General features: G+C 71.6%; 51 protein-coding genes, 1 tRNA gene and 2 pseudogenes (1 of these 54 only partly in view). 26 read left to right on the forward strand and 28 right to left on the reverse strand.

The window, feature by feature from the left end; translation table 11 throughout:
• Positions 1–46: 46 nt before the first annotated feature.
• Positions 47–223: a hypothetical protein gene (locus EPO13_02440; GenBank protein ID TAK70742.1), complete on the forward strand. Its 177-nt coding sequence runs from the start codon at positions 47–49 to the stop codon at positions 221–223.
• A gap of 68 nt (positions 224–291) precedes the next feature.
• Positions 292–1,308 carry an FRG domain-containing protein gene (locus EPO13_02445; protein ID TAK70743.1) on the forward strand — a complete coding sequence of 339 codons (1,017 nt, stop codon included), beginning with the start codon at positions 292–294 and terminating at the stop codon, positions 1,306–1,308.
• A gap of 417 nt (positions 1,309–1,725) precedes the next feature.
• On the opposite strand, the gene EPO13_02450 is transcribed toward EPO13_02445, so the two are convergent.
• The 7 genes and pseudogenes from EPO13_02450 to EPO13_02480 all read right to left on the reverse strand — a co-directional run bounded on the left by EPO13_02450 (position 1,726) and on the right by EPO13_02480 (position 5,236).
• Positions 1,726–2,289 (reverse strand): hypothetical protein, encoded by a 564-nt coding sequence (locus EPO13_02450; GenBank protein ID TAK70744.1) that lies wholly within the window; start codon positions 2,287–2,289, stop codon positions 1,726–1,728.
• A gap of 334 nt (positions 2,290–2,623) precedes the next feature.
• Positions 2,624–2,736 (reverse strand): annotated as a pseudogene (locus tag EPO13_02455) (DUF4065 domain-containing protein).
• Positions 2,737–2,874: 138 nt separating this feature from the next.
• Positions 2,875–3,216, reverse strand: coding sequence for a hypothetical protein (locus tag EPO13_02460; protein ID TAK70745.1), 342 nt, complete (start codon positions 3,214–3,216; stop codon positions 2,875–2,877).
• Entirely contained in the window at positions 3,012–3,563 is a 552-nt protein-coding gene (locus EPO13_02465; protein ID TAK70746.1) for a hypothetical protein, read from the reverse strand. Before EPO13_02465 ends, EPO13_02460 begins: the two co-directional genes overlap by 205 nt.
• Positions 3,564–3,726: 163 nt before the next feature.
• Positions 3,727–4,023, reverse strand: coding sequence for a hypothetical protein (locus tag EPO13_02470; protein TAK70747.1), 297 nt, complete (start codon positions 4,021–4,023; stop codon positions 3,727–3,729).
• A gap of 121 nt (positions 4,024–4,144) precedes the next feature.
• Positions 4,145–4,219: transfer RNA gene (locus EPO13_02475), tRNA-Arg, on the reverse strand.
• A 129-nt stretch (positions 4,220–4,348) separates the two neighbouring features.
• On the reverse strand, positions 4,349–5,236 hold the full coding sequence (locus tag EPO13_02480) for an LLM class flavin-dependent oxidoreductase (GenBank protein ID TAK70748.1): 888 nt from the start codon (positions 5,234–5,236) through the stop codon (positions 4,349–4,351).
• 39 nt (positions 5,237–5,275) lie between these two features.
• On the opposite strand from EPO13_02480, the gene EPO13_02485 reads away from it, so the two are divergent.
• Entirely contained in the window at positions 5,276–5,776 is a 501-nt protein-coding gene (locus tag EPO13_02485) for a MarR family transcriptional regulator (protein ID TAK70811.1), read from the forward strand.
• A gap of 66 nt (positions 5,777–5,842) precedes the next feature.
• On the opposite strand, the pseudogene EPO13_02490 reads toward EPO13_02485, so the two are convergent.
• Positions 5,843–6,064: pseudogene (locus tag EPO13_02490) on the reverse strand (anti-sigma factor antagonist).
• Between the two features lie 317 nt (positions 6,065–6,381).
• Here EPO13_02490 and EPO13_02495 point away from each other — a divergent pair.
• From EPO13_02495 to EPO13_02505, 3 genes are all read left to right on the forward strand, one after another.
• Complete coding sequence (locus tag EPO13_02495; GenBank protein TAK70749.1) at positions 6,382–6,615, forward strand: hypothetical protein; 234 nt, start codon at positions 6,382–6,384, stop codon at positions 6,613–6,615.
• 205 nt (positions 6,616–6,820) lie between these two features.
• Positions 6,821–7,474 (forward strand): hypothetical protein, encoded by a 654-nt coding sequence (locus EPO13_02500; protein TAK70750.1) that lies wholly within the window; start codon positions 6,821–6,823, stop codon positions 7,472–7,474.
• Between the two features lie 58 nt (positions 7,475–7,532).
• Positions 7,533–8,786 (forward strand): GAF domain-containing protein, encoded by a 1,254-nt coding sequence (locus EPO13_02505; GenBank protein TAK70751.1) that lies wholly within the window; start codon positions 7,533–7,535, stop codon positions 8,784–8,786.
• 344 nt (positions 8,787–9,130) lie between these two features.
• Here the strand turns inward: EPO13_02505 and EPO13_02510 are convergent, their stop codons facing one another.
• The gene (locus EPO13_02510) at positions 9,131–10,630 is read right to left on the reverse strand and encodes an MFS transporter (GenBank protein TAK70752.1); all 1,500 of its coding nucleotides are present in this window, start codon (positions 10,628–10,630) and stop codon (positions 9,131–9,133) included.
• A gap of 129 nt (positions 10,631–10,759) precedes the next feature.
• Between EPO13_02510 and EPO13_02515 the strand changes: the two genes are divergently transcribed.
• Entirely contained in the window at positions 10,760–11,524 is a 765-nt protein-coding gene (locus EPO13_02515) for a putative protein N(5)-glutamine methyltransferase (GenBank protein TAK70753.1), read from the forward strand.
• A gap of 69 nt (positions 11,525–11,593) precedes the next feature.
• Here the strand turns inward: EPO13_02515 and EPO13_02520 are convergent, their stop codons facing one another.
• Entirely contained in the window at positions 11,594–13,126 is a 1,533-nt protein-coding gene (locus EPO13_02520; GenBank protein TAK70754.1) for an MFS transporter, read from the reverse strand.
• A gap of 206 nt (positions 13,127–13,332) precedes the next feature.
• Here EPO13_02520 and EPO13_02525 point away from each other — a divergent pair, with 206 nt between their 5' ends.
• Positions 13,333–13,761, forward strand: a complete 429-nt coding sequence (locus tag EPO13_02525; protein TAK70812.1) for a VOC family protein — start codon at positions 13,333–13,335, stop codon at positions 13,759–13,761.
• A 63-nt stretch (positions 13,762–13,824) separates the two neighbouring features.
• On the opposite strand, the gene EPO13_02530 is transcribed toward EPO13_02525, so the two are convergent.
• The 3 genes from EPO13_02530 to EPO13_02540 all read right to left on the reverse strand — a co-directional run bounded on the left by EPO13_02530 (position 13,825) and on the right by EPO13_02540 (position 19,373).
• Positions 13,825–16,860: an SMC family ATPase gene (locus tag EPO13_02530; GenBank protein ID TAK70755.1), complete on the reverse strand. Its 3,036-nt coding sequence runs from the start codon at positions 16,858–16,860 to the stop codon at positions 13,825–13,827.
• The gene (locus tag EPO13_02535; GenBank protein TAK70756.1) at positions 16,860–18,068 is read right to left on the reverse strand and encodes an exonuclease SbcCD subunit D; all 1,209 of its coding nucleotides are present in this window, start codon (positions 18,066–18,068) and stop codon (positions 16,860–16,862) included. Before EPO13_02535 ends, EPO13_02530 begins: the two co-directional genes overlap by 1 nt.
• Positions 18,069–18,170: 102 nt before the next feature.
• Positions 18,171–19,373 carry a L,D-transpeptidase gene (locus EPO13_02540; GenBank protein TAK70757.1) on the reverse strand — a complete coding sequence of 401 codons (1,203 nt, stop codon included), beginning with the start codon at positions 19,371–19,373 and terminating at the stop codon, positions 18,171–18,173.
• Positions 19,374–19,641: 268 nt separating this feature from the next.
• On the opposite strand from EPO13_02540, the gene EPO13_02545 reads away from it, so the two are divergent.
• The 9 genes from EPO13_02545 to EPO13_02585 all read left to right on the forward strand — a co-directional run bounded on the left by EPO13_02545 (position 19,642) and on the right by EPO13_02585 (position 28,863).
• Positions 19,642–21,060 carry an MFS transporter gene (locus tag EPO13_02545; GenBank protein TAK70758.1) on the forward strand — a complete coding sequence of 473 codons (1,419 nt, stop codon included), beginning with the start codon at positions 19,642–19,644 and terminating at the stop codon, positions 21,058–21,060.
• Between the two features lie 76 nt (positions 21,061–21,136).
• Positions 21,137–21,448 (forward strand): rhodanese-like domain-containing protein, encoded by a 312-nt coding sequence (locus tag EPO13_02550; GenBank protein TAK70813.1) that lies wholly within the window; start codon positions 21,137–21,139, stop codon positions 21,446–21,448.
• Between the two features lie 340 nt (positions 21,449–21,788).
• Positions 21,789–23,507 carry a nitrite/sulfite reductase gene (locus tag EPO13_02555; protein ID TAK70759.1) on the forward strand — a complete coding sequence of 573 codons (1,719 nt, stop codon included), beginning with the start codon at positions 21,789–21,791 and terminating at the stop codon, positions 23,505–23,507.
• The gene (locus EPO13_02560; GenBank protein TAK70760.1) at positions 23,504–23,689 is read left to right on the forward strand and encodes a hypothetical protein; all 186 of its coding nucleotides are present in this window, start codon (positions 23,504–23,506) and stop codon (positions 23,687–23,689) included. The genes EPO13_02555 and EPO13_02560 overlap by 4 nt, the downstream gene beginning before the upstream one ends.
• Positions 23,690–23,745: 56 nt before the next feature.
• Positions 23,746–24,465 carry a phosphoadenylyl-sulfate reductase gene (locus EPO13_02565; GenBank protein ID TAK70814.1) on the forward strand — a complete coding sequence of 240 codons (720 nt, stop codon included), beginning with the start codon at positions 23,746–23,748 and terminating at the stop codon, positions 24,463–24,465.
• On the forward strand, positions 24,356–25,786 hold the full coding sequence (cobA, locus tag EPO13_02570; protein ID TAK70761.1) for a uroporphyrinogen-III C-methyltransferase: 1,431 nt from the start codon (positions 24,356–24,358) through the stop codon (positions 25,784–25,786). Before EPO13_02565 ends, cobA begins: the two co-directional genes overlap by 110 nt.
• The gene (locus EPO13_02575; protein ID TAK70762.1) at positions 25,708–26,523 is read left to right on the forward strand and encodes a sirohydrochlorin chelatase; all 816 of its coding nucleotides are present in this window, start codon (positions 25,708–25,710) and stop codon (positions 26,521–26,523) included. The genes cobA and EPO13_02575 overlap by 79 nt, the downstream gene beginning before the upstream one ends.
• Positions 26,524–26,533: 10 nt before the next feature.
• The gene (locus tag EPO13_02580; protein TAK70763.1) at positions 26,534–26,959 is read left to right on the forward strand and encodes a DUF3052 family protein; all 426 of its coding nucleotides are present in this window, start codon (positions 26,534–26,536) and stop codon (positions 26,957–26,959) included.
• Entirely contained in the window at positions 26,956–28,863 is a 1,908-nt protein-coding gene (locus tag EPO13_02585) for an ABC transporter substrate-binding protein (protein ID TAK70764.1), read from the forward strand. Before EPO13_02580 ends, EPO13_02585 begins: the two co-directional genes overlap by 4 nt.
• A gap of 68 nt (positions 28,864–28,931) precedes the next feature.
• On the opposite strand, the gene EPO13_02590 is transcribed toward EPO13_02585, so the two are convergent.
• The 6 genes from EPO13_02590 to EPO13_02615 are packed head-to-tail and all read right to left on the reverse strand — an operon-like array spanning position 28,932 to position 37,893.
• Positions 28,932–30,107, reverse strand: coding sequence for a uroporphyrinogen-III synthase (locus EPO13_02590; protein TAK70815.1), 1,176 nt, complete (start codon positions 30,105–30,107; stop codon positions 28,932–28,934).
• 5 nt (positions 30,108–30,112) lie between these two features.
• The gene (gene nirD / locus EPO13_02595; GenBank protein TAK70765.1) at positions 30,113–30,472 is read right to left on the reverse strand and encodes a nitrite reductase small subunit NirD; all 360 of its coding nucleotides are present in this window, start codon (positions 30,470–30,472) and stop codon (positions 30,113–30,115) included.
• Complete coding sequence (locus EPO13_02600) at positions 30,469–32,985, reverse strand: nitrite reductase large subunit (GenBank protein TAK70766.1); 2,517 nt, start codon at positions 32,983–32,985, stop codon at positions 30,469–30,471. Before EPO13_02600 ends, nirD begins: the two co-directional genes overlap by 4 nt.
• The gene (locus EPO13_02605) at positions 32,982–34,439 is read right to left on the reverse strand and encodes an NAD(P)/FAD-dependent oxidoreductase (protein ID TAK70816.1); all 1,458 of its coding nucleotides are present in this window, start codon (positions 34,437–34,439) and stop codon (positions 32,982–32,984) included. The genes EPO13_02600 and EPO13_02605 overlap by 4 nt, the downstream gene beginning before the upstream one ends.
• Positions 34,440–34,450: 11 nt before the next feature.
• Positions 34,451–36,475: a nitrite reductase gene (locus tag EPO13_02610; protein TAK70767.1), complete on the reverse strand. Its 2,025-nt coding sequence runs from the start codon at positions 36,473–36,475 to the stop codon at positions 34,451–34,453.
• Positions 36,476–36,531: 56 nt separating this feature from the next.
• Positions 36,532–37,893, reverse strand: a complete 1,362-nt coding sequence (locus EPO13_02615; protein ID TAK70817.1) for an MFS transporter — start codon at positions 37,891–37,893, stop codon at positions 36,532–36,534.
• A gap of 349 nt (positions 37,894–38,242) precedes the next feature.
• Between EPO13_02615 and EPO13_02620 the strand changes: the two genes are divergently transcribed.
• From EPO13_02620 to EPO13_02640, 5 genes are all read left to right on the forward strand, one after another.
• The gene (locus tag EPO13_02620; protein TAK70768.1) at positions 38,243–39,253 is read left to right on the forward strand and encodes an ATP-binding cassette domain-containing protein; all 1,011 of its coding nucleotides are present in this window, start codon (positions 38,243–38,245) and stop codon (positions 39,251–39,253) included.
• Positions 39,250–40,002 carry an ABC transporter permease gene (locus EPO13_02625; protein TAK70769.1) on the forward strand — a complete coding sequence of 251 codons (753 nt, stop codon included), beginning with the start codon at positions 39,250–39,252 and terminating at the stop codon, positions 40,000–40,002. Before EPO13_02620 ends, EPO13_02625 begins: the two co-directional genes overlap by 4 nt.
• Positions 39,915–43,967, forward strand: coding sequence for a multifunctional oxoglutarate decarboxylase/oxoglutarate dehydrogenase thiamine pyrophosphate-binding subunit/dihydrolipoyllysine-residue succinyltransferase subunit (locus tag EPO13_02630; GenBank protein ID TAK70770.1), 4,053 nt, complete (start codon positions 39,915–39,917; stop codon positions 43,965–43,967). The genes EPO13_02625 and EPO13_02630 overlap by 88 nt, the downstream gene beginning before the upstream one ends.
• 5 nt (positions 43,968–43,972) lie before the next feature.
• The gene (locus EPO13_02635; GenBank protein ID TAK70771.1) at positions 43,973–44,152 is read left to right on the forward strand and encodes a hypothetical protein; all 180 of its coding nucleotides are present in this window, start codon (positions 43,973–43,975) and stop codon (positions 44,150–44,152) included.
• A gap of 102 nt (positions 44,153–44,254) precedes the next feature.
• Entirely contained in the window at positions 44,255–45,178 is a 924-nt protein-coding gene (locus EPO13_02640) for a M15 family peptidase (GenBank protein TAK70772.1), read from the forward strand.
• 105 nt (positions 45,179–45,283) lie between these two features.
• Here EPO13_02640 and EPO13_02645 read toward each other — a convergent pair whose 3' ends face one another.
• The gene (locus EPO13_02645) at positions 45,284–46,414 is read right to left on the reverse strand and encodes an NADP-dependent malic enzyme (protein TAK70818.1); all 1,131 of its coding nucleotides are present in this window, start codon (positions 46,412–46,414) and stop codon (positions 45,284–45,286) included.
• 192 nt (positions 46,415–46,606) lie between these two features.
• Entirely contained in the window at positions 46,607–46,906 is a 300-nt protein-coding gene (gene sodX / locus EPO13_02650) for a nickel-type superoxide dismutase maturation protease (GenBank protein ID TAK70819.1), read from the reverse strand.
• A 121-nt stretch (positions 46,907–47,027) separates the two neighbouring features.
• Here sodX and sodN point away from each other — a divergent pair, with 121 nt between their 5' ends.
• Positions 47,028–47,429: a superoxide dismutase, Ni gene (sodN, locus tag EPO13_02655; GenBank protein TAK70773.1), complete on the forward strand. Its 402-nt coding sequence runs from the start codon at positions 47,028–47,030 to the stop codon at positions 47,427–47,429.
• Between the two features lie 251 nt (positions 47,430–47,680).
• Entirely contained in the window at positions 47,681–48,682 is a 1,002-nt protein-coding gene (locus EPO13_02660; protein ID TAK70774.1) for an RNA polymerase sigma factor SigF, read from the forward strand.
• Between the two features lie 124 nt (positions 48,683–48,806).
• Here the strand turns inward: EPO13_02660 and EPO13_02665 are convergent, their stop codons facing one another.
• Positions 48,807–49,241, reverse strand: coding sequence for a hypothetical protein (locus EPO13_02665; GenBank protein TAK70775.1), 435 nt, complete (start codon positions 49,239–49,241; stop codon positions 48,807–48,809).
• 31 nt (positions 49,242–49,272) lie between these two features.
• On the opposite strand from EPO13_02665, the gene EPO13_02670 reads away from it, so the two are divergent.
• Positions 49,273–50,196 carry a diacylglycerol kinase family lipid kinase gene (locus tag EPO13_02670; GenBank protein TAK70776.1) on the forward strand — a complete coding sequence of 308 codons (924 nt, stop codon included), beginning with the start codon at positions 49,273–49,275 and terminating at the stop codon, positions 50,194–50,196.
• A 298-nt stretch (positions 50,197–50,494) separates the two neighbouring features.
• Positions 50,495–50,746, forward strand: coding sequence for a WhiB family transcriptional regulator (locus tag EPO13_02675; GenBank protein TAK70777.1), 252 nt, complete (start codon positions 50,495–50,497; stop codon positions 50,744–50,746).
• Positions 50,747–50,979: 233 nt separating this feature from the next.
• On the opposite strand, the gene EPO13_02680 is transcribed toward EPO13_02675, so the two are convergent.
• From EPO13_02680 to EPO13_02705, 6 genes are all read right to left on the reverse strand, one after another.
• Complete coding sequence (locus EPO13_02680; GenBank protein ID TAK70820.1) at positions 50,980–52,431, reverse strand: ATPase; 1,452 nt, start codon at positions 52,429–52,431, stop codon at positions 50,980–50,982.
• 210 nt (positions 52,432–52,641) lie between these two features.
• A complete protein-coding gene (locus EPO13_02685) occupies positions 52,642–53,454 on the reverse strand; it encodes a hypothetical protein (protein TAK70778.1) in 813 nt (270 codons plus the stop codon).
• Positions 53,455–53,787: 333 nt separating this feature from the next.
• Complete coding sequence (locus EPO13_02690; GenBank protein TAK70821.1) at positions 53,788–54,891, reverse strand: PilT/PilU family type 4a pilus ATPase; 1,104 nt, start codon at positions 54,889–54,891, stop codon at positions 53,788–53,790.
• 162 nt (positions 54,892–55,053) lie between these two features.
• Positions 55,054–55,269: a biotin/lipoyl-binding carrier protein gene (locus EPO13_02695; GenBank protein TAK70779.1), complete on the reverse strand. Its 216-nt coding sequence runs from the start codon at positions 55,267–55,269 to the stop codon at positions 55,054–55,056.
• 57 nt (positions 55,270–55,326) lie between these two features.
• On the reverse strand, positions 55,327–56,616 hold the full coding sequence (locus EPO13_02700; GenBank protein TAK70780.1) for an HD domain-containing protein: 1,290 nt from the start codon (positions 56,614–56,616) through the stop codon (positions 55,327–55,329).
• Positions 56,613–57,671 carry the 3' portion of an HD-GYP domain-containing protein gene (locus EPO13_02705; GenBank protein ID TAK70781.1) on the reverse strand. Its footprint extends 366 nt past the window's final position, so only the last 1,059 of its 1,425 coding nucleotides appear in the window; its start codon lies beyond the right edge, outside the window; the stop codon is at positions 56,613–56,615. Before EPO13_02705 ends, EPO13_02700 begins: the two co-directional genes overlap by 4 nt.

Below are 57,671 nucleotides of genomic sequence, written 5' to 3' on the forward strand. Positions count from 1 at the left end.
CGTTGCCCCGGCCGACGCATCGATCACGGTACCGAACGGCGTCGGGATGAACTACCAGGCCGCCCAGGACATCTGGCGCGCCGCGGGTCTCCATGTCCTCCCAGCGAACGATGCCACGGGCGCCAACAGGCTTCCTCTCATCGACTCGAACTGGGTCGTACTCGCGCAGGAGCCGGCTGCGGGCACCAAGGTTGAAACCGACTCAACGATCACACGACAGTGAAGAAGTACACGGACAAGTAGGTCGGTTGGGCGTAACCATCGCACACGTCGGTAGCGCTAGCGTTCGCAATGCACGGCGCAGTGCCGTGCCGGGAATCACGGGGGCCAATCGCGATGATGGCTCAGGCCAACCCGCACTGGGTTCGCAATGGCTGGGGTCATCGTGTGACGACGGTCGACAGCTTGATGCGTGCTGTCTCACGAATCGGAACGTTGCAACGCGGGCGCCGCTACGTCTGGCGGGGCATGCCGAACTACAAGTGGCCGGTCCAGTCAGCGCTCTATCGCTGGCTGTTGGAGGTCGGCGTGTCGGAGTTCCCTAGCGAGAAGGAGGTCCGATCCTGGGAGGCCGCTATCCTCGATCGGGCGAGGTCCTGGGGCATCGACGTCGAGCTGGGCCCCTCCGCGACGGATCTTCACATGCTGGCGCTGCTCCAGCACCACGGGCTACCGACACGTCTCGTCGACGTTACGGACAACCCCATGACTGCCCTCTGGTTCGCCTGCCAGCCGTCGGGCAACGGTGGGGATACAACCGCCGCACTGGTTGCGATCGACGTCACCGGGATTTGCGAGTACGGCACATACCAGCCGTGGGCTTCGCCCACGTACGCAATGAGAACGAGTCCTCTGAGTTGGTCGTTGCACGAGGCCTTGGCAGACTCCGCCGCGAGAAACGTTCCGTTTCTCGTGCGACCAACGCTCCCGGATGCTCGAATGCGGGCACAGGAAGGCCTCTTCATCTCGGGTGCGGTCCCAGACGGGCCACCTGCTTCGGGCGTCCAAGGCTTCCCGCTACTGGGGCGCAAGGCCCCCGGTGCTAGCGCACTAAGGACGCTGTTCAGTCCGGAGGAGCGGAAGCGAGGCAGACCGAGAGGGCTCCCATTCTGCGTCCTCACGATCACAACTCCCCTGAAGGGCCGCGTTCTTGAGCACCTCGCTGACTTCCACCACAAGACTGAGCGGCGGCTATTTCCCGACGTCGACGGACTGAGGCAGGCGTTCGAGCGTGGGAACCTGAATCTGCAGCCGATTGATGAGGACCTACTCATGTACCCGGACGTGGCGGGCCCTCTGTTGCATTAGTGGTTGTGCGAGTTCAGGTGTGAGTCGATGCGGACGTTGGTGCCGCGCACGTCGTTGAGGTCGGCCATGCGGCCGGACTGGGCGCGCTGCTCGCGCTTGACGTCCTCTAGGAGCCGGACGACGTCGGGGAGTGCCAGCCCGCCGTTGGCGTCGGGTTGGATCTGAGCGGTGCGTTCGCGCGAGGTGATGGCCGTTGTCGGTTTCGCGATCGGGGACCCCGTGCCCCCGGCTGTGGAGGGGAGCCGACGCCGCGGCTACTCGCCTTGGTCTAGTTCGCGGGGGGGCTCGAAGCCATCCCGGTACCAAGGCACCCTGAACATGTTGAACATCGAGGTTGGGACTATCGGCGCGACGGTTCCCAGGGCGTTGCCGGCATGCGAGAGGCGGTAGTACTTGCGCACCAGGGTCCCGAGCCCGTCAAGCGCTGAGTTGACTTCGTTGAAGGTGGGGCTGCGGTCGTCGCTGAGTGGGGTATTCGCCCCGGTGCGCGATCACCTGGTTCGTGTAGTCGACGACCGGCTTGGCGATCGAGAAGAGCCGGTCGAGGTCCTGTCTGAGCAGAGTCGGGTCGAGGCACTGCCCACCGGGACCGGCGAAGATGTCGAAGGAGCTGCGAGCGGCGGCCTCGACCAGACGGTCTGGGTCTCCCCGTCCCTCGAAGTCGGACTGGACCCTCAGTCGGTACACCGGGTAGGTGATCGACTCGGCGTGGCGGCTGAGGTACCGAAGACTTCGCGCGAGGCTGCGGACGTCCTTCCGGTCGTCGGCTTCGACCCGGACGCTCATGCAGATGGTGACGATGTAGGTACGCAGGAGATAGTCCTGCATGACGGGGTGCTGCGGGACTTCGGAGTGTCGCAGCATCCCGATGATCGCGCGCCAGGTCCACCGGTACTGGAAGGCTCGCATCACCGCGCCCAAGCTGTCCTCGAACTGCTCGGACCAGGCGGCGAGACGATCGGCGCCGGGGTGCTCAGACACGCGAAGATCGTAGGGCGTCCGCGTCAGGCCAACGAGGGACCTGCAACGCGCAGGTCAGCGGCCGAGGACCTTCGGGTTCCGGAAGGGCTTGAGGGCGATCCGGTCGCCCTTGGAGGCGTTACAGCCTCGGTGGGCCAGCCTGGCGTTGGCCCGGTCGAACGGGTGACCGCCGTTCGCCAGCGCGACTAAGTGTCCACGGTCCGACTCATGCGGTGAGTGCGAGGCAACGAGCGTCGATCGTCTCGCGTTCAGATGATCTGAGGTTGGCCGACGTGCCCCACGGCCACGAGTCGACGGTGAAGGTGCCTCGGTGGTGGTCGAAGAGTTCGTAGACGACAGGGCCGTTGGCCACGCCTGGATCCGCTCCGGGAAGAGTGGCTCGTCGTCCCAGACGAGGTGCCACGCCTGGGAGTAGTAGACGAGCTTCTGCAGCTTCATCGAGGACATGCGGCCGTGCCGCTCGATGATGTACGCCGCGACGTCCTGGACTGACCTAGCCACGTTCAGCTCCCCGCGCTGTTCGGCTGTCCATCCGGTCGAATGCTAGCGGAAGGCTCCAGGTTCGCTGGCTACGACATCGCCTGGTCAGCCCACCCGACCCAGCGCCGCGCGCACGACGTCGTCCATGTCCGACATGAGGTGCTCGTACCGGTCGATCGTGGTGGTGATCGAGGTGTGCCCGAGCAGCCGTTGAATGGCCGGGAGCGGCACTCCGGCGGCGATCAGCCAGGACACGTGGGTGTGGCGGAGGTCGTGGATCCGCACGCGCCTCGTGACGGTGCCGGGGCACCGGCAGGGCGCCGCGGCTTTGGCGTCCTCCGCCCGGTGCTTGTCACTCCGCACGATACCCGTGACGGCCCGCTGCCAGTGGGTTCGGTCGAAGGTGGCGTGGTCGACGCGCGCGCCGATTGCGTTGGTGAAGACCAGCTCCCCGGCGCTCGGTCCTCGACAAGCGGCGCGAGGATCTCCGCCAGGTCGTCCGTGATGGCGAGGGTGCGCCGTGACCGGCGCGTCTTGGGCTCCCCCAGGGCGAACGTGCCGCCGTGCTCACGCTTCCACGCCCGCACCACGTTGACCTGCTTGGCCTCGAGGTCCACCTCGGCGACGTGCAGGCCGGTCGCCTCACTCCACCGCATCCCGGTCCCGGCCAGGGTCAGCACGAGGGGTCGGTACAGGGGTGTCATCGCGTCGACGAGGCGGTCCAGCTCGGGGCGGCGGGTGAGGACTGCCATCTCTTCGGACTTGGTGGTCGGCACGCCGAGGGTGAGCCCCATGAAGGGGTTGGACGGCAAGAGGCTGTTGGCGACGGCGTCCCGGAAGCAGGAGGACACAAACGCGGTGAGGTTCCGCAGAGTCTTCGGGGCCAGCCCGGATGTGGCGGTGAGCCCGCGGAGGAACCGCCCGGCGATCTCGGGGGTGACGGCGTCGATCGGCAGGTCACCCAGGGCGGTAGTTCTTGAGCATGGCCCGGTAGTCACGTGCGGCGTGCAGGCCCAGGCCGACCCGGGAGTCGATGGACCGGGTGCACCACTCCGTCACGGTGGGGAGGTCTGGGGCGAGCTTCCCGGGCTCCTCGGGCGGCGGCCACTTCTGGCCCGCGGCGTCGACTCGACCCCGGAACTTGATTGCCTCGGCGTGGGTGTCGAAGCTCAGAGACTGGCGGCGGCCGGCCTCATGCCACCCGACGCGGTAGGACGTCTTGGCGCCCTGGATCCGCTTCTCGATGCTCGCCACAGAGCAGATTTGACCACGCAGGTTTGACCCCTGCTGGGGTCTACTGTCCCCTGCCAGGGGACCAATGATCTTCCTCGCACGTCACGTGAAGGTGTTTCTGCAGGTCAGAGGCCTACACGCGGGGTGCCCCCGGCAGGATTCGAACCTGCGCGCATGGCTCCGGAGGCCACTGCTCTATCCCCTGAGCTACGGGGGCCAGGGCAGTGCAGGAACCTATCACCCGCGCCGGCCGGTGCCCCTGGCCGCTGACGGTCGACAGCTGGCGACATCCCGTGCGCCGCCGGGATGAGGCCGCGGACCCGGCTACCTGCCGGACGACCAGCCGTCAGGCGGCCGCAAGTCGGGCGCGTACGGCGGGGATGACCTCGGCAGCGAAGCGTTCGATCTCGTCAGCAACGGGAAATGCCACGTTGATGACCGTGAAGCCGGCCGCCGCGATCTGGGCCACCTGGCCGGCGACCGCGTCGCTGTCTCCGGTGAGCTGACGCCATCCCCGCCCGGCATCCTGGCTGCTCGTCGAGGCCGGGCCGAGAACGAGGTTTGTCGCCCAAGTGAACTCCTCTACGGGGCGGCCGGCCCGCTCGAGTGACGCGACCACCGCGGCGCGCAGTTCGACGAGCCGATCGAGTCCGAGGCGCCCGATCGAGGGCACCCAACCATCGGCCAGTCCCCCGGTGACCGCCAGCGCACGCGGACCGTAGGCGCCAACCCAGATCGGGATTCGGCGGGCCGGCTTGGGTTCGATCCGAGCGGCATGCGTCTGGTAGTGACGTCCTGCGAAGGTGAACTCCGGTTCGTCCCACAACCCGCGAATGATGTGGAGGGCCTCGTCCAGCGCGTTCACTTTCTCGCCGGGAGTGCGCTCGGGAAGGCCGAAGGCCGAGAACTCGGCGTCGTAGCCGCCCGAGCCGATCCCGAGGACCAGCCGGCCGCCGGATAGCCGGTCCAGAGTCTCGGCCATCTTCGCGGTGACCGCCGGAGACCGGTAGGGCAGGCCGAGCACATTGGAGACCACGGACAGCCGCCGGGTCGCGGCGGCGACAAACGCCAGAGCGATCCATGGTTCGAGAGTCGGCCGGTCGCCGTTGAGATGGTCGGCCACGTTGAACAGGTCGAAGCCGAGCGCTTCGGCACGTTGTGCCCCAGCGACCAAGCCTTCGGGATCGAAGGGGCCAAACCCGTGAATCACCCCGAAGCGGACCGGTTCTGTCATCACACCGTCACGTCTCTCACCAGGTAGTATCTAGCGTAGATAGTACATGCCACGAACTATAAGGCGGATACCATCGCGACCACCGATCAACCCGATACCGACCTGGCCACCGGGCTGGTGCACCTGGCCCGCCTCGTCCACGACGTGTTCGCTCGCACCGCGGCGACCCGCGACCTCACTGCCACTCAGGCACGGCTGCTGTGTGTGCTGGCCGAGGGACCGAAGACGATGACCGAGCTGGCCGGGATCCTCGGAGTCGAGAAGGCGGCAGTGACCGGTCTGGTCGACCGCATCGATCGGCGCGGCTTCGTCGAACGGCGCACGGTGCCCGGTGACCGGCGCGCCTGCCGAATCCAGCTCACCCGGACCGGCCGGACGCAGGCACGCGCCGTCCACGAGGACATCCTGTGGGCGATCGATCTCCTCGTCAGCAGAATCTCTACCCGCCAACGGGATCAGCTTCGACGGACCGTCACCAGCCTGCTGGTCCAGGATCAGCCCAGTCGGGACAACCTGAACTGCCGGCTCGTGCCGCAGTGAGCCGCTGGCGCCACGTCGCTGGACAGCGAGGGTGGCAGCACCCGGCCATCGCCTGCGCGTCGGATGCCACCCCGCCGACGTCACGGCCTGATCGGCGGCGACCAGCACGCGCAGCGCGCTGGAGTCCAGGAACGTGACCGGCCCCAAATCGACGACGATCTGGTCGACAAACACGTCGGACGCGGCCGGTTCCAGGTAGTGCCAGAGGACTGCTCGCATCTCGTCGGTTCGGTCGAGGTCGAGTTCGCCGGAGAATTGCACATGAGGAACAAGCGATGACGGGGCCATAGCGGCCTCGATTCTGCAGGGTGCGAACGGGCCTAGTCTCAGGGCCTACCGCCCACGCCGTCGACTGAGGACGCATCGGGCTCGCGTCTGTGACGCTACCTGCCGCCGACGGCCCTGTCACGTCGTATGGAGATCCGCCGGGTTGTGACGCGCGACCACCCTCGGTAGGCGCCCGTGCTCGTTCGGTCCTATCGGGCACTCGTGTGGTCGAGCGACTCAGCGTGCGCGGCCCGGCCGAGGCCCGGTGAGGTTTCGGCAGGTGATCAACGGGTAGTGCTCGGCGTGTCACGTCGCGGGGCGACCTGAGGAGGCCAGTCATGGGTGTCGGTGTGGGCGTTTTTCTCCTGGCAGTGGGCTTGATCCTTGCCCTGGCGGTGCAGGACCGGATCAACGGAGTCGATCTCGTGCTCGTGGGCTGGATCGTGGCGGGGGCGGGCGTCGTCGCGATCATCCTGTCGCTGGTCATGATGGCAATCTCCCGACGTGAACGGATTTCGGTCGACCGTTCAGACGTCGTGGTCGAAGACCGACTGTCTCCGCCGTACTCGTAAGCGGCGAACGTCCTCGTAAGCGGCGAACAAGCCTCGAAGGGTTATCCCTGTACAGCTTGGGGCGTCACCGGGAAGCAAGGCTGGCGGACGCTGCGCGGACCGGCAGCGGAGGTAGCGATGCGCACGATGTTTGTGGTGTATCTGGCAGTGATCGTCGTCGGTTTGGCGTATTTCGCCACGCTTGCCGCGACCGGCCGCTGACGCCATGACTCGACGCCGATTTTTCCGTGACAACGGGCTGAGCATTGCCTTCGGTGTGCTTTTCGTGCTAGCCCTCGCTGCACAATCGTGGGCCGGGATGGCGGACGAGAATCACCAGCTCGCACTCGATCAGCAGGACCCCGTGTCGTGGCTGGAATACGTCACCTCGTCGAACTTCGCCGTCGATATCGCGGAGAACTGGCAGTCCGAGTATCTGCAGTTCTTCCTCTTCATCACGCTCACGATCTGGCTGGTCCAACGGGGCTCCCCGGAGTCCAAGAAGCCGGAGGATGCGGGATCGGCGGACGAGCCCGACGACGCGACACGGCGAAGCAGCCGACCGGTGGTGGCGACCGGCTGGGGTCGACAGCTGTATTCGCGCAGCCTCTCGCTGACGATGCTGGCGATCTTCATCGCCGCCTGGCTGGTGCAGTCGTTCGCCGGTCTTGTCGTCTACAACGATGAACAGGAACGCAACGAACTGGAGCCGATTTCCTGGCCGGCCTATCTGGCGTCCGGGGACTTCTGGAATCGGACCTTGCAGAACTGGCAGTCGGAGTTGCTCGCGGTCGGATCGATGGTGATCTTCGCGGTCTACCTTCGGCAGCGCGGCTCGCCCGAATCGAAGGCCGTCGACGCGCCGCACGACTCTCAGTGACACGGCTCGGTGAGCGGTGCCAAGCAGGCACCGGCCCGCCCGCCGGTAGGGTCGCGGCATGGCCGGTGCGGAGTCTGGCGACCTTCTCAGCGTCGCCGACAAGGCCGATGCCGAGTTCGACGTCGAGGACCTCCTCGTCGCGCTGCTCGACCGGGTACGCGCGCTGCTCGACGCGGACACCGCGGCGGTGCTGCTGCGCGACGACGACACCGACGAGCTGGTAGCCCGGGCCGCCCGAGGACTTGAGCGGGAGATCCGCACCGGTGTGCGCGTCCCGATCGGCACCGGATTCGCCGGCAAGATCGCCGAGTTGCGCCAGCCGGTCACCATCGACCGGGTGGACGAGACCACCGTGTCCAACCCGATCCTGTGGGAAGCCGGCATCAAGGTGATGCTCGGGGTTCCGCTGGTCAGCAACGACGAATTGATCGGCGTGCTGCACGTCGGACGGCTGGCCGATCGGCCGTTCACCGACGACGACGTCGGCGTGCTGCAGTCCGCCGCCGACCGCATCGCCGGCGCCACCCAGCGCCGGCGCCTGGCGGTGGAGTCGGCTGCCGCGCGGGTGCTCGAGCGTGGGCTGATGCCGACCCGGCTTCCCCGGCTGGAACAAGCACGCATCTCCGCCAGCTACGCGCCGTCGGACAGCCGCAGCGTCGGCGGCGACTGGTACGACGCCTTCACCGCACCGACCGGCGAGCTGTGGCTGGTCGTCGGGGACGTCGCCGGCCACGGCCTGCCTGCTGCCGTGGTCATGGGACGGGTGAAGAGTGCGTTGCGCTCGTACGCCCTGATCGCCCAGGGGCCGGCCGAAGCCCTGGAACTCACCGACCGGAAAGTCCAGCATTTCGAGGTCGGAACCACCGTCTCGGTCATGTGTGCGTCGGCACCGCCGCCGTACCGGCAGTTTCAGATCTGCTCGGCCGGCCATCTGCCGCCGATTCTCGCTGTCCCCGGCCGGCCGGCGCGGATCCTGGACATCCCGCCCGGGCCGCCGCTCGGGGTGGTGGCGACCTCTCGGTCGGCGGTCGACGTCGAACTGCCCGACGACGCAGTCCTGCTGCTGTACACCGACGGACTCGTCGAGCGCCGCGGCGAGACCCTCGACACCGGCCTGGAACGTCTCCGCGCAGCCACTCCCGCCGCCGATCCCGGCATCGTCTGCCGCACCGTGATGAACAGCCTCATCCGCGACGAGCCCACCGCCGACGACATCGCCGTACTGGCGGTACGGCATGTCCCACAGCGACAAGGGACCTCGAGCCCGCAGGACGGTGTGCCGCTGCGGCGTCGCCCGTCAGTGCCTGGCTGATCCGGTGCCCGGGCGATCGGCGTCCGGCGACGCGCGCGAATTCGCCGCCCGGTCGATACTGGTCTGGTGAAACGCGACCTCTGGCTCTACCTCGCGTGCTATGTGTTTGCGCTCATCGCCATCGTGGCGGTCATCGAGAACTGGATACCGGTGCTCTACGTCCTGGCCGCCGCGACCGTCGTCGTGGCCACGGCACGGCGCACTAGCGGAGACCACTAACGACCACTAGCGCGTGGGCGGCAGTCCGATCACGCCGAGATAGATCTCGACCAGTCGGGACGTTTCGGTAGCGGGGTCAGTCGACTCGGCAGGCATGGCTTCCGTCTACCCGCTGCCGACCGTCCTCAACCCACTGTTGCCGTCGGCGCAGCGGGGACGGGAACCGGCGGCTTGGCACGGACGGCTGGGACAAGCGCCACAGCCGCCGCGACGAGAGCCAGGCCGGCGCCGATCTGCAGCGCTGTGGTGTAGCCGGCCAGCGCCGGTACCGCCGAACCCAGTGGTGTCGCGACGGTCACCGCAGCGGCGACGGTGGCGGTGCCCAGGGCCTGTCCCGCGGTGCGGCAGATGAAGTTCATGCCGGCCGCCACACCACGTTCGGTCTGCCCGACCATGCTGACGACGTACGCCGGTGATGCCGACGCCAGCAAGCCGAATCCGATCGAACACACGACCGTCAAGACGACGAGCACCGCGATCGAGTTGTGCAGGCTGGCGACTGCCAGCAATCCCGCGGCCGTGATCACGGCGCCGAGCACCAGCGCACCGCGAAGCCCCAGCCGCCGCGCGACCGGCGAGAGCGACATCGCCATCGCCACCTGGGCGACGCACGACGGAATGAGCAGCGCCGGCGCGGCGATCGAGCCGAGGCCGAGACCGTAACCGGCGACGGCCGGGTCGGCTTGAGCGATGACGACGACGCAGAGCATGAGCGTGTACGCACCGCTGCCAAGCGCGAGCATGGACACGCTGCCGACGACCATGCGGCGACTGAAGAACATCCGGGTGTCCACCAACGGATCCCGGGCGCGCCGACCGTGCACCGTCCACGCCGCGATACCCACGATGCCGACCGACGCGAACAGCATGGTGGCCGGCGCATTCCAGCCCCAGGCACCGCCTTCGGACAGCGCGACCAGGCAGCCGGTGAGCCCGACCGCCAGCAACGTCGCACCGACCAGGTCCATCCGGCCGGACGCCCTGATCTTGCTGGGCGCGACCAACCTGGCCGTCGCCACCAGCGCAGCGGCGGCCACCAGCGCCAGGACGGCGAACATCGACTGGACGCTTCCGGTCCAGGCGACCATCGAACCCCCGAACACGAAACCGAGACCACCACCGGCAGTCGAGGTGGCGCTGAGCAGTCCCAGCGAGAAGTTGCGGCGCGACGCCGGCACGGTGTCGGCGATCACCGCGTAGCCCAAGGGAATCGCCGCACATCCGGTGCCCTGCAAGACCCGAGCGACGAGCAACAACCCGAAACTGTCCGTGACCGCGGCCAGCGCACACCCGGCCAGCAGCAGTGACAGGGTCACCAACAACATGCGCCGTTTGCCGTGCAGATCCGCCAGCCGGCCGAGCAAGGGAGTCGCGACCGCCCCGGCGATGAGCGCGACGATGACGATGAGGCTTGCCGTCGCCTGGGACACCCCGTAGTGGCCGCTGAGTTCACCGACCAACGGGATCACCGACGTGGTGAGGGTCGCGAAGGTCAGCGGTCCCAGCGCCAAGCCGCCCAGGAACAGCAGCAGACGCAGCCGTGAACGTTCGAGGTCCTCACCGCTAACGACCACGTCCCGGTCCTTCCCCGCCGACTCCGCAGCACGATAGTCCACAGTCGTCAATCCGCCTTACACAGTCAGCCCTACGCAGTCCGAGCGAGCCACCGGCCGGCCGACACCGCCGCGTGCTCTGGTCTGCCGGGCAGCGCCACCGGGCGGGCCGGCACACTGCGACACCGGCACACTGCGACAGTGGAACACCGGGATGTGGCCAGGCAGTTGCGGGCTGCCGGATGCGTCTTCGCCGAGGCCGAGGCCAGCGTGCTGCTGACCGCCACCGACGAGGGTGCGGGCGACCTGGCATCGCTGCTGGCGCGTCGTTGCGCGGGCGAACCACTGGAACAGGTCGTCGGGTGGGCCGAAGTGGCCGGGGTACGCGTCGGCGTGGACCCCGGCGTCTTCGTCCCGCGTCGTCGCACCGAACTGCTGATCGACCAGGCCGCGCACCTCGTGGTCGCCGGCGGCATCGTGGTCGACCTGTGTTGCGGCAGCGGCATCATCGGTGCCGCCCTGCTGCGGCGCGAACCCCGGATCACGCTGTACGCCATCGATATCGATCCCACGGCGGTCCAGACGGCTCGGCGCAACCTGCCGACGGCGACGGTCAGCGAGGGAGATCTCTTCGGTGCGCTGCCGCCACGACTACAGGGCGGCATCGACCTCGCCGTGGCCAGCCCGCCGTACGTCCCGACCGCGGCGCTGCGCACCCTGCCGGCCGAAGCCCGCGACCACGAGCCGCAGGTCGCGCTGGACGGTGGCCCCGACGGCCTGACCGTGATCAGGCGGTTGGCGGCAACCGCGCCCGGGTGGCTGCGGCCGGGTGGCCAGCTGCTGGTCGAAACCAGTGCGCCGCAACTGCCGGCGGCTGCGGCGGCCCTGGAGGGGCACGGCTTCGGCGTCCGTTCGGTGACCGCCGACGGACTCGGCGCCGCGGTGGCGATCGCGACGGCGTGCTGAGACTGCTGCCAGCGGCCCGGACCGTCGCCCTGCGCCGTGATCGGACCTCAGCCCTCGGACCTCGGTCGCTCAGTCCTCGTCCACGTCGGGGGCATGCGGCGGGAACCAGTGGTGGGTGACCACCTCACCGACGACGTACGCCCGTGCGGCCGCTTCGATCTGCCGGTCGGTGCCCGTCATCCGCTCGTCGTGTTGGCGCATGTGCTCGGCCCACGTCGCCACGAGGTAGATCTCGAGGAACAACTCAGGATCGGCACCGTCCTGCACCAGGCTGTGCGACAGCGCTCCGGTGCGCCGCCGGGAGCGGCCCTGCAGGACCATCGCCTCGATGAAGGCGCCCTGGTACGCCGCCGGGACCCGGTAACGCGTGGTCACCGTCACCGGACCGTCACGGGGGCTGGGCTCGACCACCAGCGCCGGTTCGGCCCAGTGCTGGGAGACCACCTGGTCGATCCGGGAGATATCCGGCATCGGCAGCCAGCGCAGCCCGGGTGCCGCGACACACAGCGCCGCCCCGGCCACCGCGATGGCGATACCGGCCTCCAAGGCGCCGCCGAGCAGGCCGAACACCGCGGCCCCCAGCGCCGTCGCGGCCTGGTTGACCGTCAGCAGTAGCGCCAGGCCGCGGGCGCGGACCCACCCCGGCAGCGACAACTGCAGGACCGCCGTACACGACGAGATTACGACGATGAAGGCCGCGCCGGCCGGGACCAGCACGCAGCCGGCCAGCCAGACCGGACCGATCAGCGCCATCGCGACGAGGCAGACACCCTCGATCAGGAAGGACACCGACACCAGTCGGTTCTGGTTCACCGACTGCCGGAGCCGTGGCAGCAGCATCGCGCCGATGACGGCGCCGACGCCGACGGCGCCCAGCAGCGCGCCGTAACCGCCGGAGCCCAAACCGAACCGCTGGTTGGCGACCAACGGGAGCAGCGCCCACATGCCGGTGCTCAGGAACGTGAAGACGAAGATCCAGCCCATGACCCGCCGGGACACCCGGGAGAAGCGGATGTACCGTCCGCCGGCCCGCAATGCCTCCAGCAGGCGCTCGCGATCACGGTCGGACACCGGTTGGCCCCGCCACCGCGCGGCCACGAAGATCGCGACCGAGAACGACGCGGCGTTGAGGAAGAACACCCCGGCCGGACCGACCAGCGCGACGACGAGACCACCGATCGCCGGTCCGACGGCGCGCCCGACGTTGACCGACAGGGCATTCAACGTCGCCGCACCGGACAACTGCTCCCGCGGGACGGACTCCGCCGAGACCGCTTGCCAGGCAGGCGCATTCGCCGCTGTGCCGACCGCCAGCAACGCCGTCAGCGCCAGCAGGAACGCCGGGGTGAGCAGCTCGGTGGCCGCCAGCACGGCCATGGCCAGAGCGACGACGACCTGGAACGACTGTGCGAGAAGCAACAGCCGGCGCCGATCGACGATGTCGGCCAGCGCGCCGGCCGGCAGGGCGAGCGCGACCATCGGAACTGCCATGGCCGTCTGGACGAACGCGGCAAGGTCAGGTGAACGTTCGACGATGTACCACTGCGCGCCCACCAGCTGCATCCAGGTACCGATGATGGACACCGCTTGGGCGGTCCACATCGCGCGATAGAGGCGAGACGACCGCAGCGGCTCCCACGGCGATGGGGACCGCACCTGAGCACGCGTCGACGTCACGTCGTCTTGCGTCTCCCCTACCTGGATCGGCTTCGGACCGCCCGAAGCGTACTCGGCTCCGCCCGTCCCGGCCCGACCGGACCTTTCGACGAACAACGCGTCGCGGCCATGCGCATACTGGGGCCGTGCCGGTGCCGCCACGCGTCTCACTGATCACGCTCGGCGTCGCCGACGTCGAGCGGTCCACCGCGTTCTACCAGGCGTGGGGCTGGCCGCTGTCGCCGGCATCCGTACCCGGCGAGGTGAGCTTCTTCGGCACCGACGGCGGTTTCCTGGCGGTATGGCGGCGCGAGGACCTGGCGGCTGACGCCCGGCAGACCTTGCCGGGCAACGGCTTCCGGGACGTGAGCCTGGCGGTGAACTGCCGCGACCGGGAAGAAGCCGACGAAGCAGTCGCCGCCGCGGTGGCGGCCGGAGCGGTACTGGTCCGGCCAGCCGAACCCACCGACTGGGGCGGCTACGTCGGCTACCTGACCGACCCCGACGGCCACCTGTGGGAGATCGCCGTGAACCCGGCCTGGCCCATCGGGCCGGACGGCCGGCCGGCGCTGCCCCGCTGAGTTTCAGGCCGGTTCAGTCAAGCCAGGTTGAATCACGGCGGTTGCGTCCCGTTTCACCGCGCCTCAGGCGACGACTCGCAACCAGGACGCCCCCCTGGCGTCACGGCGTACTTCCAGCCGATCGGGGATGCGATCCTTCAGTTCGGCGACGTGCGACACGATGCCTACCGCTCGGCCGCCCTCCCGCAGCTCGTCAATGACGTCGAGGACGTGATCGAGGGTCTGCGGGTCCAGACTGCCGAATCCCTCGTCGATGAACAGCGTCTCCAGTTCGGCGCCACCGGCCTCCGCGCTCACTACGTCCGCGAGTCCCAGGGCGAGACTCAGCGAGGCGTAGAACGTCTCGCCGCCGGACAACGATCGGGTGTCGCGCTGCTGCCCGGTGAGCTGGTCGACGACGGCGAGCCCGAGCCCGGCGTGCTGGCGTCCGTGCGCGGCTTCCTCGGCGTACACGAACGAATACCGGCCGCCGGACATCCGCTCGAGCCGGCTGGAGGCCGCGGCGACCACGGACAGGAAGCGGCTGCGCAGCACGAACGCGGCCAGCGTGATCCGCCGCAGGTTGGCCCCGTTGCCGGCCGCCAGGTCGGCCACCCGTAACGGGGCACGGGTCGCTGCGATCACCCGGTCGAGCTCGGCGACCGCGGCTTCGGCCTCGGCCCGCCGCTGCTCGAACCGTCGCAGCGCCGTCGCTGCGGCCCCGGCCCGCTCCGCGAGCTCCGTGGCCGCCCGGGACGCCTCCCACGCGCGCGCCTCGAGCTCGACCAGATCGACCTCGACGTCGTCGTCGGGAGGGGCGGTGCCCTCCAGGGTCGCCAGCGCCGCCGCCACTGCCGCCACGGCGACGAGGTGATCGGCCACCGCCCCCTCGAGCTCGGCGAGCTGGGTGGGGTTCCGGGCGAGCTGCGCCAGTCCAGCCGGGTCCTGGCCGATCGCTGCCGCCTCGGCCGCCACCGAGGCGGCAGCCGCGGTCGCCGTGTCCCCAGCGGCCGCGAGCCGGTCGATCGCCGCGAGCGCGGCATCGACGGCGTCGGCGGTAGCTATCCACTCTGCGCGGGCAGCGCGCACACTCGGCTGTTGCCCCCGGGCCGTCGCAAGCTCCTGCCTGGCGCTGCTGAGCGCCCGGTCGGCGGCGCGGTGAGCGAGCTCGGCTTCCCGCCGGGTCGCTTCGGCTGCGGCCAGCGCGCCTCGCAGCCGCTCCGCTTCCTGCTCGACTTCTTGCAGCGCGAGATCGGCGGCCGCGAGCCCGCCGGCGAGCTGTCGCGTCTCGGCCAGCACCGCTGCGGCCTCGTCGTACTGGGCACGGGCAACGGCCTCGGTCAGCCCGCCGGTACGAGAGGCCACGGACTCGACGCGCGCATCGGCAGCGGCCCGTCGCCCGGCGTACACCGCGCGATCGCGCTCCCGTATCGCGCGGTCGGCCGCCGCCGCCTCGACGTCGTCCGCACCGACGCCTGCCTCGTCGCGGGGATCGTCCGCCGGCGCCGGGTGCTCCGCGGCGCCGCACACCGGGCACGGCTGCCCGGGCCGCAGCTGCGCGGCGAGTTCGGAGGCCATCCCGTCGATCCGCCGCTGGACCAACGCCTGGTGTCGGTCGACCGCCTGCTGCGCCTGATCCACCGCCGCTGCCTCCGCCACGACGGCCGCCGCGGCCTCAGCGACGGCGTCCGCCAGCTCGGCGGCAGCCTCCCAGCGCGCCTGCGCCGCGACGGCGGTCGCACTGAGCGCTTCGAGGGACTCCGTAGCGACGACGGCCGCCTCGCGGGCAGCGGTCCGCGCCCGACGCAGCGCCGGCAGCTCGTCCAGTCGCACCCGGACCCGCTGTTCGGCGTCCCGCAGGTCGCCGATCGTGGCGGCGGCACCCTCGTGCTCCGCGGTACGAACTGCCAGCTCGTCTTCGACCAGCTCGAGGGCTGCGGCAGCGGCGGCACGATCCCGCAGCCGGCGTGCGGCAGTGCGCAATCCGGCCGGCTGCTCGCCACGCAGCTCCGGCGGCAAGTCGGCGCGACGGCGAGACACCTCGGCCTCCGCAGCCGCCAGCTCACGCTCGGCCCGCTGCCAGCCCGGCAGCAGCGCCGCGACCGGCGCCACCGCGCGTGCGGCGGCGAGTTCGGCCACGCGTGCCTCGTGGCGATCGGCCTGGGCAGCGAGCTCGGCGCGGCGGGCGACCAGCTCCGCGCGGCGCAGCCGCCGCTCCTCGGCGGCCTGAGCCACGGCAAGCACCTGCTCGGCTTGCGCGCGCTCCGTCTCGGCGGCGATCTTGGCGTTGCGCAACTGGGTATGCCGGGTCGTCAGCTGGTGGGCTTGGGCGAGCAGCGCCGTCCGAAGCTGCGACCCGGCGGGATCTGCGCCCGACTCGTCCACGCCCCCCGCGCCGGCGAGCGCGACCAGGTCCTCCCGCTCGGCCGCGCTGAGGCCAGCGGCTTCGGCGGCGGCGCTGGACGCGGCGCGGACCGCGTCCAGCGCGGCCTGGCGCGCCCCGCTGGCCTCCCGACGACCCTCGACCAGGACGCGCTGCATCGACTCGTAGTGCTCAGTGGCGAAGATCTGCTGCAGGACCGAGCGGCGCTGCTCGGCGTCGGCTCGCAGGAACCGCGCGAACTCGCCCTGCGGCAGGGCCACGACCTGCGTGAACTGGTCGCGCGTGAGCCGGACGAGGTCACCGATCTCCTGGTCGGCCTCCCGGACCCGGGTGGAGACCGGCCCGGCGGGTCTGCCGGGCGCGTCGTCGAGCCTCGTGAGTACGACACCCCCCGGGTCGCGGGTGGTCTGCGGCCCACTCCCGGCGCGTCGCTTGGGCCGCACGTGCGCCGGCGTCCGCCGTACCCGATGCCGGACGCCGTCCACCGAGAAGTCGAGCTCGACGAAGGGGGCGGTCCCCGGCGCGGCGAAGTGGCTCTGCAACCTGCTGGCGGACGACTCCGTCCCGGCCAATCCGCCGTACAGCGCGAAGGTGATGGCGTCCAGCACGGTGGACTTCCCGGCTCCGGTCGGTCCCTCCAGGAGGAAGAGCCCCGAGGCCGCGAGCGCGTCGAAGTCGACGACCTGCTCGTCGGCGAAGGGCCCCATCGCGGCGATCGTCAGCCGGTGCAGGCGCATCAGGCACTCCGCTCGACGGCAAGGGCCGCCTCGTGGGCCGCGCGCAGCACACCGACCTCGTCCTCGGTGGCCGGGCCGCCGGTCACGTGGTCCACGAAGCTGCGGGCCACCTCCACCGGATCCGCCCGGGGAACCACGACCGGACCCGGTCCACGCTCGGCGGGCCCGGCGGGGGCGAACTCGACGACCAACGTGTGCGGAAACCGGGCCCGCAGTCGGGGCAGCGGCGCATCCGGCCGGCGGCGGTCGGTGAGGACGACCTGCAGCCAGGCATCCTCGACCTCGGCCAGTGCCGCGTCGGTGAGCAGGGATTCCAGGTCGCCGCTGATGCGGGCCAGCCGACGCGGCACGGGAGTCGGGAGGACCTCGGTCCGCACCCCGGCGGGTCCCAGCTCCAGCAGGGTGACCGACTTCACCTGGTTGCGCTCGGAGAACGAGAAGGCCAGCGGCGAACCGGAGTAGCCGACGCTAGGGGTGACCTGCCGGCGGCCGTGCAGATGCCCGAGAGCGGCGTAGTCCAGGCCCGCGAAGGTCGTCGTCTCCACCGCGTCGAGGCCGCCCACCCGGATGTCGCGTTCGGAATCGCTTCGTCCCACCGCGTCCGACTCGGGCGGACCCGGGACCTCGTCGCCCGGGATCCCTTGCTCCGCAGTCCGTTGCAGCGGCGGTACGACGATCCCGTGCGCCAGCACCACGGCATGCTCGGCGTCACGGGTCCGGCGGTCGGCCCGGACGCGGTCCAGCGCAACGCCGAGCACGGCGGCGTGCGAGCGTTCGCAGCCCAGCGACAGCCGCGTCGCGTCCGGGTCGAGATAGGGCACGCCGTACACCACCGCCCGCCCGCCGCCGGCATCGGTGACGGTCACCGGAGTCGCCAGGCCGGCCACCGTCGTCCGCAGGTGGACGCCGCCCGCCGCCGCGACCCGTCCCCCGAAACCGAGCCGGGTGGCCGAGTCGTGGTTGCCCGGGATCAGCACGACCGGGATCCGGCGGTCGGCCAGCCGAGCCAGCAGGTCGTCGGCGAGCCGGACCGCGTCGACCGGTGGAATCGCCCGGTCGAAGATGTCGCCGGCCACCAGCACGGCATCGACGCCCTCCGCGATGGCCACCTCGACGAGCCAGTCGGCCCACGCCGCCTGCGCGTCCAGCAGCGACTCACGATGCAACGACCGGCCCAGATGCCAGTCGGAGGTGTGGAGCAGGCGCACGGCAGGGACGCTAGCTGCGACCTCCGACGGAACCGGTCAGGCGCGCGCCGACGCCGACGGCGAGCCGCGCGGCGCGAGAGGCCGCTACGACAGTGCGGACTGCTACGACAATGCGGACTTCTGCAGCCAGACCCGCCACGGGATGTTCCATGGCGCCCCTGGACCGTTCGTCGGTTCCATCCGGCGGCCGGTGCCGACGGTGACCACGACGTCGCCGGGAAGCACGATGTCGTAGAACCACTTCGCGTCGGTCACGCGCAGGTTGGTGCAGCCGTGCGACCCGTTGTACCGGCCGATCCGCCCGGTGGCCCAGGGCGCACCGTGGATGTACTCCCCGGAGGGCGTCAGCCGCACCGACCAGGGCGCCTGGACGTCGTAGTCCAGTTCGGTGTTGCGCATGCGCTTCACGACGTACTTCTCGCCCGACAGGATCTTGATGCCCGAGCGGGTGAGGAAGCCGGACTTGCCCAGCGAGACACCGACGGTACGCACCAGCCGGCCGTCGACGACGACCTTCATGCGGTGCGTCTTGTTCTGGATCGTGGCCACCAGCGAGCGGCCCGTCTGGAAGGTCACGTCACGGTCCGGCCGGTTCACCACCATGACGTCCTTGGCGCGCGCTCCGCGACCGACGGTGCCCAGCACCACACCGGACAACCGCAGGCTGACGGTGAGCTGAGCGTGCCCCGGCCACCAGGTGGACGGCCGGTACACCACCCGGTCCGGGGCCAACCACGCCCAGGAGCCCGGCGGCAGCGGCTGCGTGCTGCTGATACTCAGCGCGGCTTCCACGGCCCGCTTGTCCCGGACCGGCCGGGAGAACTTGACCGTGATGAGCTGCCCGACTCCCACGACACTGCCGGCGCCCGGGGTGACCACGGCGACCGCCTTGACCACCTTGCGTCCCGCCGGCGAGACCGGCGCGGTCGGTACGGCGGTGACCGGGGCCGTCGTCGAGGCGGTGGCTGCCAGCGCCGGGGCCGCCGTCGATCGGATGACGCCGGCCGAGACAAGCCCGGCCGCGGCAGGGGCTGCCGCTGCGACGCCGGCGGCCGGGACACCGGCGTACGCCGGAGCGGCCGTCAGCAGCGCCGCCACGGCGGCCAGGCCGCCGGCGCCCGCGACGGCGCTGCGCCACCGCACCCCCGCCGGCCGGGACAGGCGTGGTCCGGATCCGCCGATCGCGCCGGGGTAGCTCGTGCCCATCGTGCCGGGACTGGCCGTGTCGGGACCGATCGTGCCGGGGTCGATCGTGCTGTCGCTGCGGGCGTGCCCGGCCCATCCGTACCGACCCGTGCGGTCCAACGATCCTCCCGACCATGCCCGGCAGTTCCCCCTGCCGGCGACGCCGTCCGCACCGTACCGGCGGCCTGCGTCCCGCGCGCGTCGGATCGGAGCCCTCCGGAGGGCGCGCGCGTGAACGAGGACCGAACGGGCGAATACCGCGGGCTGAGACGACCGGCCGGCTCGATTCGTTCCGACTCGCCGCACTGTCCGGTGGCCGGTGATCGATTGCCGGACTAGATTTCGCGGCGTCGGCTTCGGATGACGGAGCCCGGCCAGGGAGGCCCCCGTGACCAGTCCAGCCACCGGCCGCGGCGCCGAGCCCGAGCATTACCGGACCGCCCGGGTGATCCGACTGGCCACCGTCGCTGCCCTGGGCGGCTTCCTGTTCGGCTTCGACTCCGCCGTGATCAACGGCGCGAACTCCGCGATCCAGTCCACGTTCGGGATCAGCGACGGACTGCTGGCCTTCGCGGTCGCCATCGCCCTGATCGGCTCGGCGATCGGCGCGTGGTTCTCCGGCCGCCTCGCCGACCGGTTCGGCCGCCGCCGCGTGATGCTGGTCGCCGCGGCATTGTTCACGGTGAGCGCGATCGGGACGGCCTTCTGCTTCAGCGTCTGGGACCTCATGCTGTGGCGGGTCATCGGCGGGGCCGGCATCGGTGTGGCGAGCGTCGTCGCACCGATGTACATCGCCGAGATCGCCCCGGCAACGCTGCGCGGCCGGCTCGGGTCGCTGCAACAGCTCGCGATCGTGCTGGGGATCTTCGCCACCGGCATCACCAACTACCTGATCCTGCGGTGGGCCGGCGGCAGTGCCACCAACGACTGGCTGCTGGGCATCCCGGCCTGGCGCTGGATGTTCCTGATCATGCTGGCGCCGGCGCTGCTGTACGGCCTGCTGTCGGTGACGATCCCGGAATCGCCTCGCTACCTGGTCGCCGCCGGACGAGAGGCCGAAGCCGAGGTCGTGCTGGCCTCGGTCTTCACCGACGACGTCACCGACAAGCTGCACGAGATCGAGACCACGCTGGCAGGCGAGCCGAAAGCACGGTTCGCCGACCTGCGCGGGAATCGCTTCGGCCTGCTGCCCATCGTGTGGATCGGGATCCTGCTCAGTGCCTTCCAGCAGTTCGTCGGGATCAACGCGGTCTTCTACTACTCGAACCTGATCTGGGAATCGGTCGGCTTTTCCGAGAACGACGCCTTCCTCACGTCGCTGATCACCAACACCACCAACGTCGTCACGACGTTCGTCGCGATCGCTCTCATCGACCGCATCGGGCGCCGGCCGCTGCTGCTGATCGGCTCGTCCGGGATGATCGTGACTCTGGCCGTCCTCACCGTGGTGTTCGGCACCGCGCCGCAGTCCGGCGGCGACCCGGTCCTGTCCGGCGCGACGTCCGGCCTCGCGGTCGTCGCGTTCAACCTGTACGTCGTGTTCTTCGGTATGTCGTGGGGCCCGGTCGTCTGGGTCCTGCTCGGCGAGATGTTCCCCAACCGCATCCGCGCGCTCGCCCTGGCCATCGCCGCGGCAGCGCAGTGGCTGGCCAACTTCATCGTCTCGGTGACGTTCCCGCCGCTGGCCGGCTACAGCCTGGCCGTGGCATACGGCATCTTCACCGTGTTCGCTATCGCGTCGCTGTTGTTCGTCCGCGCCAAGGTCACCGAGACCCGCGGCCGGGAATTGGAGGCCATGGTCGCCTGACGGGCAGACTGGCCACGCGCCGGACGGCCCCGGCGTTACGCCGTACCGCCCAGGAGGCTGCTTCGTGAGTGCACCGATCGACGTACCCGAGGTCGGTGTGGACGACCTCGCCCAGGCGCTGGCAGCCGGCTCGGCCCACGTCATCGACGTTCGTGAGCCGGCCGAGTTCGCGACCGGCCGGGTCCCCGGCGCGGTGCTGATGCCGCTGCACACCGTGCCGGCCCGGCTCGCGGAGATCCCGACCGACAGCGACGTCTACGTCGTGTGCGAGGTCGGCGGGCGGTCCTGGCAGGCCGCGGCGTACCTCGTGCAACGGGGCGTCCGCGCGACGAACGTGGCGGGTGGGACCGCGCAGTGGCGGGCCCGCGGCCTGCCGCTGGAGGCGTAGTCGCCGTACCGCATGCGTCAGATCGGCCGAGGTTCTTGCATTCCTGCCAGTTTTTGTGTTGAATGGAGCGGACCCTCGGCTGGTCTCACATCGTGGGATGCGTTGGACACCGGCGTCGATCCGAGGCACCCTGCCTGCATGTCGTCCTCCGGCCTCGTACTCGTGGCGCGCCGCCACGTGGACTTCGGCCGGACGGCGAGCAGTGCCTGTCGGCTTTCCTGACCGCCCCGTCCGTCCCCGGACGCCGCTGCGTGGTCTGCCGCCGACGGTGACGCCTCACGTCCCGCCCGCGCCGGAGCCTGACGTCGTGCGTCCCTGATCGTCGAGGAGTAGCGCTCCCGTGGCGCCCGACAGCACGACCGCTCCCCCAGCCCCCGCCGCTGCCCCCGCTCGCCGTGGCGCGGCCCGTCCGGGCCGCCCCCGTGGCGAAGGCCAGTGGGCCCTGGGATACACCGAGCCGCTCAATGCCAACGAGCGGTTCAAGAAGGACGACAACGGGCTGAACGTCCGCGACCGGATCGAGAACCGCTACGCGTACACCGGTTTCAGTTCGATCGACCCGTCCGATCTGCGGGGCCGGATGCGCTGGTGGGGGCTGTACACGCAGCGCCGTCCCGGCATCGCCGGTGGCAAGACGGCGATCCTCGAGCCCGAGGAACTCGACGACGAGTTCTTCATGCTGCGGATCCGCACCGACGGCGGGGTGCTCAGCAGCGCCCAGCTGCGGGCCATCGCCGACGTGTCGACGACGTTCGCCCGCGACACCGCCGACATCACCGACCGGCAGAACATCCAGCTGCACTGGATCCGCATCGAGGACGTCCCGGAGGTGTGGCGACGGCTGGAGGCGGTCGGCCTCACCACCGCCGAAGCCTGCGGCGACACCCCCCGCGTCGTGCTCGGCTCCCCGGTGGCCGGTGTCGCGGCGGACGAGATCATCGACGGGACGCCGGCGATCGAGGAGATCACCCGCCGGTACATCGGCGATCCGGAGCTGTCGAACCTGCCGCGGAAGTTCAAGACCACGGTGTCCGGCTCGCCGCAGTGGGATGCCGCCCCCGAGATCAACGACATCTCCTTCGTCGGGGTGGTCCATCCCGAGCACGGGCCCGGCTTCGACCTGTGGGTCGGTGGCGGGCTGTCGACCAACCCGAAGCTCGCCGTACGGCTGGGAGCCTGGGTCCCGCTGGCCGAGGTTCCCGAGGTCTGGGTCGCCGTCGTCCGGCTCTTCCGCGACTACGGCTACCGCCGGCTGCGGACCCGGGCCCGGCTGAAGTTCCTCGTCGCCGACTGGGGCGCCGAGCGATTCCGGCAGGTGCTGCAGGACGAGTACCTGCGGCGGCCGCTGCTCGACGGGCCGGCCCCGGTGCCCCCGCCGCTAGGCGAACGCGACCACGTCGGGGTCCACGAGCAGCGGGACGGGCGCTACTACATCGGCGCCGCGCCGATGGTCGGGCGCGTGTCGGGCACGTTGTTGGAGAAGCTCGCCGACCTGGCCGACGAGTACGCCGGTTCCCGGTTGCGGCTGACCGCGCAGCAGAAGCTCGTGCTGCTCGACGTGGCCGGCGACCGGGTGGAGAGCCTGGTCACCGCGCTGGAGACGCTCGGCCTGCAGGTGCGGCCCAGCCGGTTCCGCCGCTCGACGATGGCCTGCACCGGCATCGAGTACTGCAAGCTCGCCATCGTCGAGACCAAGGGCCGGGCGGCGACGCTGGTCGCCGAACTGGAGGAACGACTGCCGGCGTTCGACCAGCCGCTGGCGATCCACGTCAACGGCTGCCCGAACTCCTGCGCCCGGTTTCAGGTCGCCGACATCGGCCTGAAGGGTTCGCTGGTCACCGACGACTCCGGCGAGCAGGTCGAGGGCTTCCAGGTCCACCTCGGCGGCGCGCTCGGCATGGAGGCCGGCTTCGGCAAGTCGCTGCGCGGCCTGAAGGTGACCGCGGCGGCGCTGCCGGAGTACGTCGAACGACTGGTGCGCCGCTACGACGACCAGCGCGAGGACGGCGAGTCGTTCGCGCACTGGACGACGCGGGCCGACGAAGGAGACCTGCGGTGAGCAGAGGTGACGAGCGCACGGTTCCCTACCACTGCCCCTATTGCGGCGACGACGACCTGCGGCCGCACGGCGACGAGCACGGCACCTGGGAGTGCCGCTCGTGCGCCCGCGCGTTCGGCGTCCGATTCCTCGGCCTGGTGGCCCGCGCCACCACCGCTACTACCCCGGAGGTGCTGTCGTGACCGCGCTCGCCGAACCCGTGACCATCGAGCGGCTGAACGTCGACCACCCGTCGACGTTGCCCACCGACCTGTTGCGGGGCCTGGCCGAGACCGGATCCCGGGCCGTACGCGCCACGGCGCTGGAGAACGGCGACGACCCGGTCGTCGTGGCCACCGCCGCGCTGCAGTGGGCCCGCCGGGTGTTGGGCGAGCGCCTCGTGGTCGCCTCCAGCATGGGCGACGAGGTCCTGGTGCACCTGGCCAGCGAGGCGGTGCCCGGGGTGGACGTCGTGTTCCTGGACACCGGCTATCACTTCGCCGAGACGCTCGGCACCCGCGATGCCTACGCGGCGACCCGGCCGCTGAACCTGCTCACGATCAGCCCGCTGCGCACGGTGGCCGAGCAGGACGCCGAGCACGGCAAGGACCTGTGGGCGCGCAATCCCGACCTGTGCTGCGCCCTGCGCAAGGTCGAGCCGCTGGAGCGGGCGCTGGCGCCCTACGACGGCTGGGTGACCGGGATGCGCCGAGAGGACGCACCGACCCGGGCGGACATCGACGTCATCAGCTGGGATGCCAAGCGGGGCATGATCAAGGTCAATCCCCTGGCCGGTTGGACGCAGCAGGACGTCGACGCCTACGCCGAGGCCAACGGGGTGCTGCTCAACCCGTTGCGCGAGCTCGGCTATGCCTCGATCGGCTGCGCGCCCTGCACCCGGGCGGTGGCCCCCGGTGAAGATCCACGGGCGGGCCGGTGGGCCGGCAAGGGCAAGGTGGAGTGCGGCCTGCACGTGTGAGGTCCGGCGTGCGAAGGTGGCGCGCGTGAGCACGTCGCACGGGCCGCCGGCGTACCCGATCCTGCTGAACCTGCGCGGCCGCCGGGTGCTCGTGGTGGGTGGCGGTCCGGTCGCCGCGCGGCGCGCCGGCTCGCTGGCCCGGGCCGGTGCCCGGGTCGAGGTGGTCGCCCCGGCCGGCTGCGAGGCGCTGCTCGACCTCGTCACGACCGGCGACGTCGGCTGGCAGCGGCGGCGGTACCGACCCGACGACCTGGCCGGCGCCTGGCTGGTGCAGACCGCGACCGGAGATCCGCAGGTCGACGCGGCTGTGCTGGCCGACGCCGAGACGGCCGGCGTCTGGGCGGTCGACGCCGGCGACGCGGGTCGTTCCGCGGCGTGGGTGCCGGCGGTGGCGTACGGCGAGGGCGGTGTCCTCGTCGCGGTCGGCGGTGGCCGTGATCCCGGTCGAGCCCGTGCGCTTCGCGACGCCGTACAGCACCAGCTCGACGCCGGTGAGCTGCCGGTACGCCGGGTACGCCGGCGTCCCGGGACGGGTCGGGTGTACCTGGTCGGCGGCGGCCCCGGCGATCCGGACCTGCTCACGGTGCGGGCTCGCCGGCTGCTCGCGGCCGCCGACGTCGTGGTTACCGACCGCCTCGCGCCGCAGGCCATTTCGGCGCTGCTCACCGCCGGCGCCGAGGTGGTCGACGTCGGCAAGGCCCCCGACCGCCATCCGATGCCCCAGCAGGAGATCAACGCCCTGCTGGTCGCGCGGGCGCGCGACGGGGACCTCGTCGTGCGGCTGAAGGGGGGCGATCCGTTCGTGCTGGGCCGCGGCGGCGAGGAGGCATGGGCGTGCGCCGCGGCCGGCGTGCCGGTGGAGGTCGTCCCCGGCGTGACCAGCGCGGTCGCCGTCCCGGCCGCCGCCGGTATCCCGGTGACGCACCGCGGCATCACCACGTCGTTCCTCGTCGCCTCCGCGCACGAGGGCGTCTCTGGGTTGCTGGAGCAGGTCACCGCCGCGGCCGCCGAGACGACGCTGGTGCTGCTCATGGGAGTACGCCGGCTGCCGGAGGTCGCCCGCGGCCTGCTCGCCCAGGGACGCCCGCCGCAGACGCCGGCCGCCGTGGTCTCGCACGGCTGGACGCCGCAGCAGCGCACGGTGGTGGGCACGCTCGGCGACATCGCGACGCTGGCGGCCGACGCCGGGCTGGGCTCCCCGTCGGTGGTCGTCGTCGGCGACGTCGTGGCGCTGCGAGCACAGTGGGGCGACCTGGGCACGCCCTCACCGGCCGCCGGCCACAACCCGGCGGTGGCCGCCGACGCCCCCAGCCCGAGGTGAACGCCGCGGACCGTTCGGCTACGCCCGGCCCGCGGCCGCAACCACCGGCCTGGGTCCTGCTCGCCCACGGCAGCGAGGACCCGCGGCATGCCCGCGAGATCGAGTGGCTGGCGGCGGGTATGGCGGGCCGGCGGCCGGACCGGGCCGTCGCGGTGGCCTACCTCGACCACCAACCGCCCGATCTGGCCACCGCGATCGGCGCGCTGCCGACCCGATCCGTCGTCGTGGTCCCCGCCCTGCTCAGCGAAGCGTTCCACGCCCTGGTCGACGTACCGGCCGCGGTCGACGCGGCGGTGGCGGGCGGGGCGACAGTGGCGTTGGCCGCTGCGTTCGGCGCCGATCCAGCGGTGCTCGCCGCGCTCGACGAGCTGGCCGGTGAGCGGCAGGACGGCGACGGGCTGCTCGCCGTGGCGGCCGGGACCTCGGACGCCGCCGCCCGCACCGAGCTGGCCGGCCTGGTCGACGCCTGGGGCCGGCGGCGGCAGCAGGCCACGGCCGTCGCCTTCGCCGCCGGTGCCGGGCCGACCGTCGCCGACGGCATCGCCGCCCTGCGCGGCCGGGGGGCGGCCACGGTGACCGCCGTCCCGCTGGTCCTGGCTCCCGGCCGGCTGCTCGACCGGGCGTTGGCCCAGGCGGCCGCGCTCGGTGCGCCGGCCCGCCCCGGCGGCCTGGCGCGGACCGGGGCGCTCGCGGACCTGGCGGTCCGCCGGGCGGAGCAGGCCGAGAAGCCGGGATAGCCTCGTCGCCGTGACATCGTCGGCCGGCTACTCCGGTACGCCGCTACCGGCGAAGCTCGGGATCCGTCCCGGCAGCCGGGTGCTGCTCGACGGGGCACCCCCGCAGCTGGCCGCCGACCTGCTCGTTCCGCTGCCTGACGCCGTGACGATCCACCGCCGCGCCGGGCGGTCGCCGTACGACGTCGTGGTCGCCTTCCGCCGCACCCGGGCGGACCTGGTGCGCGGGCTCACCGCGGACGTGAAGCGGATCACGACCAGCGGCGCGGTGTGGGTCGCCTGGCCCAAACGCGCCAGCGGCGTGGCCACCGACCTCACCGAGGACGTGATCCGCGACGTCGCGCTGCCGCTCGGCGTGGTCGACGTCAAGGTCTGCGCCATCGACGCCACGTGGAGTGGACTGAAACTGGTCTGGCGCAAGGAGAACCGTCCGGCATGACGCTGCGAACCCGAACCGCCCCGCTGCTTTTGGCCGGGGTGCTGCTGACGGCTCCGGCCGGCGTGGCCATGGCTGCCCCGGCTTCGTCGACCGCGCCGACCGCCGCGGCCACCGGAAGTTCGACTCCAGCCGCGCCGGCCGCCGTCCTCACCGTCGGCCTCGTCGACGACGTGACGACGCTCAACCCGTTCAGCACCGATGCCACCAGCCTCGCCGACGAGGTCGTCGGCCTCAGCTACGAACGCCTCACCACGTTGTCCGCCAACGACTTCGCCGTCAGCCCGGGCCTGGCGCAGTCCTGGTCGCAGTCGCTGGACGGCCGGCAGTGGACGTTCACCCTGCGCGAGGCCCGGTGGAGTGACGGGACGACGGTCACCGCTGCGGACGCGAAGGCCACCATCGACCGCATCGTCGCCGGCGAGCTGGAGCAGCAGCGGTACGGCGCGGACGTGCAGGACATCGACTCGGTCAGCGCGCCCGACGCCCGCACGCTGGTGATCACCGTCAAGCAGCCGACCCGGGTGCCGGAGCACCTGACGTTCCCGATCCTGCCGGCCCACGTCTGGGACCCGATCGGCGACGACCGGCTCGCCGACTTCACCAACCTGCCGACCGCCGGCTCCCCGGTGGTGGGGTCCGGGCCGTTCCTGGCGACCGAGGTCCGGCCGGGCGAATGGGTACGGCTGACCCGTAACCCGCAGTGGACCGCTCCGGCGCCCCACCTCAGTGAGGTGATCTTCCGGACCTATCCGTCGCCGGACGCCGTGGCCGACGCCCTCGGTCGCGGCGAGATCGACGTGGCGGAAGACCTCACGCCCGCGCTGCTGGCCTCGCTGGCCGGCAAGCCGGGGGTCACCGCCGTCGCCGGGGTCGGCACCGGGTTCACCGACCTCGCCCTCAACACCGGGGCCGCCCGTACCGACGGCACCCCGATCGGCGACGGCAATCCCGCGCTGCGCGACCAGCGGGTACGCGCGGCGGTCTCCAAGGCGGTCGACCGAGCCGCGCTGGTGCAGACCGTCCTGGGCGGCCGTGGCGCTCCCGGCACGTCGGTCATCCCGCCGGCGTACGCCACCTGGCATTGGGATCCGGGGCCCAGCGCCAATCCGGCCGCTGACACCGCGGGCGCCGCGGCCCTCCTCGACGCCGCCGGATACCGACTCGGCGGCGACGGGCGGCGTGCGGGCCCGGACGGCACCCGGCTGACGCTGCGGCTGTTCGCGCGCCAGGAAGCGCCCGACTCGCAACAGGTCGCCGACCTGGTCCGCTCACAGCTCGACGCCGTCGGCATCGGTGTGGACGTGACCACCATGCCGGCCGACGAGCTGGCCACGGCGACGGCGGAGGGGAAGTTCGACCTCGTGGAGTACGGCTGGGACGTCGGGCCCGACCCGACCGAACAGCTGGCGGCCTTCACCTGCGCCGAACGCTCCCACGACGACAACGGCACGCTCGTGGCGGGCCTGTCGGACTCGTTCTACTGCGACCCGACGTACGACGAGATCTTCGACCAGCAGTCCGCCGAGACCGATCCCGGCCGCCGGGCGACCCTCGTGGCGACGCTGCAGCGGATGCTGTACGACGCTGCGCCGTACGTCGTCACCGCCTACCCGGACACCCTGGAGGCGTACCGGTCCGACCGGGTGGGCGGTTTCGTCGCCCAGCCGGCCGGCAAGGGACGGCTGCTGTTCCAGCAGGGCTCGGTGGCGTCGTACCTCGCGGTCACGCCCGTCGCCGGAGCCCCGGCCGCGCCGGCACCACAGCCGGCCGGCGACGCAGGGGGGCCGGCCGGCTCGGGCACCAACTGGGCCCTGATCGCCGCGGCGGTGGCCGTCGCGATCCTGCTGGTCGTGGCGGCCGTCTGGTGGACCCGCCGGGACACCGGGATGCACGCGCGGCACTGACCGAACAGCGGCACTGACCGAACGGCGGCACTGACCGAACGGCGGCACTGACCGATGGCTTGCCGGGGTCAGGCTTCGTGGGTGCCGTCGTGGCTTCCGGCCGTCACCCGGCGCTCCGGTTCGTAGGCCAGGCGGTAGCCGCGCTTGACCACGGTCTGCAGCAGCCGCGCCTCGCCGAGCGCCTGGCGGAGCCGGGCGATCGCCACCTCGACGGCGTGATCGTCGGCGTCCTCACCGCCGGGCAGGGCCGTGCGCAGCACGGTGCGCGGCAGCACGACGCCGGGACGGGCGGCCAGTGCGCGCAGGATCGCCATCGGGGCCGGCGGCAGCGTCCGCAGGTCGTCGTCGACCACCACGGCGTGGCCGCGGATCTGTAACCAGTGCCCGGCCACCGGCAGCCGGGGGCTGCGACGAGGCAGCGCGGCCACGACCTCGCGCGCCAGCGCCCCCAGCCGGGAGCGCTCCGGCACCACCGACTCGATGCCCGCGGACTCCAACGCCCCGGCGGTGATCGGGCCGACGCTGGCGACCAAGACGTCGTCGCGCAGCGCGGTGACGACCTCGTCGTACAGGCCCAGCCGGGACGCGGTCGCCAGCAGGCTCGCCGCGGCCGGGGCGCTGGTGAAGGTCACCGCGTCGAGCTGACGGGTGGCGATCTGTTCGACCAGCCGGTGCAACGGCCCGGGATCCACCGGCGGCAACCACCGGTAGACCGGGACCTCGACCACCCGCGCACCGGCCATCCGCAAGGTCTCGGTGACGCCGGGCAGCGGCTCGCCGTGCTCCTGCACCACGATGCGGACGCCGTCGAGGTCCTCGGTGAGCAGGTGTTCGAGCACCTCCGAGGACGACTCGGACTCCGGCGACCATTCCTCCCGCAGCCCCGCTGCCCGCAGCGCCCCCCGCGCTTTCGGACCCCGGGCCAGCAACCGCACCCGGCCAAGCCGGTCCAGCAGATCCTCGGCCAGCCCCCAGCCCTCCGCAGCCTCCAGCCAGCCCCGCATCCCGATCCCGGTCGTGGCGATCACGATGTCGGGCGGCGCGCTGACGCACTGCCGGGTCGCGGCCAGCAGTTCCGCGTCGTCGGCCAACGGCACGATCCGGATCGATGGGCCGTACACCACCCGGGCACCCCGTCGCTCCAGCAGCGACCCGAGTTCCTCACGGCGCCGCGCCGCGGTGATGCCGACGGTGTATCCGGCGAGCGGGGCGACCGTAGGCGCCGCCGGGACGGACGATGCCAGGTCGGTCACCGGACCCCGAGGTGGACGACATCGTCGACGACTCTCACGGGGTATGACGGTACGGCGACTTCCGGGTCGTCGAGACACTGTCCGGTGGACAGGTCGAACGCCTGCTTGTACATCGGGGAGAACACCACGTCGGCATCCCCACGAGTGCCCACGATGCCGCGGCTCAGCACGTTGGCGCCGCTGAACGGGTCCCGGTTGCCGATCGCCGCGACGGTGCCGGCGGCGAGCCGGAAGATCGCGACCTGAGTCCCGTCCAGCAGCGCGGCGACCCCCCGTTCCGGTTGCAGCGCAGCCAGGTCGCAGACCGGAACCCAGCGCGCCACCTCAGCCGGGTCGAGCGCCGGCGCGGCGGTCACGGCGCACCCACCGGAAGCACCGGGCCGGCCAGCAGCACCTGGCGCTCCTCGGGCCGTGCCGGCCGGGGTTGATCTCGTTCGACCACGAAGACGACGTCGGGATCCGGTATCTGTGGTGCGTTGACGAAGCCGACGAAGCGGGACAGCTTGTCCGGATCCTCCAAGGTGGCGCGCCACTCGTCGCGGTAGCTGCCGACGTGACGCGCCATCGCCGCGTCGAGCTCGTCGCAGACGCCGAGGCGGTCCTCGACGATGACGTCGCGCAGATGCTCCAGGCCGCCGTCGAGCGACTCCAGCCAGGCCGCGGTGCGCTGCAGCCGGTCCGCGGTCCGCACGTAGTACATGAGGAAGCGGTCGACGTACCGCACGAGCGTCTCGGTATCCAGGTCGGACGCGAACAGCTGGGCGTGCCGCGGGGTGAACCCGCCGTTGCCGCCGACGTACAGGTTCCAGCCGTTCTCCGTCGCGATGATCCCGACGTCCTTGCTGCGGGCCTCCGCGCATTCGCGGGCACACCCGGAGACGCCGGCCTTCACCTTGTGCGGCGCGCGCAGCCCGCGGTAGCGCAGCTCGAGTTCCACCGCGAGACCGACGGAGTCCTGGACGCCGTAGCGGCACCAGGTCGAGCCCACGCAGGACTTCACGGTCCGCAGCGCCTTGCCGTAGGCGTGACCGGACTCGAAGCCGGCGTCGACCAGCCGGCGCCACACCGCCGGCAGCTGCTCGAGCCGGACGCCGAGCAGGTCGATGCGCTGCCCACCGGTGATCTTCGTGTAGAGCCCGAAGTCCCGTGCCACCTCGCCGATGACGATGAGCCGTTCCGGGGTGATCTCGCCGCCGGGAATCCGCGGCACCACCGAGTACGTGCCGTCCCGCTGCAGGTTCGCCATGACGTGGTCGTTGGTGTCCTGCAACGCCGCGAGCTCACCGGCCAGCACGTGCTCGTTGTGAATGCTGGCCAGCACCGAGGCGACGGCCGGCTTGCAGATGTCGCAACCCCGACCGCGGCCGTGGCTGGCGACCAGCTCGCTGAACGTCCGCGCCCCGCTGAGCCGGACCACCTCGAACAAGTCGCTGCGGGACAGGTCGAAGTGCTCGCACAGGCCGCGGGAGCCCGCGACACCGGCGTCACGCAGCACCGTCGTCATGAGCGGGACACAGGAGCCGCAGGAGGTCCCGGCCCGGGTGCAGGCCTTCAGCGACGGGATGTCGCAAGCCCCGGTCTCGATAGCCGACAGCAGCGCACCCTTGGTCACCGCGTTGCAGGTGCACACCAGGGCGTCGTCCGGCAGGTCCGGGCCGGCACCGGACCCGGCCGGCGCGATGAGCGCCGCGGCCTCGCCGCCCAACGGGCGGCCGACCAGCGGTCGCAGTGCGGCGTACGACGACGCATCGCCGACCAGGACGCCGCCCAGCAACGTGGTGGCGTCGTCGGACACCACGAGCTTCTTGTAGACCCCCGCGACGTGGTCGGCCCAGACCAGTTCCAGCGCGCCGGGCGTATCGCCGTGGGCGTCGCCGAAACTGGCCACGTCGACGCCGAGGAGTTTGAGTTTCGTCGACATGTCCGCGCCTGGGAACGTCGCGCTCCCGCCGAGGATCCGGTCGACGACCACCTCGGCCTGGGCGTACCCGGGGGCGACCAAGCCGTAGCACCGGCCGTCCACCGCGGCGCATTCGCCGATGGCGTATACGGCCGGGTCCTCGGTCCGGCAGCCGAGGTCCACCGCGATCCCACCCCGCGGCGCCACCGGCAGCTGCGACTGCCGGGCCAACTCGTCACGCGGCCGGATGCCGGCCGAGAAGACGACCATGTCGGCGGGCACGACCGTCCCGTCGGCCAGCCGCAAGGCGGCGACCCGGCCGTCCGGACCCGCCTCGAGACTCTCGGTGGCCGCCGCGAGATGGACCTCGATGCCGAGCTCGGCGATCAGCCGTCGCAGCACCGCGCCGCCGCCGAGGTCGACCTGGGCCGGCATGAGCCGTGGCGCGGCCTCGACGACGTGCGTCTGGACGCCGAGCGACCGCATGGCCTGCGCGGCCTCCAGCCCCAGCAGCCCACCGCCGATCACCGCGCCAGTCCGCGCCGTCCGGGCGTGCGCCTGGATGGCGTCGAGGTCGTCCAGCGTGCGGTAGACCTCCACCCCCGGCAGGTCGGCTCCCGGCACGGGTGGCACGAACGGCCGTGAACCGGTGGCCAGGACCAGTACGTCGTAGTCGATCCGCAGCGCCGTGGCGGTGTGGACCACGCGACTGTCACGGTCGAGCGACACGACCCGCTCGCCCAGCAGCAGCTGCCAGCCCGGCTCGTCGAAGAAGCCCTCGGGGACCATCGACAGGTCGGCGGCCGAACGGCCGGAGACATACGACGACAAGGCAACCCGGTCGTACGCCGGTCGCTGCTCGGCGCCGATCACCGTCACCTGCCAGCCGGGCGTCGCGCGGGCGCGCCACGCCTCACAGAAGCGCTGGGCCACCATCCCGTGACCCACCACCACGAGCTTGCCGGTCATGCGTTCACCTCCACTTGGGGGTCGGCCGCGGCGAGCCAGTCGACGATTCCGGACACCACGTCGCGGCAGCCGCCGCAGCCGGTGGTCGCCCGGGTGGCGCGAGCTACCGCCGCGACGCTGCGCGACCCGCCGAGAACCGCCTGCTGGATCGCGCCTTTGGTCACCCCGTTGCACGAGCACACCGTCGTACCGGCGGGCATCAGCGACGGCGAGGCCGCCGGGGTCGACGTCGTCCCGCTGCCGGGAGCCAGCAGGCTGACCCGGTCACCGGGCAGCCGGGCCTGCCGGGTGAACAACTGGGTCAGCACGCCGACCGTCGACAGCTCGCCGACGACCGTCGCTCCCGCGATGCGCCCGTCGCGTACGACGAGCTTGCGGTACGTCCCTTGCGCGGTATCGGCCACGACGACGACGTCGTCGCCGGGCAGTTCGGCGTCGCGGGCACCCATCGCGGCCACGTGCAGGCCGTCGGCCTTCAGCCGCGCCGCCACTCGGCTGCCGCGGTAGCGCGCAGCCGGGTCGGCGCCGGTGAGCTGGGCGGCGATCACCGCGGCCTGCTCCCAGGCCGGCGCCACCAGCCCCGCGACGACGCCGTCGTGCTCGGCGCAGTCACCGAGCGCGAAGACCCGCGGGTCGTCGACGGACCGCAGCGTGTCGTCGACGACGATCCCCCGCTCGACCCGCAGGCCGGCGGCCCGGGCCAGGCCGACCTGCGGCCGCGCGCCGGTCGCCAGCACCAGCAGGTCCGCCAGCACGCAGGTGCCGTCGTCGAGTTCGACGCCGCCGACGGCCCCGTCGGCGTTGCGCACGATCCTGGTGACCGCCCGGCCGATCCGTGAGGCCAGACCGACTCCGGCGGCGGCGCGGACTAGGACGTTGCCGGCGGTGCTGTCGAGCTGGCGGTCCAGCAGGTGCGGGCCGACGTGCACCACGACGGTCTCCAGCCCCGAGGCGACCAGGCCGCGGCCCACCTCCAGCCCCAGCAGGCCGCCGCCGAGGACCACCGCCCGCGTGGCGTGCCGGCGCGCCCGCTGCAACTCCCGCAGATCGTCCAGCGTGCGCAGCGCGAAAGCGTTGGGCAGCAACTGTCCCGCCTCGGTGCGCAGACCCTCGATGTCCGGCAGCGCGGCGTCCGCGCCGGTGGCCAGCACGAGGACGTCGTACGGCAGCACCCGCCCGGACGCGGTGACGACCTTGCGAGCCGCCCGGTCGAGGGTGTCGACCGGGTCGCCGGTGACCAGGTCGACACCGTGGTCGTCGTGCCAGCCGCCGGGGACGAGGCCGAGCTCCTCGCCGCTGTGACGGCCGGCGAGGACCTCGGTGAGCAGGATCCGGTTGTACGCCGGAGCCCGTTCGGCACCGACGATCGTCACGCCGAGCATCCGCGCCGGGTCGCGGCGGCGCAGTTCCTCCACCACGCGCGATCCGGCCATGCCGTTGCCGACGACGACCACCCGGGGCCCGCTCACGGCGCGATCCGTTCCAGGCGTACGGCGCACACCTTGAACTCCGGCATGCCGGACACCGGATCCGTGGCGGTGTTGGTCAGCCGGTTGGCGTTGCCCGCGTCCGGCCAGTGGAACGGCATGAACACGGTGTCCATCCGGATCCCCTCCGACAGCATCGCGCGGGCCACCGCGTGGCCGCGGCGACTGACGACCTGCACCAGTTCGCCGTCGACGACGCCGAGGTCGTCGGCGACCACCGGATGCATCTCGACGAAGGCTTCCGGAGCGACGGCCACCAGTTCAGTGATCCGTCGTGTCTGGTTCCCGCTCTGGTACTGCGCCAGCACCCGCCCGGTCGTCAGGTGCAGCGGATAGCCGGCGTCGGGCAGTTCCGCGGCTGCGCGGTCGGTGACGTCGGCGAAACGGGCGCGGCCGTCGGCGGTCGGGAAGGCGTCGACGAACGGCCGCGGCGTCCCCACGGTGTCCTGCGGGCAGGGCCAGAACACGCCGTCCTCGGCCCCCAGCCGGTCGTAGTCGATGCCGGAGTAGTCCGCGGGAGCACCCCGGGTCGCCAGGCGGAGTTCGGCGAACACGGTCTGCGGCTCGGCTGGGAAACCCTGCTGGTGGCCGAGCCGGTGGGCCAGTTCCGCGATCACGTCGAGGTCGGTCCGCACTCCTGGCGGCGGCGCAGACAGCTTGCGGCGCAGCACGACACGGCCCTCGAGGTTGGTCATGGTGCCGTCCTCCTCGGCCCACTGCGCGACGGGCAGGACCACATCGGCCCGCGCAGCGGTCTCGGACACGAACGGGTCGCAGACCACGAGCAGCGCCAGGGCGTCCAATCGCTCGGTCACCGCGATCGACCGCGGCGCGGACACGACCGGGTTGCTGCCCATGACCAGAAGCGCCTGGGGTCCGGCCGGTCGGCCCAATGCCTCGAGCAACTGGCTGGCTGGCAAACCCGGGGCGGGCAGGTCGTCGGGCGCCACCCCCCACACCTCTGCCACGAACGCGCGATCCGCCGGATCGGCCAGTCGCCGGTAGCCCGGCAGCTGGTCGGCCTTCTGACCGTGCTCGCGACCACCCTGACCGTTGCCCTGGCCGGTGATGGCGCCGTAACCACTGCCGGGCCGGCCCGGCAGCCCGAGCGCCAGCGCCAGATCGATCAGCGCCGCAACGGTGTCGACGCCCTTGCTGTGCTGCTCCGCGCCACGGCCGGACAGCAGAATGGCGCGATTCGCGCCGGCCAGCAGCCGCGCGGCCTCCCGGATCTGGTCGGCCGGTACGCCGGTCAGCGCCTCGACCCGCTCCGGCCAGTACGCCGAAACCCGGTGTCGCACGGCGCCGAAGCCCGTCGTCCGGTCACGCACGTAGTCCTCGTCGACCCAGCCACGCGCGACCACGACGTGCAGGACGCCCAGCAGCAACGCCAGGTCGCCACCGGGAACCGGTTGCAGGTGCAGGTCCGCCAACCGCGCGGTGGGAGTGACTCGCGGGTCGACCACGATCAGCCGGCCGCCGCGTTCCCGCTGTGCCGACAGGTGGCGGACGAACGGCGGCATCGTCTCCGCGACGTTGGCGCCGACCAGCATCACCACGTCGGCTTCGCCCACGTCCTGCAACGGGAACGGCATACCCCGGTCGACCCCGAAGGCACGGTTGGCCGCCGCGGCGGCGCTGGACATGCAGAACCGGCCGTTGTAGTCGATCCGGCTGGTACGCAACACAACCCGAGCGAACTTGCCCAACGCGTAAGCCTTCTCGTTGGTCAGTCCTCCGCCGCCGAACACCGCCACCGCATCCGGGCCGTGCTCGGCGGCCAACTGCCGGAAACTCGCGGCGACCATGTCCAGTGCCTGGTCCCAGCTCGCCGGCAGCAGTGGGGCGCCCTTGTGCGCCCGTACCAGCGGCGTGGTGAGCCGATCAGCCGACTGCAGCAGTTGCGCCGCGGTCCATCCCTTGTGGCACAGGCCGCCCCGGTTGGTGGGGAACTCGCGCCCGGCCACCGCGACGCTGCCGTCGTCGCGACGGGTGAGCGTCATGGCGCACTGCAAGGCGCAGTACGGGCAGTGCGTGTCGACTGACGCAGCGGGCGGGTTCACACGACCCCGCCCCCGACCGTGGCCGAGCGGCGCAGGTAGCACAGCCAGGTCACCGCGACGCAGACCGCGTAGAAGCCGATGAAGACCACCATCGCGACCGCGATGCCGCCGGTGGCGGAGATCGAACTGCGCAACGCCTGCGGGATGAGGAAGCCACCCAGCGCGCCGACGGCCGAGGCGAAGCCGACGACCGCGCTGGCCGACCGCGTCGCCGCGGCCAGGGCGGCACTGCGCTGCGCGCCGTCGCCGGCCGTTGCCAGAGCACGGAACCGGAAGATCGACGGGATCATCCGGTACGTCGAGCCGTTGCCGATGCCGGCCGAGGCGAACAGGACCAGGAACGACGCGAGGAACCCGGCGAAACTCTGCCGCCCCACGAAGACGACCGCGGCGACACCGGCGATGCCCATCACGACGAAGTTCACTGCGGTGACCCGCGCGCCGCCGAGCCGGTCGGCCATGAGGCCGCCGACCGGCCGGGACAGCGAGCCGACCAACGCGCCGAGGAAGGCCAGGTTCAGGGAGGCCTGCGCCGGGAACTGGGTCTTGATCAGCAACGGAAAGGCGCCGGCGAAACCCATGAACGAGCCGAAGGTGCCGACGTAGAGGAACGACATGATCCAGGTGTGACGATCTGAGGTGACCGACAGCTGTTCGCGGACCGAGGCGCGAGCATTGGACAGGTTGTCCATCCAGCGCCAGGCCAGGATCGCCGCCAGCACGATCAGCGGGATCCACATCAGGCCGGCGTTCTGCAGGTACAGACCAGGGGCCTGCGCCCCGCCGATCACCGCGAAGGCGCCGACGCCCACGACGACGGGCACCAGTAGTTGCACCGTACTGGCGCCGAGGTTGCCACCCGCGGCATTGATGCCGAGCGCGAATCCCTTGCTGCGCTGGGGAAAGAAGAAGTTGATGTTCGCCATGCTCGAGGCGAAGTTGCCGCCGCCCAGCCCTGCCGTCGCGGCCACCAGCACGAACACCAGGTACGGCGTCGCCGGATTCAGCACGCAGGCCACCAGGCCGATCGTCGGCAGCAACAGGGCGAGCGCGCTCACCACGGTCCAGTTCCGGCCGCCGAAGCGGGTGACCGCGAACGTGTAGGGCAGCCGCGCGAAGGCGCCGACCAGCGCCGGGACCGACACCAGCCAGAAGAGCTGGTCGACGCTGAAGGCGAAGCCGGCTGCCGGCAGGCTCACCACGACGGCACTCCAGATGAGCCACACCGAGAAACCGAGGTTCTCGGCGAAGACCGACAAGACGAGGTTGCGGATCGCGATCCGCCGGCCACCGGCCTGCCACTGCTGCTCGTTCTCCGGGTCCCAGCCGTCGATCCACCGACCGCGCCGATGAACCAGATCCGCCGGCGCCGAGTGCGTCGTCGCCCCCGTCGATGTGGTGGTCGTCACAGTCGTGCTCACAGCGAACCTCCGGGTTCCGATCGCTCACCGGCCGCGACCGACCGGACGTCCCGGACGCTAGGAGCCGGATGTTTCCCCGGCCGTCGTCTTCCGGTTCGGGGTCGTCACGTTCTGCTCACCGGGACCGTCGCCGGCCCGTGAGACGTCGGGGGCGTGACAGCGCGCTGTCACAGCGCGCTGCAGGTGGTGATGTCACAGCGCGGTGGCAGCTCTGCCACCTCTGCCACCTGCGTCACCGCGGCACGTCGGCAGCCATGGACTGGCGGTAGCGGGCGGCCTTGCCGGCATGGCAGGGTCGAGCGTCGTGACCACGGCAACGATCAAGGTCGAGGGACTGACCAAGCAGTTCGGCCATGGGCCGGGTGCCGTGACCGCCGTCGACGACCTCTCGTTCGAGGTCGCGCCGGGGCGGGTCACGGGCTTCCTGGGTCCCAACGGGGCCGGCAAGACCACGACGTTGCGATGCCTGCTCGGCCTCGTGACCCCGACGCGCGGCACGGTGGAGATCGGTGGCGTGCCGTACCAGGAGATTCCCACGCCGGCACGGGTCGTCGGGGCATCGCTGGAGGCCAGCGGCTTCCATCCCGGCCGCAGTGCCCGGGATCACCTGCGGGTGATCTGCGCGGCCTCGCAGCTGCCGGAATCCCGTGCCGACGAGGTGCTGCAGCAGGTGGGCCTGTCCGATGCGGCACGTCGCCGTGCCGGCGGTTACTCGCTGGGGATGCGGCAGCGGCTGGCGCTGGCCGCGGCGCTGGTGGGAGATCCCGCGGTACTGCTGCTCGACGAACCCGCCAACGGCCTGGACCCCGAGGGGATCGCCTGGCTACGCGGGTTCCTGCGCCACCTCGCCTCGCAGGGCCGGACCGTGCTGGTGTCCAGTCATGTGCTCAGCGAGGTGGAACAGACCGTCGACGACGTCATCATCGTCGCGCGGGGGCGGCTGGTTCGCGCCAGTTCGCTGGCCGAACTCACCGCGACGACCGGGTCCCAGGTCCGCGTACGGTCGCCTCAGCTGGACGTCCTGCTGCCCGCCCTGGGCCTGGCATCCGGCGACGGCCAACGGATCCGGCGTACGGCGAACGACACCGCGCTGATCGAGGGCATCCCGGCCGCCGCGGTCGGTGCTGCGGCGCTACGCGCGCAGGCCGAACTCCACGAGCTGGTCGTGGTCGGCAACGATCTGGAAGAGGTCTTCCTCTCCCTCACCCAAGGCACCGGGCCCACAGCTGCCGCGCCACCGGGAGCTGCCTGGCCGGCCACTGCCGGCGCCCCGACCAGCGACGGGAGCCCGGCGTGAACGCGCTGATCCGTGCCGAGTGGCTCAAGATCACCACGACGCGGATGGTCGTCGGGATGACGATCACCGCGTTGCTGCTGACCGCGTTCGCCGTGGTGGTGACGATCCTCACCGTCGGCCTGGAAGGCGTGCCCCCGCTGACCAACCCGGCCACGATCCGCAACGTGTTCGCCAGCGGCGTCGGGGGCGGGTCGATCATCGTGTTGATCCTGGGGATCCTCGGCATGACCGGCGAGATACGCCACCAGACGATCACCTCGACGTTCCTGGCCGCGCCCCGGCGAGGCCGCGTGGTGGGCGCGAAGATGACGTCGTACGCCCTGGTGGGCGCCATCATCGCGCTGCTGTGCTCGGCGTTGACCATCGTGCTCGCGCTGGCCCTGCTGCCCCTCAAGGAGCACCTGCCGATCCCCTGGGGCGAGGTGGGGCAGATCGTCGGCGGCGCCGTGCTGTGCTACGCGATCTACGCGATTCTCGGCGTCGCCGTCGGCTCCCTGGTGCGCAACCAGGTTGCCGCGATCATCGGCACCATCGCCTGGGTGCTGGTCGCCGAGCAGCTGCTGATCGGGCTGTTGCCGGCCGTCGGCAAGTGGCTGCCGGGCGGCGCGGCGGCCGGGGTGCTGCAGGCCAGCCCCGACGTCAGCGTCACGTTGCTGCCGGTATGGCTGGGCGCGCTGGTCCTGCTGGGCTACGGCGTCGTGCTCGGTCTGCTGGCCGCGCGGACGACGCTGCGCGCCGACGTGACCTGAACCTCGCCGGCTGGCACCCTGCGCCACCGACTGCGCATGACGGCGAGGTCTACCCTGGGTGGCCCGGGACGAAGGTCGAGGAGAGGTCAGTCCGCGTGAACAGCGAGTCGCCCGAGACGGATCCGGTCGCGTCGTTCGGCCCCAATGACTGGCTCGTGGACGAGCTCTACCAGCAGTACCTGGCCGACCGGAACTCCGTCGACCCGGCGTGGTGGGAGTTCTTCGCCGACTACAGCCCCGCGGACACCGGTGGGACGCCGAACGGCGCACTACCCGCGCCGGCAGCCACGACGCCGGTCGCGTCGCCCGCCCCCGCGCCGTCGTCACCTACTCCCGCAACCACTCCGGCGGCGCCGCCGGTACCGGCAGCTGCCCAGCCGGCGACACCTGCGCAGCCCCCGGCGCCGGCCCAGCCGGCAGCGCCGTCCGCACCACCGGCTCCGCCGCAGCCCGCCGCCGCGCCGCCGGCCGGGACCACCGTCGCGGCAACCCCGCCGAGTGCGCCCACCCCGAGCGGCTCCGGCACCCCGACCGGCCCTGGCACCCCGACCGGCCCTGGCACCCCGACCGGCTCGGCCAGCAAGCCACCGAGCGACGCCGTCACGGCGCTGCGCGGCCCGGCGGCCCGAGTGGTCAGCAACATGGAGGCGAGCCTGGCGGTCCCGACGGCCACCAGCGTGCGAGCAATCCCGGCGAAGCTGCTGATCGATACCCGGCTGGGGATCAACAGCCACCTGGCCCGCACCCGCGGCGGCAAGGTCTCGTTCACGCACCTGGTCGGGTATGCGGTGATCCGGGCGCTGGCGGCCATGCCGGAGATGAACGTGTCCTACGCCGAGGTCGACGGCAAACCCGCCATCGCCACGCACGAACACGTGGGGTTCGGCCTGGCCATCGACCTGGTCAAGCCGGACGGGACGCGTCAGCTGCTCGTCCCGTCGATCAAGGCAGCCGAGACACTCGACTTCGCCCAGTTCTGGTCGGCGTACGAGGACATGGTGCGCAAGGCCCGCGGCGGCAAGCTCACCATGGACGACTTCGCCGGCACCACGGCCAGCCTGACCAACCCCGGCGGCATCGGCACTGTGCACTCGGTACCGCGACTGATGGCCGGGCAGGGCGTGATCGTCGGCGTCGGGGCCCTGGAGTACCCGGCCGAATGGCAGGGCGCTGCCCCGGAAACGATTGCCCGACAGGCTGTCTCGAAGATCCTGACGCTGACCTCGACGTACGACCACCGGGTCATCCAGGGTGCCCAGTCCGGCGAGTTTCTCCGCCTGATCCATCGCCTGCTGCTGGGCGAGGACGGCTTCTACGACGACGTCTACCGTGCGCTGCGCATCCCGTACGAGCCGATCCGCTGGGCGACGGACATCTCCGCCGGGCACGAGAGCGACCTGGACAAGACCGCGCGGGTGCAGGAGATCATCCACGCCTACCGGGTCCGCGGCCACCTGATGGCGGACATCGACCCGCTCGAGTACGAGCAGCGGACGCACCCGGACCTGGACGTGCTCAAGCACGGCCTCACCTTGTGGGACCTCGAACGCGAGTTCGCCACCGGCGGCTTCGGCGGCCGGCCGATCATGAAACTCCGGGAAATCCTCAGCGTGCTGCGCAACTCCTACTGCCGCACCGTGGGTGTCGAGTACATGCACATCCAGGATCCGCAGCAGCGCGCCTGGATCCAGGATCGAGTCGAGGTCCCACGAACCAAGCCGTCCGCCGACGAGCAGTTGCGCATCCTCCGCAAGCTCAACGAGGCCGAAGCGTTCGAGACGTTCCTGCAGACCAAGTACGTGGGACAGAAGCGTTTCTCGTTGGAGGGCTCGGAATCCACCATCCCGTTGCTCGACGAGATCCTCTCCCGTGCCGCGGACAGCGAGTACGTCGAGGTCGCCATCGGCATGCCGCACCGCGGCCGGCTCAACGTGCTGGCCAACATCGCCGGCAAGTCCTACGAACAGATCTTCCGCGAGTTCGAGGGCAACCACGGCGAGGGCTCGGTCCAGGGTTCCGGTGACGTGAAGTACCACCTGGGGACCCACGGCTCGTACACCGCGGAGTCCGGCGCACAATGCCGGGTCTACCTGGCCGCCAACCCTTCCCACCTCGAAGCGGTCAACCCGGTCCTGGAAGGCATCGTCCGGGCGCGGCAGGACGCGCTGCCGCTGGAGCGCCGGCACGACATCCTGCCGATCCTGCTGCACGGCGACGCCGCCTTCGCCGGCCAGGGCGTCGTGGCGGAGACCCTCAACCTGTCGCAGCTGCAGGGCTATCGCACCGGCGGGACGCTGCACGTCGTGGTCAACAACCAGGTCGGTTTCACCACGTCGCCGCGGTACTCCCGATCCAGCCACTACTGCACCGACGTGGCGCGCATGGTCCAGGCGCCGATCTTCCACGTCAACGGCGACGACCCCGAGGCGGTGGTACGCGTCGCCGCCCTGGCCTTCGAATTCCGCCACGCCTTCGCCAAGGACGTCGTGATCGACCTGGTCTGCTACCGCCGGCGCGGGCACAACGAGGCCGATGACCCGTCGCTGACGCAGCCGCTGATGTACAACCTGATCGACCAGAAGCGCTCGGTGCGCAAGCTATACACCGAGCAGCTCATCGGCCGGGGCGACATCACGCTCGACGAGGCCGAGACCGCGCTGCGCCACTACCACGAGCAGATGGAGCGGGTCTTCCAGGAGACTCGCCAGGTGTCCGCGGCACCGGCCGCCGGCGGGCCGGAGACGTTCAACGAGACGTCCTGGCAGATCGAGCGGGAGGGCCAGAAGCAACTGGCACCGCAGACGTCTGCGGCCGCGGTTCCCACGGCGATCAGTGACGAGATCGTCAAGCGCGTCGTGGACTCACAGCTGGACCTGCCCGAAGGCTTCACGGTTCACTCCCGGCTGGCACCGCAGCTGCAGCGCCGGGCCCAGATGGTCGATGCCGACAAGATCGACTGGGGCATGGGAGAAGCCCTCGCCCTCGGCTCGCTGCTGTCGGAGGGCACGTGGGTGCGGCTGGCCGGGCAGGACTCGCGCCGCGGCACCTTCGGGCATCGGCACGCCGTCATCGTCGACCGGGCGACCGGCTGGCAGTACAAGCCGCTCAAGCGGTTGTACGGCGACGGCGCGAAGCTGTTCGTCTACGACTCCCTGCTCAGCGAGTTCGCCGCCATGGGTTTCGAGTACGGCTACTCGGTGGCGCGACCGGACGCGCTGGTGATGTGGGAGGCGCAGTTCGGCGACTTCGCCGACGGCGCGCAGACGATCATCGACGAGTTCATCGCCTCGGGTGAGCAGAAGTGGGGGCAGCGCTCCTCGCTGGTCCTGCTGCTCCCCCATGGCTATGAGGGACAGGGGCCCGACCACTCCTCGGCGCGGGTGGAGCGCTTCCTGCAGTTGTGCGCGCAGGACAACATGACCGTGGCGATGCCCTCGACGCCCGCGTCGTACTTCCACCTGTTGCGCTGGCAGGTCAAGTCGCGGTTGACCCGGCCGCTGGTCGTCTTCACCCCCAAGTCGCTGTTGCGGGCGAAGGCCGCGACCTCCGCCCGGGCCGACTTCACCGGGGGAAACTTCCGCCCGGTGCTGGACGACGCCACCGCGGACCCGGCCAAGGTGCGGACGTTGTTGCTGTGCACCGGAAAGATCTACTACGAGCTCGCCGCGGCTCGGGCGGCCGCCGGCCGCGACGACGTCGCCATCGTGCGGCTGGAACGGCTGTATCCGCTGCCGGGCATCAGCCTGCCGGCGGCTGCCGCGCGTTTCCCCGACGCCGACATCCGGTGGGTCCAGGAGGAACCGGCCAATCAGGGCGCGTGGTCGTTCGTCTCGCTCAACGTCCCGCAGCTGCTCGGCCGTACCGTCGCCGGCATCACTCGCCCCGCATCGTCGTCGCCGGCAGTGGGTTCCGCCCAGCGTCACGCCGAGGAGCAGCAGGCCATCCTCGACGCTGCGTTCGGATAACCGCTGTGTACGACACCGATCGCGGCATCGAGGAGTTGCAGCGCCGCCGCGGTGACGAGGCCGTGGCCGTCAGCTGGCTGGCCGAACGGTTGCGCGACTACGTCGATCTGCACCCCGAGGCGGAGCAGGCGGTCGAACGGCTGGCCACCTGGCTCGCCCGGCTCGACGACGAGGACGACGACTAACCCGGCGCGTCCGCCCGACCGCGTTCCGCCCAGACCTCGATGGCCGTCGGCCGGCGCGCGCTGCGCTGGCGGCGCGTGAGCCGTCGACCTAGCGTGACGGCTGTGAGTGCGCCGCCACTACCTGCCGGACCCGATCGGCCCGGTACTGCCCGGCCCGGTACTGCCCGGCCCGGTGCTGCCCCCCGTGGGCCTGCGCTGGGAGTCGCGTCGCTGGTCGTCGCCTCGCTGGTCGTCGCCTCGCTGGTCGTCGCCTCGCTGGTCGTCGCCTCGCTGGTCGTCGCCTCGCTGGTCGGTAGCGGCGTCACTGGCAGCGATACGGCCCCGGAGCCTCCGGCACCGGCTGCCGTCGCCGGAGCGGTCACCACGGCAACCGAGGAGGCGACCGAGGGCCAGCTGGTGCCGGTGGCGGCCACTGTGGCCGTCCCGAGCCGAGCTCGGGACGCGAAGGCATTGCTGCACGCCTCCATCAGCCGGGTCAGCGCCGCCGACCTCGGGGTGAGCTGGCATCGAGGCTGCCCTGTCGGCCCGCGCGCGCTGCGTGCCGTGAGCATCGACCACGTCGGCTTCGACGGGGCGCTGCACCGGGGAACCGTCGTCGTGCACCGCCGGGTGGTGGGCGACGTCCTGGTCGCCTTCGCAGCGGCCCGCGCCACCGGCTTCCCGATCCGCCAGCTGGTCCCGGTCACCGCCTTCGGCGGCTCGGACGCGCGCAGCATGGCTGCGGACAACACCAGCGGGTTCAACTGCCGCAAGGCAACCGGCTCGACCCGGCTCTCGCGCCACGCCTGGGGGGACGCGGTCGACGTCAATCCCCGCGAGAACCCGCACGTGCTCGGCGGGCGCACCTACCCCGGAAACGGTGCCGGCTTCGCCGACCGTACGCCGCCGCGGCCGGGCATGCTGTCCGCCCGGTCCGCGCTCACCCGGGCCTTCGCCGCCGCCGGCTGGCGTTGGGGTGGACGCTTCGCAGCACCTGACTACCAGCACTTCTCGGAGATTCGGGCGGGCGAACCGGCCAGCCGGTAGCGACGAACGAGCGGCTCGCGACCGACGGTCGGCACCGCATCGCCGACCGACAGCGGCCGGAACTGCCGGCCGGGGCCGGACGGCCGCACCGCCGGGCCGCTGTGGTCAGAGCCGGGCTACTCCGTCGCGGCGGGCCGCCTGCGCCACCGCCCGCGACACCTCCGCCCCGACTCGGCGGTCGAACACGCTCGGCACGATGTACCCGGGCGCCAGTTCGTCCCCGACCACCGAGGCGATGGCCTCTGCCGCAGCGAATTTCATGGCTGACGTGATGCGGGTGGCCCGGACGTCGAGGGCGCCGCGGAACACGCCCGGGAAGGCCAGCACGTTGTTGATCTGGTTGGGAAAGTCGCTGCGGCCCGTGGCGACGACGGCGGCGTGCCGCTCGGCGACCAGCGGGTGGACCTCCGGGTCGGGATTGGCCAACGCGAAGACGATCGCCGGCTTGGCCATCGTCGCCACGACCTGTTCGGCCACCCGCCCGGCCGAGACACCGACGAAGACGTCCGCGCCCGCCATCGCGTCCGCGAGGGAGCCGGTGAGGCCTGCCCGGTTGGTCCGTTGCGCCAGATCCTGCTTGACCGGGGTGAGGTCGGTCCGGTCGACGCTCACCAGGCCACGGGAGTCAGCCACCGCGATGTCGCCGATGCCGGCCGCCAGCAGCATGTCGGTGACCGCGACACCGGCGGCGCCCGCACCGGAGACGACCACCCGCAGGTCACCGAGGGTGCGGCCGGTCACCTTCGCGGCATTGAGCAGCGCCGCGGTCACCACGATCGCCGTGCCGTGCTGGTCGTCGTGGAAGATCGGGATGTCCAGTCGGTCCTGCAACTGCCGCTCGATCTCGAAGCAGCGGGGCGCGCTGATGTCCTCGAGGTTGACCCCGCCGTACGCCGGTGCCAGCCGGACCACGGTCTCGACGATCTCGTCGACACCGGTGCAGTCCAGGCACACCGGGACCGCGTCGACGTCGCCGAAGTTCTTGAACAGCAGGGCTTTGCCCTCCATCACCGGCAGTGCGGCGGCCGGACCGACGTCGCCCAGCCCCAGCACGGCCGTGCCGTCGGTGACGACCAGGACGGTGCTGCTCTTCCATGTGAAGTCGTAGGCGAGATCGGGTTCCTTGGCGATGGCCAGACAGACCTCGGCGACGCCGGGGGTGTAGGCCATCGAGAGCCCGGCGCGGTCGACGACGCGCACACTGGGTCGCACCTCGATCTTGCCGCCCTTGTGCATCGCGAACACCGGATCGCCGTCGTAGTCGTGGGCGTCTGCCACCTGCCACCTCTCAGCCACAGCGCACCTGGAGTCGCACGGCACGCCCGCCGATGGTCCCACGGGCGGCACCGGGGCCCGTGGGAGGCTGCCGTGGCGCGTCGGTCAGCGCGTCGGTCAGCGCGTCGGTCAGCGCGTCGGTCAGCGCGTCGGTCAGTCCGTCGCCGGCCTGCGGCGGCGCCGGATGACCGACCCCCGGCCCAGCGGGCGGTAACGCAGGATCAGCCTGCCCCGCAACGCCGTTGCCGGCACTGCGCCGAAGATGCGGCTGTCGTCGCTGCTGCCGGGGTTGTCGCCGAGCACCCACCAACCGCCGGACTCGCGCCGGATCAGCCGCTTGACGATGATCAGTCCGGGCCGGTCCGGGCGGTCGACGACGACGACGTCACCCGGCCGGAACCGGCGGGCCCGCAGCAGCAGGCACCAGTCGCCGTCGTGCAGCGCGGGCTCCATCGACGTCCCGGCTACCGCGACCGGTTGCAGCAGGCCCACTTCGGCGTCCCTCCTCGGCGGCGTCACGGCGTCGGGGGTAGTGTCGCGGCAGCGCCCGCCCCCGAGGATCGAAGGGACTGCGATGCTCTCGCGCCTGCTCGCCCCCAAGACCACCGTGCACGCTCACTGCGACTTGCCTTGCGGCGTCTACGACCCCGCCCAGGCCCGCATCGAAGCGGAGTCGGTGAAGGCCATCATCACTAAGGCCAGCGCCTCCGACGACCACGACTTCAAGACACGCGCCATCCTCATCAAGGAGCAGCGCTCCAACCTGGTCAAGGAGCACCTCTGGGTGCTGTGGACCGACTACTTCAAGCCGCCGCACTTCGAGAAGTACCCGCAGCTGCACTCGCTGTTCAACGAGGCGACCAAGCTCGCCGGTGCGACCGGGACGAAGGGCGTCGGTGACGTCGCTGTGGCCGACGAGTTGCTGGCCAAGATCGACGAGATCGCTGGCATCTTCTGGGAGACCAAGAAGGCCTGAGGCGTGACCGAAACAGCCGGCGGGCCAGGCGGTGTCGGCGAGCAGTCGCCGGCGTCGCCGCGGGAGGTCGTCCTGCGCGTGCCCGCCGTCGCGGGCTCGGTCGCGCTGGCGCGGTCCACCGTGGCGGCCGCAGCGGCCGCGGTGGAGTTGACTGTGGACCGCATCGACGATCTGCGGCTGGCCGTGGACGAGGCGGTAAGCCTGCTGTTGGAGGACGCCGTCGTCGACTCCGATCTGGTCGTGACGGTCCGGTGGGGGCTCGAACCGACCATCGACGTCACGGTCAGCACGCAGAGCGCGACCGGACGGGTCCCCGGCCCCGGCGGCTTCTCCTGGACGGTGCTGTCCGCGCTCGTCGACGACGTGTCCGGCAGCCGCGAGGCCGACGGGACGGTGCGCCTGCTGCTGCGTACCTCGCTCGCCGAAAGTGTCTGGTGACCGCGCAGACTCCTGCGGACGCCCCCGGCCCTGTCGCCCCTCGCGGTAGCCGATGGACCGAGCGCGACCGGGAACGGGAACGAGCGCTGCTGGCCGAGTTCGCCACGGCCGACCCGGATTCGGCACGCCGGCAGGCCATCCGCGACGAGCTGGTCACCTTGCACCTGCCGCTGGTGGCGCACCTCGCCCGGCGATTCCGGGATCGCGGCGAGCCGTACGACGACCTGGTCCAGGTCGGCACCATCGGACTGATCAAGGCCGTCGACCGCTTCGACGTCACCCGCGAGGTCGAGCTGTCGACGTACGCGACACCGACGATCGTCGGGGAGATCCGCCGGCATTTCCGGGACCGCGGCTGGGCGATCCGGGTGCCGCGGCGGTTGCAGGAGATGCGAGCGGCGCTGAGCGCGGCCACCGAGCAACTCGGTCAGGATCTCGGCCGCTCGCCGACCGTGCGGGAGCTCAGCGAGCACCTCGGAGTCAGCGAAGACGAGGTGCTGGAAGGGCTGGAGGCGACGCTCGCCTACACCACCACGTCGCTGGACGCGGGGCCTGCCGACGGAGACTCCGCGGAGTCCGCGCTCGCCGCCACCCTCGGCGCGGACGACCCGGCACTGGAGGGCGTCGAATACCGGGAGTCGCTGCGGCCGGTGCTGGACGCCCTGCCCGAGCGGGAGCGCCGGATCGTCATGTTGCGGTTCTTCGGCAACCGGACGCAGTCGCAGATCGCCGCGGAGCTCGGCATCTCCCAGATGCACGTATCGCGGCTGCTGGCCCGGTCGCTGGCCCAGATGCGGGCCGCGCTGGACGACTGACCGGCACCCGCTGCGCGGCGCACCTGACGCACCGGATACGGCGCCCCTGACGCACCGGAGACAACCGGGGCAGCTGAGGCACTTGCGCAGGGTCGGCCAGACTGCGCTGGCTGGTCGCACCGCCTCAGCTGGCCGGGCGTCCTCGATCGAGCAACCCCAGCTCGCGCGTCACGGCCGGCATGAGGACGGCGACCGCTCCCGCTGCCGCGACCACGGCGGCCACCGCTCCGGCGACGCGAGGGACCGCGTCCGGTGAGCGCAGCAGCGGTACGGCCACGACCAGCACGAACAACTGCGCGAGCAACGCCGGGCTGCGGGCCCACCCGCGTCGGGCCCACAAACCCCGAGCGACTACGGCGAGACCGACACCGAGCGCGGCGTACACCACCAGTTCCACGACCAGCCCGGGACCGCTGCTGATGTCGGTCGTGGTGGTCCCCCAGAAGAGCCCCTGGACGGCGAGCAGCACGGCGTAGAGCAGCAACGCGACTGCTTCGAGCGCGGTCGCCGCCGTCGCGATCAGCAACGACCGGGGTCGCCGGCCCGTCGAGATCGCCACCCGGGCAGCCTAGGCCCGTACGCTGACCGGCGTGCGCGGCCTGCTCGTGGTCAATCCCAACGCGACCACCACCACAGCCCGCGTCCGGGACGTCATGGTGCACGCACTCGCCGACGAGATCGACCTCGACGTGGTCACCACCGACCGCCGTGGCCACGCGGTCGAGCTGGCACGGCAGGCACGCGCCGACCGCTGGGACGTCGTGGTCACTCTCGGCGGCGACGGCACCGTGAACGAAGTGGTCAACGGCCTGCTCGCCGCCGGCCCCGGACCCGACGTACCGCTGCTGGCGACCGTGCCCGGCGGCAGCGCGAACGTGTTCGCCCGGGCCCTCGGCCTGCCGGCGGACCCGGTCGAGGCGACCGGCGCCATCCTGGACGGACTGCGAGAGAAGCGGTTCCGCACCGTCGGGCTCGGTCAGGCGGACAGTCGCTGGTTCACCTTCAACGCCGGGCTCGGGCTCGACGCGGAGATCGTCGCCGCGGTCGAACGCAAACGGGCGGCCGGCACCCGGGCGACGCCGCGCAGCTACCTGGCGTCGACGGTCCGGCAGTTCTTCGTCGGCACCGACCGGCGCGAGCCGGCCCTGACCCTGCATCGACCTGGGGTGGACCCGGTGACCGGCGTGTTCCTCGCCATCGTGCAGAACACCTCGCCGTGGACGTTCATCGGCCCGATGCCGGTCGATCCGTGCCCGCGCGCCTCCTTCGACACCGGCCTGGACCTTTTCGGGGTACGGCGGCTGTCGCTGCTGTCCGGGGTCCGATACGGCCGGCGGATCCTCACCAGCAGCCGGGCCGGGCAGACCCGGGGCCTGGTCACCTGGCACGACCAGTCCGGCTTCGAGGTGTCCGCGTCACGGCCCGTGCAGCTGCAGGTCGACGGCGATGCGCTCGGCGAGGTGGACCGCGTCGCCTTCCGGGCCGTGCCGGCGGCGCTGCGAGCCGTCGTCTGAGCCGCTCGGACAGCCGATCCGACGCCGATCCGCAGTCGATCCGAGGCCGGTCGGGAACATCACCGGGCGTGGTCGTGTTACCAGCCTGTGACGAACGAGACAGGACGTTCCCGCCGGGGCGGCGGCGCCTGGCCTTGTGCAGTCACCACAAAGGTGTGAGGCTGCCAGAGCCATAACGACGCCGGTCGTCGGGAGGCAAGCAGATCCCTCGCGGTGCTCGCGCGCCACGTTGGGGACTGACAGAGCACGTGAACATTTTCACGAGCGCCCACCTGGGGGCTCGACCGAGGAGGAGCGCATGGACTGGCGCCATCAGGCAGCCTGCCGTGACGAGGATCCCGAACTGTTCTTCCCGATCGGCAACACCGGGCCTGCCCTGGTGCAGATCGAGGAGGCGAAAGCGGTCTGCCGCCGCTGCGACGTCGTCGACGCGTGCCTGCGGTGGGCCTTGGATTCGGGCCAGGACGCCGGTGTTTGGGGCGGCCTCAGCGAAGACGAGCGCCGGGCGCTGAAGCGCCGCAACGCTCGGGCTCGCGCTCGTATGGCCTGATCGATCACTCGTCAGCTGAAGGCCCGGTCCGGCAGGACCGGGCCTTCAGCGTGCCGGCCACCGGACGAGCCGTCCGCCGCGCCGTCGCCGCACGGACCCGCTGCGCCGTACCGGTCCCTCGCCGTACCGGTCCCTCGCCGTACCGGTCCCTCGCCGTATCCGCGAACGCACGGCGGCGGTCGTCGGCACGACGATCGTGGGTCGCCGTATTACGGCGCTGGGCGCGACCCCGGTCAGGTCAGCGGTATGTCGACGGTCGCGCTGGTCCCCCGCCCGCGGCGGCCCGGCCCGAGGGTGAGCGAGCCGGCCAGCTCGTCGACGACCAGCGCGCGCACGATCTGCAGCCCGAGACTGCCGCCGGGCGCGTCGGCCAGATCCGCGGGCAGCCCGATCCCGTCGTCGTCGACGACCACGACCAACCGGCCACGGTCGCGCCGCGGCTCCAGGTCGATCCGGTGGGCGTGGGCGTGTTCGATCGCGTTCTGCAGCAGCTCGGCCAGCGACATCGCCAGCGGCGTGGCCACCTCGGTCGGCAGCCAGCCGAACGACGCGGTACGGCGTACTCCGACGATGGGGTCGCCGCCGTCCCGGTGCGCCGCGGCGGAATCGGCGACCAGCGCGACGACCCGGTCGGCGACGTCGTCGAAGAGGACCTCGCCACCCGGCTCGTAGGCGAGCGCCTCGTGGACGACCGCGATCGCGCCCACCCGCCGTACCGCCTCCTCCAGCGCCTCGCGGGCCTGCGGTTCGTCCACCCGCCTGGCCTGCAGCCGCAACAGCGCCGCGACGGTCTGCAGGTTGTTCTTCACGCGGTGGTGGATCTCGCGGATCGTGGCGTCCTTGCTCAGCAGGGCGCGGTCCCGCCGCCGCAGTTCGGTCACGTCGCGGACCAGCACCAGTGCGCCGACCGGCCGGCCGCGCCGCAGCAGCGGCAGCCCCCGCAACGTCACGGTGGCCGCGGAGTTCTCCAGTTCCACGCCGCCGGGCACGCGGCCACCGGCCACCAGCGCGAGCGCCTCGTCCACCGGACCGGGTCGACGGCTCAACCGCGCCACGACGCCGCCAAGGTCGGCGCCGACCAGGTCGGTGGCCAGCCCGAGACGGCGGAACGCCGACAGCGCGTTGGGGCTGGCGTAACTGACCCGGCCGGTGTCGTCCAGCCGCACCAGGCCGTCGCCGGCGCGCGGCGGCGCCCCGGTGGCCGGCAACCCGTGGGCGGGCGGGAAGGTGCCCTCGGCGACCATCTGCGCGAGGGCGTCGGCGGTCGCGAGGTAGACCTCCTCCAGCCGGCCGGCGGGCCGCACGGCGACCGCCGAGTAGCGCCCGATGACCGCGATGACCCGGTCGTCGTGTCGTACCGGAACCGCCTCGAACGCGGCCGGCTGACCGGGGCGCGCGGGGTCCCGGTCGGCCACGATCCGTCGTTGCGCCAGCGCCTTGTCCAGCACGGTCCGCCGGCCGCGGGCCACGAACGTCCCGACCAGGTCGTCGGGGACCCGGGTGGGACCGGTCGTCGGGCGGACCTGTGCCCCGGCGACGAAGCCCCCGTCGTTCCAGGTCGGCAGCCACAGCACCAGGTCGGCGAAAGCGAGGTCCGCCAGCAACGTCCACTCCCCGACCAGGATGTGGAGCCGGTCCACGTCGGCGTCGGTGAGGTCGGTTCGCTCGCGCGCCAACCGGGACAGGCTCGCCACGGTGGGAGCGTAGGCGGCAGGCGATCGTCCGGCGTCGCTGGTGCGCCATGAGGGGTGGGCGTGGGGCCGCGGAGGGGGGATGGAGGGGGTCGCGGCCCCACGCCGTGACCCTGACGTCAGGGGGCGGACGTCAGGGGGTCGAGCCGCCAGCGAGGGCTGTTTGCATGATGCGCGCCGAACGCGGCGACCGCACCCGCAGGCTCAGCAGCTGCTGCGCACCAAGGGGGCCGGGTCGACCGCATCGCTCTCACCGCCGCTCTGCCAGTACTCGAAGTGCAGGTGGACCGCGCCCGGCGATCCGGTGTCTCCCATCAGCGCGATGGGTTGCCCGGCGGTGACGGAGGCTCCGGCGGCGACCAGGTGCTTGCTGTTGTGGCCGTAGTAGTACTTCGAGCCGCTCTGGCCCTGCAGCACGATCCGCAGCGCGCCGTTGGACTGCTTGCCGGCGCGAATCACGGTGCCCGCCTCGACCGCGACGATGGTCTGGCCTCGGGAACCCATGAGGTCGATGCCCTGGTGGGAGTGATCGCCTCGGCCGGCACCGAAGCCGTCGCCGTACGAGAAGCTCCCGACGACCGGGCACACCGAACCCGACGCCGCCGGCCGGGCGGCCGGCGCGGCCACCTTGGCGGCGACCCCGGAAGCGCGCACCCGCAGCGCGGCCCAGGTCTGGGGGCCGACCTGACCCACCGCAGGCAACCCGTGGGCCCGCTGGAACCGCTTGACCGCCTTGCGCGTCATGGGACCGAACAGTCCGGAGCGGGGCTTGACCTTGAGCTTGCGCTGGACGAGCTTCACCAGGGACCCCCGATCCCCGGTACGCAGGATCGGCAGGGCGACGGCTGGGACGACGACGGCGCGGGCCAGCGCGCCCGACGGGGCGGGCCGGGACGGTACCGACGCCGCCGTCGGCGACGCCGCCACTGGCGGGGCGGGCAGCGTCACGACGAGGCCCAGCGAGAGCAGGGCGGGTGCAGCGACGGACCGCAGCGAACGTGAATGCACGAACGACACCGAAGAACCTCCGGGCGCGCCTGCGGGGTCAGCTGTCGGGTTCGGCCTGGAGGTTGCTGGCCGGCCGGCGCGGCTCTCCCGCGCGCGGCTTCACCCCAAGGACCCCGGCGCGATGCCGGAGCCCGGAAGTGGGTCCCCCGCTCCTGCCCGAAGCGGTGTGGGCGGCAACACGGATCGGGGGCAGGACTCGGCGTCTCGATCCGCGGCGTCGCATCGCTGCGAGGCGGGGCGACCATAACAGACCGGTCACAGGCCGACCAGGTGTCTGTTCGGGAGGCGAACGACGGCTCAGGCCACCGTCACTCAGGCCACCGTCACTCAGGCGACCGTCACTCAGGCGACCAGGCCGAGCCGGCGCAACTCGACGAGCAGGTCGTGCGGGTTGCTCGAGGCCGCCGTCGCCGCGTCGAGGGTGATCACCTGATCGCGGAACAGCGCGATCAGGTGCTGGTCGAAGCTCTGCATGCCGTAGAAGCCGCCTTCGGCCACCAGCGACCCGATCGTGGAGGTCTTGTCCGGATCGGCGATCGCGTCAGCGATACGCCCGGTGTTGACGCAGATCTCCATGGCCACGCAGCGACCCTGGCCGTCGGCCCGCGGCACCAGCCGCTGGCACAGAATCCCGCGCAGTGCGCCGGCCAGCGACAGCCGGACCTGCTGCTGCTCGTGCGGCGGGAAGAAGTCGATGATCCGGGCGATCGTCTCCTGGGCATCGACGGTGTGCAGCGTGGACATGACGAAGTGGCCGGTCTCTGCGGCGGAGATCGCCGCCTTGACCGTCTCCATATCGCGCATCTCCCCGACCAGGATCACGTCGGGGTCCTGCCGCATGGCGGCTCGCAAGGCGGTGGCGAAGTTCTCGGTGTCGACCCGCACCTCGCGCTGGTTGATCATGCCGAGCTTGTCGAAGTGCAGGACCTCGATCGGGTCTTCGATGGTGACGATGTGAACCTCACGGTGAGCGTTCACGTGGTCGACCATCCCCGCCAGGGTCGTCGTCTTCCCGGACCCCGTGGGACCGGTGACGAGCACCAGGCCGCGCGGCTCGACCGCGAGTGCGGAGATCACCTCGGGCAACCCCAGGTCGCCCAACCCGATGGCACCGACGGCGACCCGGCGGAACACCAGCCCGGCCGAGCCGCGCTGCCGGAACGCGTTGACGCGGAACCGGCCGATGCCGTCGATCGAGTAGGCGAAGTCGGCCTCATGGGTGCGTTCGAACTGCTCGACCAGGTCCGGCCGCAGCACCTCGCGCACCATGTGTTCAGTGTCAGCCGATCGCAAGGTCGGCGCTTCGAGCCGGCGCAGCCGCCCGTCGATACGGACCCGCGCCGGCGAGCCCACCTTGCAGTGCAGGTCCGAGCCGCCCGTCTCGACCAGCGCGCGCAGGTACGGCAGGACGGAGACGGGTACGTCGGGCTCCCCCGGTGCGGGCAGGTCGCTCAGTGCGCCGTACGCCGCCAATGTCTGATCTGTCACCCGAACCTCATCGGCGCGTCCGGGACGGCCCTGAAGGGCCGGCGTCCGATGAGCGGGCGAGACGGACAGGCGGTGAGGTCGGGAGGCAGGCGAGGCCGATGACGGGCCAGACGGACGGTCCTACCGCAGCACGACGAGCAGGTCGCCCTCCTGGACGACGTCACCGGTCGCCACACACATCTCGGTGACGGTGCCCGCAACCTCCGCGAGGACCGGGATCTCCATCTTCATCGACTCGAGGATGACCAGCGTGTCGCCCGCCGCGACCGGCTCACCCGCGGCGGCGACGACCTTCCAGACATTGGCCACCATCTCGGCCCGCACCTCGGTGATCACGCCGCCTCCTTCACCGGCGCGGGCACTGCCGTCCGGTCCGGCGTGATCCTGCCACGGCTACAGCGGGGCGAGGACGGACTGCCGCTCGACGATACGGCTGAGTGTCTCGACCACCCGCGGGTCGAACTCCCGCACCGTGCCGAGGCTGAGCCGCTCCAGCGCCTGCAACCACCGGTCGGTCTCCACCGATGCACCGACCAGGTCGTCGAAACTGTTGGCCACCCGGATGATCCGGCTCTCCAGCGGCAGCGTGTCGTCGCTGACCCCGTGGCGTGGTCGCCAGGGGTCCGCCTGCCGTTCGACGATGACCGCGACCTGGTCCATGACGCCGGTCTGCCGGATCACCGCGCCGCCCTGCGCGGCGATCTGCCGTTGCTCCTCGGGCGAGACGACCGTGGTCGCGCCACCCGGGATCGGCTCAGCCAGCGACAGCTGGCCGATGTCGTGCATGAGCGCGGCGTACTCGAGGTCGACCAGTTCCCGCTCCGACAGGCCCAGTTCCCGGCCCATGGCCACGGCCAGCCGGCTGACCCGCCGGGCGTGCCCGGTCTCGGTGTAGCCGCCGACCTCGGTGACCCGTGACAGCGCGCGGATCGTCTGCAGGTAGGTCTGCCGGATTGCGGCATACCGCCGGAACGAGAACTGGGTGAGCAACAGCGGCAACGCCAGGACCGGCAACGCCCAGATACCCATCACCGGCGTGGCCAATGCGATCAGGACACCGGTCACGGCAACGGCGGACCCGATGCCGGCGCTGGCGCGCACCCCGTCCAGCAGCGCGGTCCGCAGCGGCGAGTGGTCCCGCGCCGCGCGCAGCAGGGCGTCCAGTACGCCGTCCAGCACGGTCCCGGCCAGCGCGACCGCCGCCATGATCATCGCCAACGACTTGGAGACGTCGTAGGACACCGCCCCGCTGGCCAGCAGCGGCCGGAACACCGCCGCGACGAACGCCACGACCAGGATCCGGCGGGCGAACTCGTCGACGCGGACGCCGCGGCCCACCGCCAGGTGCGGGATCGAGCCGAGCGCGATCGCGACGGTGGTCACCGCGACGACCTGCGCCACCGAATACGTCTGCGGCGTCTGGTCGTACATCGGGACCAGGGCGAACGCCAGGGCGCCGGCGGCGCCGATCGGAGCCGTCTCCCGGTCACCGGGCAGCGAGATCCGGACCACCTCGCCGACGGCGATCATCGCGACGAAGGCGACCGACAGCGCCACCGAGCCGGGCGCGAGGCCGTCCACGGTGACGCTGGCCACGCACACCACGGCGACCACCGCGGCTCCGACGAGGATCGGGACCAGGCCGGCGGTGAAGCCGTCGCGAGCCGAACGGGCCGCGCTCACCCGACCGGGCCCCCCGTCTCGCCCTCGAGCTGGGCACGCGACGGCCGGTGCGCGGCGAGCGCGGCGGCGGCCGTCGGGTCGTCGTCGTCGCTGGCGAGCGTCGGTTGCAGCGCCCGGTCCTCGTAGTCGAGCGCCCCGCCAGGACGCGGCGTGGTGTCGACCACCTGCCAGCCCTCTTCGCGAACCGCCCGGACCAGGGCACCGACCAGATCCGGCTCGAACTGTGTCCCGGCGCAACGGTGCAACTCGGCGACCGCCTCGTCGATCGACCGCGCACCCCGATACGACCGGGTCGTGGTCATCGAATCGAAGGCGTCCGCGACGGCGATGATCCGGGCAAACTCGGGGATTTCTTTTCCCTTGAGCCCCAATGGATATCCGAGGCCGTCGACCCGTTCGTGATGGTGGTAGATGCCTTCGACGGCTTCACCGAGGAAGTCCAGGCCGACTGTGATGTCACGCCCTCGGACCGGGTGCAGCTGGATCGACGCGTACTCGTCGTCGGTGAGCCGGCCGGACTTCTGCAGGACCCGGGTCGGTACCCCCAGTTTGCCGACGTCGTGCAGAATCCCGGCGTATCGCAGGGTCTGCACGCGGTCCTCGGAGATCCCGGTACGACGACCGATCATGACCGACGCGCGGCTGACCCGCTCGGAGTGGCCACGGGTGTACGCATCCTTGGTCTCGACCGCCTGGATCAGGCTGCGGATGGTCGCCTCGTACGCCTCGCGGGTGGCGGCGTACTGCGCGAACGACCAGCGGGCGACACCGAAGGGCAACAACACCAGCACGGCAGCGAACCACTCGACCCCGGCGGTCCACACGACCGCGAGCAGGAGCCCGAATAGCGAGTACGTGACCAGCGGTACGGCGAACTCCGCGACGGTGTTACGCCATACCCGGACCGGCGAGAGTTCCTCGACCAACGACACGACCAGGACCAGGAGGGTCGCGTTGACCACGCCGTAGACCAGCATCGCGACCGCGACCGGCAGGAGCACCGACGGGAACGACGAGGTCGAGATCGGGACGACCCCTCCAGTGAGCAGGTACGC

It is taken from the genome of Actinomycetota bacterium (assembly GCA_004297305.1).
In the GTDB taxonomy this organism is placed as follows: domain Bacteria; phylum Actinomycetota; class Actinomycetes; order S36-B12; family FW305-bin1; genus FW305-bin1.

Excerpts from the sequence above, each read along its gene's own strand:
- EPO13_02440 (TAK70742.1), top strand. The coding sequence starts at position 47 with ATGAACTACCAGGCCGCCCAGGACATCTGGCGCGCCGCGGGTCTCCAT.
- EPO13_02445 (TAK70743.1), top strand. The coding sequence starts at position 292 with ATGCACGGCGCAGTGCCGTGCCGGGAATCACGGGGGCCAATCGCGATG.
- EPO13_02465 (TAK70746.1), bottom strand. The coding sequence starts at position 3,563 with ATGGGGCTCACCCTCGGCGTGCCGACCACCAAGTCCGAAGAGATGGCA.
- EPO13_02480 (TAK70748.1), bottom strand. The coding sequence starts at position 5,236 with ATGACAGAACCGGTCCGCTTCGGGGTGATTCACGGGTTTGGCCCCTTC.
- EPO13_02495 (TAK70749.1), top strand. The coding sequence starts at position 6,382 with ATGGGTGTCGGTGTGGGCGTTTTTCTCCTGGCAGTGGGCTTGATCCTT.
- EPO13_02500 (TAK70750.1), top strand. The coding sequence starts at position 6,821 with ATGACTCGACGCCGATTTTTCCGTGACAACGGGCTGAGCATTGCCTTC.
- EPO13_02505 (TAK70751.1), top strand. The coding sequence starts at position 7,533 with ATGGCCGGTGCGGAGTCTGGCGACCTTCTCAGCGTCGCCGACAAGGCC.
- EPO13_02520 (TAK70754.1), bottom strand. The coding sequence starts at position 13,126 with ATGTGGACCGCCCAAGCGGTGTCCATCATCGGTACCTGGATGCAGCTG.
- EPO13_02530 (TAK70755.1), bottom strand. The coding sequence starts at position 16,860 with ATGCGCCTGCACCGGCTGACGATCGCCGCGATGGGGCCCTTCGCCGAC.
- cobA (TAK70761.1), top strand. The coding sequence starts at position 24,356 with ATGCCTCGATCGGCTGCGCGCCCTGCACCCGGGCGGTGGCCCCCGGTG.
- EPO13_02585 (TAK70764.1), top strand. The coding sequence starts at position 26,956 with ATGACGCTGCGAACCCGAACCGCCCCGCTGCTTTTGGCCGGGGTGCTG.
- EPO13_02600 (TAK70766.1), bottom strand. The coding sequence starts at position 32,985 with ATGACCGGCAAGCTCGTGGTGGTGGGTCACGGGATGGTGGCCCAGCGC.
- EPO13_02610 (TAK70767.1), bottom strand. The coding sequence starts at position 36,475 with ATGACGCTCACCCGTCGCGACGACGGCAGCGTCGCGGTGGCCGGGCGC.
- EPO13_02620 (TAK70768.1), top strand. The coding sequence starts at position 38,243 with ATGGCAGGGTCGAGCGTCGTGACCACGGCAACGATCAAGGTCGAGGGA.
- EPO13_02630 (TAK70770.1), top strand. The coding sequence starts at position 39,915 with ATGGCTGGGCGCGCTGGTCCTGCTGGGCTACGGCGTCGTGCTCGGTCT.
- EPO13_02645 (TAK70818.1), bottom strand. The coding sequence starts at position 46,414 with ATGCACAAGGGCGGCAAGATCGAGGTGCGACCCAGTGTGCGCGTCGTC.
- sodX (TAK70819.1), bottom strand. The coding sequence starts at position 46,906 with ATGGAGCCCGCGCTGCACGACGGCGACTGGTGCCTGCTGCTGCGGGCC.
- sodN (TAK70773.1), top strand. The coding sequence starts at position 47,028 with ATGCTCTCGCGCCTGCTCGCCCCCAAGACCACCGTGCACGCTCACTGC.
- EPO13_02675 (TAK70777.1), top strand. The coding sequence starts at position 50,495 with ATGGACTGGCGCCATCAGGCAGCCTGCCGTGACGAGGATCCCGAACTG.